This is a genomic window from Stenotrophomonas sp. 3(2025) (assembly GCF_052665395.1).
The window spans coordinates 56,430-109,804 of the sequence record NZ_JBQOIF010000015.1; the positions used below are offsets into that span (position 1 = coordinate 56,430).

56 protein-coding genes and 2 tRNA genes (1 of these 58 only partly in view) are annotated in these 53,375 nt (G+C 66.7%); 24 read left to right on the plus strand and 34 right to left on the minus strand.

Annotated features, from left to right (window positions below):
- The 3 genes in view from ACUXVE_RS12785 to ACUXVE_RS12795 are tightly spaced (at most 53 nt apart) and all read right to left on the minus strand, a layout consistent with a single transcriptional unit that may run on beyond the window.
- Positions 1-467, minus strand: the start of a protein-coding gene (locus ACUXVE_RS12785; protein ID WP_093820186.1) for a purple acid phosphatase family protein. The gene continues 841 nt to the left of window position 1, outside the view; the window shows 467 of its 1,308 coding nt (coding positions 1-467); it begins with the start codon at positions 465-467; its stop codon lies off the left edge, out of view.
- 53 nt (positions 468-520) lie between these two features.
- A complete protein-coding gene (locus ACUXVE_RS12790; RefSeq protein WP_445514519.1) occupies positions 521-1,627 on the minus strand; it encodes a phytase in 1,107 nt (368 codons plus the stop codon).
- A gap of 11 nt (positions 1,628-1,638) precedes the next feature.
- Positions 1,639-4,197: a TonB-dependent receptor gene (locus ACUXVE_RS12795; RefSeq protein WP_445514520.1), complete on the minus strand. Its 2,559-nt coding sequence runs from the start codon at positions 4,195-4,197 to the stop codon at positions 1,639-1,641.
- Between the two features lie 153 nt (positions 4,198-4,350).
- Between ACUXVE_RS12795 and upp the strand changes: the two genes are divergently transcribed.
- Positions 4,351-4,983, plus strand: a complete 633-nt coding sequence (upp, locus tag ACUXVE_RS12800; protein ID WP_025878832.1) for a uracil phosphoribosyltransferase — start codon at positions 4,351-4,353, stop codon at positions 4,981-4,983.
- Positions 4,984-5,101: 118 nt separating this feature from the next.
- Positions 5,102-5,395, plus strand: coding sequence for a PsiF family protein (locus ACUXVE_RS12805; protein ID WP_025878831.1), 294 nt, complete (start codon positions 5,102-5,104; stop codon positions 5,393-5,395).
- A 382-nt stretch (positions 5,396-5,777) separates the two neighbouring features.
- Here the strand turns inward: ACUXVE_RS12805 and ACUXVE_RS12810 are convergent, their stop codons facing one another.
- The 6 genes from ACUXVE_RS12810 to rsmD form a co-directional block, all read right to left on the minus strand.
- Complete coding sequence (locus tag ACUXVE_RS12810) at positions 5,778-6,665, minus strand: MBL fold metallo-hydrolase (protein WP_025878830.1); 888 nt, start codon at positions 6,663-6,665, stop codon at positions 5,778-5,780.
- A gap of 120 nt (positions 6,666-6,785) precedes the next feature.
- Positions 6,786-8,513: a gamma-glutamyltransferase gene (ggt, locus tag ACUXVE_RS12815; protein WP_222389955.1), complete on the minus strand. Its 1,728-nt coding sequence runs from the start codon at positions 8,511-8,513 to the stop codon at positions 6,786-6,788.
- The gene (locus ACUXVE_RS12820) at positions 8,510-8,791 is read right to left on the minus strand and encodes a YfhL family 4Fe-4S dicluster ferredoxin (protein WP_025878828.1); all 282 of its coding nucleotides are present in this window, start codon (positions 8,789-8,791) and stop codon (positions 8,510-8,512) included. The genes ggt and ACUXVE_RS12820 overlap by 4 nt, the downstream gene beginning before the upstream one ends.
- Positions 8,792-8,923: 132 nt before the next feature.
- A complete protein-coding gene (locus ACUXVE_RS12825; protein WP_025878827.1) occupies positions 8,924-9,415 on the minus strand; it encodes a hypothetical protein in 492 nt (163 codons plus the stop codon).
- Positions 9,416-9,493: 78 nt separating this feature from the next.
- A complete protein-coding gene (gene coaD, locus ACUXVE_RS12830; RefSeq protein WP_008267036.1) occupies positions 9,494-10,003 on the minus strand; it encodes a pantetheine-phosphate adenylyltransferase in 510 nt (169 codons plus the stop codon).
- Positions 10,004-10,029: 26 nt separating this feature from the next.
- Positions 10,030-10,608, minus strand: a complete 579-nt coding sequence (gene rsmD, locus ACUXVE_RS12835; protein ID WP_093819966.1) for a 16S rRNA (guanine(966)-N(2))-methyltransferase RsmD — start codon at positions 10,606-10,608, stop codon at positions 10,030-10,032.
- A 357-nt stretch (positions 10,609-10,965) separates the two neighbouring features.
- Between rsmD and htpG the strand changes: the two genes are divergently transcribed.
- Complete coding sequence (gene htpG, locus ACUXVE_RS12840) at positions 10,966-12,858, plus strand: molecular chaperone HtpG (protein ID WP_222389956.1); 1,893 nt, start codon at positions 10,966-10,968, stop codon at positions 12,856-12,858.
- Positions 12,859-13,158: 300 nt separating this feature from the next.
- Here the strand turns inward: htpG and ACUXVE_RS12845 are convergent, their stop codons facing one another.
- Positions 13,159-13,461 carry a hypothetical protein gene (locus tag ACUXVE_RS12845; RefSeq protein WP_445514521.1) on the minus strand — a complete coding sequence of 101 codons (303 nt, stop codon included), beginning with the start codon at positions 13,459-13,461 and terminating at the stop codon, positions 13,159-13,161.
- Between the two features lie 131 nt (positions 13,462-13,592).
- Between ACUXVE_RS12845 and ftsY the strand changes: the two genes are divergently transcribed.
- The 3 genes from ftsY to ACUXVE_RS12860 all read left to right on the plus strand — a co-directional run bounded on the left by ftsY (position 13,593) and on the right by ACUXVE_RS12860 (position 16,473).
- The gene (gene ftsY / locus ACUXVE_RS12850; RefSeq protein WP_445514522.1) at positions 13,593-14,957 is read left to right on the plus strand and encodes a signal recognition particle-docking protein FtsY; all 1,365 of its coding nucleotides are present in this window, start codon (positions 13,593-13,595) and stop codon (positions 14,955-14,957) included.
- A gap of 116 nt (positions 14,958-15,073) precedes the next feature.
- Positions 15,074-16,198 (plus strand): A/G-specific adenine glycosylase, encoded by a 1,125-nt coding sequence (mutY, locus tag ACUXVE_RS12855; protein WP_222389959.1) that lies wholly within the window; start codon positions 15,074-15,076, stop codon positions 16,196-16,198.
- Between the two features lie 5 nt (positions 16,199-16,203).
- Entirely contained in the window at positions 16,204-16,473 is a 270-nt protein-coding gene (locus tag ACUXVE_RS12860) for an oxidative damage protection protein (RefSeq protein WP_222389960.1), read from the plus strand.
- Positions 16,474-16,539: 66 nt separating this feature from the next.
- Here the strand turns inward: ACUXVE_RS12860 and ACUXVE_RS12865 are convergent, their stop codons facing one another.
- The 10 genes from ACUXVE_RS12865 to ACUXVE_RS12910 all read right to left on the minus strand — a co-directional run bounded on the left by ACUXVE_RS12865 (position 16,540) and on the right by ACUXVE_RS12910 (position 23,494).
- Complete coding sequence (locus ACUXVE_RS12865) at positions 16,540-16,989, minus strand: DUF6491 family protein (RefSeq protein ID WP_093820190.1); 450 nt, start codon at positions 16,987-16,989, stop codon at positions 16,540-16,542.
- 132 nt (positions 16,990-17,121) lie between these two features.
- Entirely contained in the window at positions 17,122-17,835 is a 714-nt protein-coding gene (lolD, locus tag ACUXVE_RS12870; RefSeq protein WP_222389961.1) for a lipoprotein-releasing ABC transporter ATP-binding protein LolD, read from the minus strand.
- A complete protein-coding gene (locus tag ACUXVE_RS12875; protein ID WP_093819978.1) occupies positions 17,828-19,069 on the minus strand; it encodes a lipoprotein-releasing ABC transporter permease subunit in 1,242 nt (413 codons plus the stop codon). The genes lolD and ACUXVE_RS12875 overlap by 8 nt, the downstream gene beginning before the upstream one ends.
- Positions 19,070-19,092: 23 nt before the next feature.
- A complete protein-coding gene (locus ACUXVE_RS12880) occupies positions 19,093-19,542 on the minus strand; it encodes a hypothetical protein (RefSeq protein ID WP_445514523.1) in 450 nt (149 codons plus the stop codon).
- Complete coding sequence (locus ACUXVE_RS12885) at positions 19,493-19,741, minus strand: FAD assembly factor SdhE (protein ID WP_032977868.1); 249 nt, start codon at positions 19,739-19,741, stop codon at positions 19,493-19,495. Before ACUXVE_RS12885 ends, ACUXVE_RS12880 begins: the two co-directional genes overlap by 50 nt.
- A gap of 73 nt (positions 19,742-19,814) precedes the next feature.
- Complete coding sequence (locus tag ACUXVE_RS12890; RefSeq protein WP_025878815.1) at positions 19,815-20,600, minus strand: succinate dehydrogenase iron-sulfur subunit; 786 nt, start codon at positions 20,598-20,600, stop codon at positions 19,815-19,817.
- 66 nt (positions 20,601-20,666) lie between these two features.
- On the minus strand, positions 20,667-22,457 hold the full coding sequence (sdhA, locus tag ACUXVE_RS12895) for a succinate dehydrogenase flavoprotein subunit (RefSeq protein ID WP_080149147.1): 1,791 nt from the start codon (positions 22,455-22,457) through the stop codon (positions 20,667-20,669).
- A 31-nt stretch (positions 22,458-22,488) separates the two neighbouring features.
- A complete protein-coding gene (sdhD, locus tag ACUXVE_RS12900) occupies positions 22,489-22,875 on the minus strand; it encodes a succinate dehydrogenase, hydrophobic membrane anchor protein (RefSeq protein ID WP_025878813.1) in 387 nt (128 codons plus the stop codon).
- On the minus strand, positions 22,872-23,264 hold the full coding sequence (gene sdhC / locus ACUXVE_RS12905; protein WP_025878812.1) for a succinate dehydrogenase, cytochrome b556 subunit: 393 nt from the start codon (positions 23,262-23,264) through the stop codon (positions 22,872-22,874). Before sdhC ends, sdhD begins: the two co-directional genes overlap by 4 nt.
- A gap of 56 nt (positions 23,265-23,320) precedes the next feature.
- The gene (locus tag ACUXVE_RS12910) at positions 23,321-23,494 is read right to left on the minus strand and encodes a DUF1674 domain-containing protein (protein ID WP_080149151.1); all 174 of its coding nucleotides are present in this window, start codon (positions 23,492-23,494) and stop codon (positions 23,321-23,323) included.
- Between the two features lie 39 nt (positions 23,495-23,533).
- Here ACUXVE_RS12910 and ygfZ point away from each other — a divergent pair, with 39 nt between their 5' ends.
- Entirely contained in the window at positions 23,534-24,409 is an 876-nt protein-coding gene (gene ygfZ, locus ACUXVE_RS12915) for a CAF17-like 4Fe-4S cluster assembly/insertion protein YgfZ (RefSeq protein WP_025878811.1), read from the plus strand.
- Between the two features lie 101 nt (positions 24,410-24,510).
- On the opposite strand, the gene ACUXVE_RS12920 is transcribed toward ygfZ, so the two are convergent.
- Complete coding sequence (locus ACUXVE_RS12920) at positions 24,511-25,593, minus strand: ABC transporter ATP-binding protein (protein ID WP_117310110.1); 1,083 nt, start codon at positions 25,591-25,593, stop codon at positions 24,511-24,513.
- Between the two features lie 352 nt (positions 25,594-25,945).
- Between ACUXVE_RS12920 and zwf the strand changes: the two genes are divergently transcribed.
- The 5 genes from zwf to ACUXVE_RS12945 all read left to right on the plus strand — a co-directional run bounded on the left by zwf (position 25,946) and on the right by ACUXVE_RS12945 (position 31,979).
- Positions 25,946-27,382 (plus strand): glucose-6-phosphate dehydrogenase, encoded by a 1,437-nt coding sequence (gene zwf, locus ACUXVE_RS12925; protein WP_093819986.1) that lies wholly within the window; start codon positions 25,946-25,948, stop codon positions 27,380-27,382.
- Positions 27,379-28,386: a glucokinase gene (gene glk, locus ACUXVE_RS12930; RefSeq protein ID WP_445514524.1), complete on the plus strand. Its 1,008-nt coding sequence runs from the start codon at positions 27,379-27,381 to the stop codon at positions 28,384-28,386. The genes zwf and glk overlap by 4 nt, the downstream gene beginning before the upstream one ends.
- Complete coding sequence (pgl, locus tag ACUXVE_RS12935) at positions 28,383-29,105, plus strand: 6-phosphogluconolactonase (protein ID WP_093819990.1); 723 nt, start codon at positions 28,383-28,385, stop codon at positions 29,103-29,105. The genes glk and pgl overlap by 4 nt, the downstream gene beginning before the upstream one ends.
- A gap of 58 nt (positions 29,106-29,163) precedes the next feature.
- On the plus strand, positions 29,164-31,080 hold the full coding sequence (gene edd, locus ACUXVE_RS12940; RefSeq protein ID WP_222389968.1) for a phosphogluconate dehydratase: 1,917 nt from the start codon (positions 29,164-29,166) through the stop codon (positions 31,078-31,080).
- 239 nt (positions 31,081-31,319) lie between these two features.
- Complete coding sequence (locus ACUXVE_RS12945; protein WP_032977879.1) at positions 31,320-31,979, plus strand: bifunctional 4-hydroxy-2-oxoglutarate aldolase/2-dehydro-3-deoxy-phosphogluconate aldolase; 660 nt, start codon at positions 31,320-31,322, stop codon at positions 31,977-31,979.
- Between the two features lie 283 nt (positions 31,980-32,262).
- Here ACUXVE_RS12945 and ACUXVE_RS12950 read toward each other — a convergent pair whose 3' ends face one another.
- The 3 genes from ACUXVE_RS12950 to ispG all read right to left on the minus strand — a co-directional run bounded on the left by ACUXVE_RS12950 (position 32,263) and on the right by ispG (position 35,108).
- The gene (locus tag ACUXVE_RS12950; RefSeq protein ID WP_025878804.1) at positions 32,263-32,910 is read right to left on the minus strand and encodes a response regulator; all 648 of its coding nucleotides are present in this window, start codon (positions 32,908-32,910) and stop codon (positions 32,263-32,265) included.
- Positions 32,911-33,112: 202 nt separating this feature from the next.
- Positions 33,113-33,862: a phosphatase PAP2 family protein gene (locus ACUXVE_RS12955; protein WP_025878803.1), complete on the minus strand. Its 750-nt coding sequence runs from the start codon at positions 33,860-33,862 to the stop codon at positions 33,113-33,115.
- Positions 33,843-35,108 carry a flavodoxin-dependent (E)-4-hydroxy-3-methylbut-2-enyl-diphosphate synthase gene (gene ispG, locus ACUXVE_RS12960; RefSeq protein WP_025878802.1) on the minus strand — a complete coding sequence of 422 codons (1,266 nt, stop codon included), beginning with the start codon at positions 35,106-35,108 and terminating at the stop codon, positions 33,843-33,845. The genes ACUXVE_RS12955 and ispG overlap by 20 nt, the downstream gene beginning before the upstream one ends.
- Before the next feature lie 114 nt (positions 35,109-35,222).
- Between ispG and ACUXVE_RS12965 the strand changes: the two genes are divergently transcribed.
- Complete coding sequence (locus ACUXVE_RS12965) at positions 35,223-36,443, plus strand: ATP-binding protein (protein ID WP_093819996.1); 1,221 nt, start codon at positions 35,223-35,225, stop codon at positions 36,441-36,443.
- A complete protein-coding gene (locus ACUXVE_RS12970; protein ID WP_032952096.1) occupies positions 36,440-37,009 on the plus strand; it encodes a response regulator transcription factor in 570 nt (189 codons plus the stop codon). The genes ACUXVE_RS12965 and ACUXVE_RS12970 overlap by 4 nt, the downstream gene beginning before the upstream one ends.
- A 90-nt stretch (positions 37,010-37,099) precedes the next feature.
- On the opposite strand, the gene pgi is transcribed toward ACUXVE_RS12970, so the two are convergent.
- From pgi to pcnB, 7 genes are all read right to left on the minus strand, one after another.
- Entirely contained in the window at positions 37,100-38,614 is a 1,515-nt protein-coding gene (pgi, locus tag ACUXVE_RS12975; protein WP_445514525.1) for a glucose-6-phosphate isomerase, read from the minus strand.
- On the minus strand, positions 38,611-38,991 hold the full coding sequence (gene panD, locus ACUXVE_RS12980; protein WP_004153087.1) for an aspartate 1-decarboxylase: 381 nt from the start codon (positions 38,989-38,991) through the stop codon (positions 38,611-38,613). The genes pgi and panD overlap by 4 nt, the downstream gene beginning before the upstream one ends.
- 87 nt (positions 38,992-39,078) lie before the next feature.
- Positions 39,079-39,573 carry a hypothetical protein gene (locus ACUXVE_RS12985; protein ID WP_445514526.1) on the minus strand — a complete coding sequence of 165 codons (495 nt, stop codon included), beginning with the start codon at positions 39,571-39,573 and terminating at the stop codon, positions 39,079-39,081.
- A gap of 73 nt (positions 39,574-39,646) precedes the next feature.
- Entirely contained in the window at positions 39,647-40,486 is an 840-nt protein-coding gene (gene panC / locus ACUXVE_RS12990) for a pantoate--beta-alanine ligase (RefSeq protein WP_032977891.1), read from the minus strand.
- Positions 40,483-41,298: a 3-methyl-2-oxobutanoate hydroxymethyltransferase gene (gene panB / locus ACUXVE_RS12995; RefSeq protein ID WP_025878796.1), complete on the minus strand. Its 816-nt coding sequence runs from the start codon at positions 41,296-41,298 to the stop codon at positions 40,483-40,485. Before panB ends, panC begins: the two co-directional genes overlap by 4 nt.
- 34 nt (positions 41,299-41,332) lie before the next feature.
- A complete protein-coding gene (folK, locus tag ACUXVE_RS13000; RefSeq protein ID WP_222389970.1) occupies positions 41,333-41,818 on the minus strand; it encodes a 2-amino-4-hydroxy-6-hydroxymethyldihydropteridine diphosphokinase in 486 nt (161 codons plus the stop codon).
- A gap of 3 nt (positions 41,819-41,821) precedes the next feature.
- Positions 41,822-43,201, minus strand: a complete 1,380-nt coding sequence (gene pcnB, locus ACUXVE_RS13005; protein WP_222390971.1) for a polynucleotide adenylyltransferase PcnB — start codon at positions 43,199-43,201, stop codon at positions 41,822-41,824.
- Between the two features lie 49 nt (positions 43,202-43,250).
- Here pcnB and ACUXVE_RS13010 point away from each other — a divergent pair.
- Positions 43,251-43,325 (plus strand) — tRNA-Glu (locus tag ACUXVE_RS13010).
- Positions 43,326-43,771: 446 nt separating this feature from the next.
- Here ACUXVE_RS13010 and ACUXVE_RS13015 read toward each other — a convergent pair.
- The gene (locus ACUXVE_RS13015; protein ID WP_117310098.1) at positions 43,772-45,196 is read right to left on the minus strand and encodes a sugar porter family MFS transporter; all 1,425 of its coding nucleotides are present in this window, start codon (positions 45,194-45,196) and stop codon (positions 43,772-43,774) included.
- 185 nt (positions 45,197-45,381) lie between these two features.
- Here ACUXVE_RS13015 and fdxA point away from each other — a divergent pair, with 185 nt between their 5' ends.
- Entirely contained in the window at positions 45,382-45,705 is a 324-nt protein-coding gene (gene fdxA, locus ACUXVE_RS13020) for a ferredoxin FdxA (RefSeq protein WP_005409054.1), read from the plus strand.
- Between the two features lie 238 nt (positions 45,706-45,943).
- Here the strand turns inward: fdxA and ACUXVE_RS13025 are convergent, their stop codons facing one another.
- Both ACUXVE_RS13025 and dapA read right to left on the minus strand, forming a co-directional pair.
- On the minus strand, positions 45,944-46,459 hold the full coding sequence (locus tag ACUXVE_RS13025; protein WP_025879442.1) for a hypothetical protein: 516 nt from the start codon (positions 46,457-46,459) through the stop codon (positions 45,944-45,946).
- 32 nt (positions 46,460-46,491) lie between these two features.
- Entirely contained in the window at positions 46,492-47,385 is an 894-nt protein-coding gene (gene dapA, locus ACUXVE_RS13030) for a 4-hydroxy-tetrahydrodipicolinate synthase (protein ID WP_025879443.1), read from the minus strand.
- A 164-nt stretch (positions 47,386-47,549) separates the two neighbouring features.
- Here dapA and ACUXVE_RS13035 point away from each other — a divergent pair, with 164 nt between their 5' ends.
- The 8 genes from ACUXVE_RS13035 to ACUXVE_RS13070 all read left to right on the plus strand — a co-directional run bounded on the left by ACUXVE_RS13035 (position 47,550) and on the right by ACUXVE_RS13070 (position 53,373).
- On the plus strand, positions 47,550-48,110 hold the full coding sequence (locus tag ACUXVE_RS13035) for a glycine cleavage system protein R (RefSeq protein ID WP_025879444.1): 561 nt from the start codon (positions 47,550-47,552) through the stop codon (positions 48,108-48,110).
- 91 nt (positions 48,111-48,201) lie between these two features.
- Positions 48,202-48,681: a peroxiredoxin gene (locus ACUXVE_RS13040; protein WP_093820011.1), complete on the plus strand. Its 480-nt coding sequence runs from the start codon at positions 48,202-48,204 to the stop codon at positions 48,679-48,681.
- Between the two features lie 84 nt (positions 48,682-48,765).
- The gene (locus tag ACUXVE_RS13045) at positions 48,766-50,166 is read left to right on the plus strand and encodes a PhoH family protein (protein WP_025879446.1); all 1,401 of its coding nucleotides are present in this window, start codon (positions 48,766-48,768) and stop codon (positions 50,164-50,166) included.
- Entirely contained in the window at positions 50,163-50,669 is a 507-nt protein-coding gene (locus ACUXVE_RS13050) for a hypothetical protein (protein WP_445514527.1), read from the plus strand. Before ACUXVE_RS13045 ends, ACUXVE_RS13050 begins: the two co-directional genes overlap by 4 nt.
- 10 nt (positions 50,670-50,679) lie before the next feature.
- On the plus strand, positions 50,680-51,348 hold the full coding sequence (locus ACUXVE_RS13055; protein WP_059063786.1) for a YoaK family protein: 669 nt from the start codon (positions 50,680-50,682) through the stop codon (positions 51,346-51,348).
- Positions 51,349-51,576: 228 nt separating this feature from the next.
- Positions 51,577-52,386, plus strand: coding sequence for a bifunctional hydroxymethylpyrimidine kinase/phosphomethylpyrimidine kinase (gene thiD / locus ACUXVE_RS13060; protein WP_445514528.1), 810 nt, complete (start codon positions 51,577-51,579; stop codon positions 52,384-52,386).
- Positions 52,383-53,309: an alpha/beta hydrolase family protein gene (locus ACUXVE_RS13065; protein ID WP_093820017.1), complete on the plus strand. Its 927-nt coding sequence runs from the start codon at positions 52,383-52,385 to the stop codon at positions 53,307-53,309. Before thiD ends, ACUXVE_RS13065 begins: the two co-directional genes overlap by 4 nt.
- A tRNA-Arg gene (locus ACUXVE_RS13070) sits at positions 53,300-53,373 on the plus strand. Before ACUXVE_RS13065 ends, ACUXVE_RS13070 begins: the two co-directional genes overlap by 10 nt.
- The last annotated feature ends 2 nt before the right edge of the window (positions 53,374-53,375 follow it).

The window sequence follows — 53,375 nt, forward strand, 5'->3', positions numbered from 1 at the left end:
GGCGCGGCCTTCTGTGCGGCCCGCACCACGCGGCTTACATGGCTGACGTTCTTGTTCTGGGTATCGCCGAAATACAGCAGGGTCAGCGGCTGGTCGGCAGCGGCCAGCGTACGCAGCTGGTTCCACGCGCTCCAGCTGCCATTGCCCTGTACGCGGTAGACATACAGGGTGTCCGGCTGCAAACCATCGATGTCGGCGCGATGATGATGCGACAGGCCGTTCTCGGTCTGCAGCACCTGGGTCTTCGCGCGCACCTGGACGATGCCCTCGATGGCCGGCGAATCGTCGGCCCGTGCGATTTCCAGCAGCGGCGACTGCACGCTGCCATCAGTGCGCCAGGCCACTGCGAAACCGTGGCTGGGGTCGACCGATGGAGAGGCAACGATGCGGTCCGGCACCGGTGTGGCCGCGTAGTAGCGGCTGCCCGACGGCACCTGCGTATTGGGCTCGGCCGCAGCCATCGCCATCGATGGCAATGCCAGCAGCAGCCCGATCGCAAGCAGGCGCACCAAACGCGCGCTCACGAGCCACACTCCAGCGGCAGGGCCAACTGCTTGGCGATGCTCTCCCAGTCGAAGGCCACCACGCCCTGGTCATCGTGCACCGCATACAGGGCGCCGTGCGGGAACCGTGGCGTTGGCTGCTGCATCATCCAGATGCCATCGGTGTTGGCCACGGTATTGCCCTGGAACGCACCCACCGGCTTCAGCGTATGGCGGTCGAACAGATGGAACACGCTGCGCTGCTTGCCCTGCTCGGTGGTGATCCACCAGCCGTCCTTGCCGCAGGTGCGCAGCATCACGCCTTCGGCCTGCGCCTTGAACACGTCGCGGCCGAAGGTGGTGCCGGTGAAGCGCCCCGCCAGGGTGTAGACCTTGAATTCGCTGGCGTAGCTTTCGTCCTCTTCGGCGATCAGCAGGCGATCATTGGCCGGATCCCCCCAGATCGATTCGACCACACGCAACGCGCCGGCTTCGCTGGTATCACCGATGCTGGCCGACAGTGTTGCCTGCACCTTCGTGCCATCGCGGGACACGTGGTACTGGCGCACGCGCTTGTCCAGCTCAGCCAGCGGCGGCAGGATGTCCTTGCCCTGTGCGTCCTCGCCGTTGTCCCAGGAATCGGTGACGTAGACGCTGTAGCCATCGGCACGGCGGTCCACCCACAGGCCATAGGGCTTGCGCAGATCGTCGGCACCGAAGGTGGCCAACGGAGTGAAGTCCGGCAGCGAAAGCACCTGCACACGGTGGTTGTCGCGCTCGACGATCCACAGCAGGTCATCGATCACCGCGATGCCGTTGGGACGATCGAACTGGCCCAGGCCGGTGCCGGTGCTGCCGACGTCGCGCAGGTGCTGGCCGTTGCTGCCGTCGTAGACCACCAGCTTGTCGGTGGCCTTGGCCGTGGCGATCAGCCAGGTCTTGCCATCCGGCGCCTGCCAGGACGCGGGCGAATCGATGTTGTCGGCCGGGGTCATCGGGGTCAGGAAGGCCTCGGCGATGGTCGCCACGTTGCGCTCGACCGGAGCCACAGCGCCGGTCGCTGCAGCCGCTGCCGACGCCTTGTCCGCGGCCGGCGTGCAGCCGGCGGCAAGAACGGCTGCCAGCGAGGCCGCCATCAGGGTCATGCAACGCGCCATCACAGCGCCACCTTCAGGCCCACGGCGTAGGTGCGGCCGTATTCCTCCATCTGCAGGGTGCGCGAGCGCGTGCCCTGGTACAGCTCCAACGGCTTGTCCAGCAGGTTCTGCGCTTCAAAATACACGCTCACGTTCGCGTTGAACTTGTAGTCCAGCGAGAAGTCGAGCTGGGTGTTGGGCGCCACGTAGATGTCGAACGCACGGCCCTTGCCGATGCTGTCCAGGTACTCGCTGCGGTACACCGCCGCCAGACGCGTGCTCAGGCCGTACTTTTCATAGCCGATGTGGGCGCTGTACACGTGCTTGGAGGCACGCGGCAGGGTGAAATCCTCACCGGCGCGATCCTCGATGCCAGCGTCGAATCCGGTATCCAGCCAGGTGCCGCTGGCGCCCACCAGCAGGCCGTCCAGGCCGGCGGGCAGGAAGGCCAGCTGCTGCTGCCAGTTCAGCTCCGCACCACGCACGGTGGCTTTGCGGCCATTGATCGGCTGGGTCACGTCGAAACCACCGTAGGCCGGATCATTGGTGCGCACCGTCTCGACGATATAGCCGTCGATGGACTTGTGGAACAGACCGAGCGAAACGATGCCGGTGCTGCCGAGGTACTTCTCCACCGACAGGTCGATGTTCTTCGACTCGTACGGGTCCAGCTCAGGATTGCCCAGGCGCACTTCCTCGTCGCCGCGGCTGTAGCCCACGCGCGGCGAGATATCGCCGAAGGACGGGCGCGAAACGGTCTTGTTGGCCGACGCGCGCAGCACCCAGTCATCGGCTGCGTCGTAGCGCAGGTGCAGGCCCGGCAGTACGTTGGTGTAGCTGCTGTTGGCCACGCGCGGGGTTACGGTGTAGCTGCGGCCGTTGGCCGCCACATCGACCTGGTTGCCCTCGGCCCTGAAGCGGGTGTTCTCCACACGCACGCCACCGATGATGCGCAGCGCACCGACATCCCAGGTGCCCATGGCGTAGCTGGCGAAGATGTCTTCACTGGCGGTGTAGTCCTCTTCCAGCGAGGTCATCGCGTTGGCGCCGACATCCTGCGGACGGGCACTGAACTGGCCACGGTTGGCCGCCCAGTACGCGCGCATCGCGCCCGAATCCATGCCGTCACCCAGGGTGCCGTGGCGGTGATCCGGGGAGCCGGTGGTCCAGCTGGACAGGGCAACCTTCGGGCCGACGCGCAGTTCGCTTTCGTCGACGTTGACGTCGCGGTCGCGCCAGCGCCCCAGCAGGCCGAACTTGATGCTGCTGCTGTCGCCGTCGAAGCGGACGTTGACCTGTGCGCTGTGCTCCTTGTCGTTCACCTGCTTGGGTGAAATCACGAAGCGGTCGAACGCGTAGTTCGCGTTGTCCAGCCACTGCGGATTGTCGAAGCTGTAGCTGGGCATTCGACTGCTCTGGTCCAGCGTACCGTTGAAGGCCTTGCCGTTGAGCTTGAAGCGCGCCTCCATTTCATCGTTCACCCGCTCTTCGGTGCGGGTGAAACCAACCTTGTAATCGACCACGGCGTTGGTCAGCGTGTTCTCGCCGCCCAGGCTGGCCGCAAAGGTGTTCTCTTCCTTGGTGCGATAGCGCATGCGCTTGTCGATGGAATCCTTCGGCATGCCGTCCAACCGGTACTGGTCGGTACCGGTCTTCACCATCTTGGCGTCATCGAAGTTGAAGATCACCCGCTGGCGGGTTTCGGCATCATCGAACTGGCTGTACAGCGCACGCAGGTAGTACTTGCTGTCCTCGTTCGGGCGCCAGTCCAGGTTGAGGTTGGCGCCGATGCGCTTGCGCTCGATCTCATACTTGCGGTGCTGCAGGTTGATCGCGGTGACGTCGCCCGGTGCGGCATCGTCTTCCCCGTCGTACTCCACTTCGGTGTTGTCCGATTCGAACGTGCGCTTCTGGTAGTTCACGCCCAGCGCGACGCCGAAGGTGTCGTTGAACACTTCGCTGTAGTTGAAGGCCGCCTTCGGGCTGGTTTCGCCGGACAGCTGCTGGTGGCTGGCTTCGATCTTGCCACGCAGGCTGCGGCCGTCACGATCGAAGGCCGAGGCCGATTCAACCAGGATCGCGCCGCCGATGGCGTCGCCCGGCATGTCCGGGGTCGGCGACTTGACCACGCGCAGGCGTTCGGTCGAATCGGACGGAATCACATCCAGCGGCGCCGCGCGGCTGGAATCTTCCGGGGTGCCGATGGCGATGCCGTCGACGCTGACGCTGTTGAGGTTGGCATCCAGGCCACGCACCACCACGAACCGGCCTTCACCCTGGTCGCGGGTCACGCTGATGCCTGGCAGGCGCTGCAGCGACTCGGCCACGTTCTTGTCCGGGTACTGGCCCAGCGCGTCGGAGGACACGGCGTCTTCGATGGCATCGCTGCTGCGCTTCAGGTCGACGGCGCGTACCTGCGATTCCAGCTGCGCGCGCACTTCGATGCGGTCCAGATCGGTCGCTGCGGCGGCACCCCCTGCCACGGCAGCGGCAGCGTTTTCGGCCGCCAGCACCGACGGGCTGGCCGTCACCAGAAGCGAGAGGCTGATTGCCAGGCCCAACGTGTTCTTCTTCTGCACAGCTATCCCCAACGGTGTAAAGATTGGGTCAGCACGGTATGTCCAGCAGGTTGCATGGGCATGACACCGGTGGAGCCTGGCCTGCCGGACCCGGCTCGGCACCACCGCGCATTCCGCTTAAAATGGGGGCCTCCCCTTCTGCCAGACCCTCCCATGAAGATCGTCGAAGTGCGCCACCCGCTGGTGCAGCACAAGATCGGCCTGATGCGCAACGCCGCGCTCAGCACCAAGGATTTCCGCGAACTGGCCAACGAACTGGGCACGCTGCTGGCCTACGAGGCCACCGCCGACCTGGAAACCGAGCCGCACACCCTGCCGGGCTGGTCCGGCCCAGTCACCGTGCAGCGCATCGCCGGCGCCAAGATCACCGTGGTGCCGATCCTGCGCGCCGGCCTGGGCATGCTCAGCGGCGTGCTGTCGCTGATTCCGGCCGCCCGAGTCAGCGTGGTCGGCCTGCAGCGCGATGAGGAAACCCTGCAGCCGGTGCCCTACTTCGAGCGCCTGACCGGCCGCCTGGAAGAGCGCGACGCGCTGATCCTCGACCCGATGCTGGCCACCGGCGGCACCCTGATCGCCACCATCGACATGCTCAAGCGCGCCGGCGCACGCCGGATCAAGGGCATCTTCCTGGTTGCCGCGCCGGAGGGCATCGAAGCGGTGAAGGCCGTGCACCCGGACGTGGAGATCTACACCGCCGCGATCGACGCGCAGCTCAACGACAAGGGCTACATCCTGCCGGGCCTTGGTGACGCCGGCGACCGCATCTTCGGTACCCGCGTGGGCTGAGATCGACCGGGGTCGGAGCGCTTTCGAAAGGAAGTGCTCCACCTGCTCCAGGCACCTTCACGCCGGCTTTGCGGCAACGGGCGAATGCTCCGCGCACCCGCCCTGCCCTGGAGCCACCATGAAAGCCTCTTTGCTGCTCGCCGCCGCCCTGCTGGTCGGCCTCCCGATTGCCGCCAACGCAGCCACCCCACAGCAACAGCGCATGGCCGACTGTTCGGCAAAGAACAAAGGGCTGAAAGGCGACGCCTACAAGTCCGCGCAGAGCGCATGCCTGAGTTCGCACGCAGCCGCACCGGCAACCCCTGCCACGCCGCAGGAGCGCATGAAGAAGTGCAACGCAGACGCTGCCACCCAAAAGCTCGCCGGCGACGCCCGCAAGACCTTCATGAGCAGCTGCCTCAAGGCATCGTAAAAAACTGCGAAGAAAGGCCCCATCCACGCATGGCGTGGATCTACTGACCGTCACTTGGAACCTGTCCGTCGAATGGGGTCAGAGCCCGTTGCCCAGAAACGGGATCCGACCCCGAAAGACTCACCGGGTGTCCCATCCGTCACCGGAAAACTGTCGAAGGCGGGGCGGTGTCGGATTGCGGGGTGTCAGCCGCATGGATGCGGCTGCCAAGCCTACAAGGACGTACTTGCGGCGTTCCCGCCATCCGAGCCTACAAGGACGTACTTGCGGCGTTCCCGCCATCCGACACCGCCCCGCCACCCCACGGACAGCCCGCTGTTGCTGTTGCTGTTGCTTCGGCTCCGGCCTCTGCAGGTGCAGGGCGCAGCCCTGCCGGCCAACCTCACCCCAGCGCGCGCGCCTTCAGTTCGCCCTGCTCATGCAGCGTCACGAAACGTCCCTTCTCATCCCGCCCGACCTGCGCCAGCGCCACCTGCGGATCATGGGTGAAGAACAGATGCACGTTGCGCGCCAGCTTGTCTTCCAGGAACTGCCGCTTCTCGTCGATCAGCAGCTCGGCGTTGCGGTCGTACCCCATGGTGATCGGCACGTGCACCCACGAGCGACCCGGAATCAGATCGGCGCAGAACACCACGCCGCCGTGCGCCCCCTCGCCTGCGCGTGCCTGCCCGACGATCTCGGCCAGCATCAGCCCTGGCGTGTGCCCGTCGCTGTAGCTGAAACGCACGCTGTGGCCGAGCACCTTCGAATACTCGCCGTCCACCACTTCCAGGCGGCCACTGGCCTGCAGCAGGCCCGGCAGTTCTGGAATGAAGCTGGCGCGATCGCGCGGGTGCGGCTGCAGCGCGCGCTGCCAGTGCTGCGCACCGACCACGTACGTCGCATTGGGGAACAGCAGTTCCGGTTCACGGCCTTCGTGCCACGCGGCCAACAGGCCGCCGGCATGGTCGAAGTGCAGATGGCTGAGCACCACCACGTCGATGTCTTCGTGCTCGAAGCCGGCTTCGCGCAGTGAATCGATCAGCACATGCTGGCTTTCCTGCACGCCATAGCGCTCGCGCATGCGCGGCTCGAAGAACGCACCGATGCCGGTTTCGAACAGCACCGTCTTGCCTTCCAGCGGGCTCGCCAACAACGCACGACAGGCCAGCTCGATGCGGTTGAGCTCATCCGGTGCTGCCCACTTTTCCCACAACGCGCGCGGCGCGTTGCCGAACATTGCACCGCCATCCAGGCGTTGGGTATTACCGCGGATCGACCATAGTTTCATGAGGCAATTATCGGTGGCCGCTCGTTAAATAATCGCTAGTGGGGAAATGAAAAACCCCGCCGTTGCGGGCGGGGTTCCCAGGTTTGCGTCCGCCGGACATGGCCCGGCGCAACCGCCGGCTCAGGGAGCCGGCACGACCTGGGCACTGCCGACCGGGTTGCGCGGGTCGCTGCCGCCAAACAGCTTGTTGGCCTTGCGGTCCCACTCCACCGTCTGCAGGTTGCCCCACACGTGGCTGGAGCCGCGGCCGCCGGCAGCGACCTCGCCCGGCAGGTCGATCTTGTGGCCCATCGCCTGCAGCTGCTTGATGGTGCCAGCGTCGAAAGCATTGCTTTCCGCTTCGATCAGGTCCGGCAGCCACTGATGGTGGTAGCGCGGCAGCGCGGCGACCTGCTGCGCATCCAGGCCAGCGTCGTAGCCCAGGATACCCAGCAGCACCATGGTGATGATGCGGCTGCCACCGGGCGTGCCCAGCACGATCACCTTGTCGTCGTTTTCCATGAAGGTGGGCGTCATCGAGCTGAGCATGCGCTTGCCCGGCTTCGGCGCGTTGGCCGCGTAGCCCATCACGCCAAAGGCGTTGGGCGTTCCCGGCTTCAGCGCGAAGTCGTCCATCTCGTTGTTCAGCAGCACGCCGGTGCCCTTCGGAATCAGGCCCGAGCCGTACAGCAGGTTGACGGTCTGGGTGGCACCGACACGGTTGCCATCACGGTCGATGATCGAGAAGTGGGTGGTCTCGTCATCCTCCAGCGGCGTCGGGTTGCCCGACAGCAGGTCGCTGGGGGTCGCCTTTTCCGGGTGGATGGTGGCACGCAGGCCCTGCGCGTAATCCTTGCTGGCCAGCACCTTCTGCGGGATCTGCACGAAATCCGGGTCGCCGAGGAAGAAGGTGCGGTCACGGTAGGCACGACGCATCGACTCGACCACCAGATGGGTGCGGTGCGCGGCATCCATCTGCTTGATGTCCCAGCCTTCCAGGATCTGCAGCATGCTGGCCAGGGCTATGCCACCGGAGGACGGCGGCGGTGCGGTGGTGATCTTCCAGCCGTTGTAGTTGAAGACGATCGGCGCGCGCTGCTTGACGCGGTAGCCGGCAAGCTCTTCGGCGGTCCACTTGCCGCCCGCCTGCTTCACGCCGGCCAGCAGCAGCTTGCCGGTCTGGCCCTTGTAGAAGCCGTCGAAGCCACCGGCCGCCAGGCGCTCGAGGGTCTGCGCCAGTTCCGGCTGCTTGAACAGGTCACCGGTGGCTATCGGCCTGCCATTGCGCAGGTAGACCTCGCGCGTACCGGGATAACGCTCCATCACTTCACGGCGCGAGGCATAGCCCTTGGCCATGCGGTCGTACACCGGGAAGCCTTCACGCGCGATGCGGATCGCCGGCTGCAACGATGCCGCCAGCGGCAGCTTGCCGTGCTTGGCCGACAGTTCGACCAGCGCCGCCGGCAGGCCCGGAATGCCGGCCGACCACGGGCCGTTGACCGAGCGGTCGCGGTCCAGGTCACCCTTCTTGTCGAGGAAGGCCTGCGGCGTGGCCGCGGCCGGCGCGGTCTCGCGCGCGTCCAGCATCACGTCCTTGCCGGTGGCCGCATCGTGCAGCAGGAAGAAGCCGCCGCCACCGAGGCCGGAGCTGATCGGCTCGACCACCGCCAGGGTGGAAGACACCGCCACCGCCGCGTCGAAAGCGTTGCCGCCCTGGGCCAGGATGTCGACACCGGCCTGGGTGGCCAGGGCGTGACCGCTGGCGATGGCCGCGCCATCGGGGCGCTCGGCACGGACCGGGGCATCAGCCCAGGCGAGGGAACTCAGCAGCAGGCCGAGCAGCAACAGGGGGCGGGCGAACGACTTCATTCGGATGGGGGCTCCGCATAGAGTTCGGGATGATCGTGCTGCAGTTGGCGCAACTTGGCCAGCAGCTCGATTTCGGTTTCGACGATGTCCGGATCGGGGTCGATGCATTCGACCGGGCAGACGACCACGCACTGCGGCTCGTCGAAATGGCCCACGCACTCGGTACAGCGGGCGGGGTCGATCACGTAGATGGTTTCACCCATCGTGATGGCCTGGTTCGGGCAGGCCGGCTCGCATACGTCGCAGTTGACGCAGAGCTCATTGATTTTCAGCGACATGGCGATACTCCACGCCCGCGCCTTGGGACAAGGACCGGCCTGCGCGGGCGCGCGGGCCGGTCAGGTCATCAGCGGCGCCCATCGCAGGGCGCCGCCCGGGCCGTGCCGAAGCACGACCGCCTCGGCTCGGTCTTACTTGGCTTCGACGAAAATGTACTCGGCACCGGTCGGCTGGACCACGGCCTGCACGCGGGCGTTGTCGGCGGACTGGCCGATGAAGACGACGCGCACGCCCTTCATCGAATCCGGCGAGACGTCCTTGAACACGGTCTGGATCATGTCCGCCATCTTGCCCGAGGCCGACGAACCGAAGGCCAGCATGTTGCCCGGCTGCACGCCACGGGCCACGGCCTGGGTCGCGCTTTCGGTCTGGCGCTCGTACTTGGCCTGGAAGTCCGGATCCGATTCCGGCGACAGGTAGTACAGGAACGGGCTGTTGGTGATGTTGCCCATGTTCTGGATGGCCACTTCCTGCAGGTACTTCTTCCAGCCTGCGTCGTCTTCCTTGGCCGGCGCGACCAGCGCCTGCTTGGCTTCGTCGACCGGAGCGGCTTCTTCCTTCTTGCAGGCGGTGAAAGCCAGGGCAAACGAAGCGATCAGCATCGCGCGCATGGTGTTGTTCATGGGTTTCCTCCCGGAATGTTGCGTGTTGGTGTGCGTAATGGAATGCGTGGTGCTACAGGATCTACTGCTGGCCAGGGCTTACGACTGCGCCGACTTCGCTTCGCGGACCTTGCGCAGCGCCTCGAGCACGGCGGCCGGCACGAAGCCGGACACATCGCCACCCAGGCGTGCGATCTCGCGGACCAGCGAGGACGAGATGAAGCTGTGCTGCTCGGCGGGGGTCAGGAACAGGGTCTCGACCTCCGGAATCAGGTGGCGGTTCATGCTCGCCATCTGGAATTCGTACTCGAAGTCGGACACCGCGCGCAGCCCGCGCAGCAGCACACCGCCCTGCACCGAACGTACAAAATGGGCCAGCAGCGTATCGAAGCCGATGACCTCGACGTTGCTGTGGTGGCCCAGGGCGCCACGCGCCAGCTGCACGCGCTGTTCCAGCGGCAGGGCCGGTCCCTTCGAGGGGCTCTGCGCCACGCCCACCACGACCTTTTCAAACAGCGGCGCGGCCCGGCTCACCAGGTCGATATGACCGTTGGTGATGGGGTCGAACGTGCCGGGATAGACGGCGATGCGGCGGTTGGCCACGGTCATGGGCGGTAGCAGATGTTCAGATGAGGTCAAAGTGTAGCAGCGGCGCGGCGGTACAGGGCAAAGCGCACCTCGCGGGTGCCGCCATCGCGGTGCAGCAACCATTCCGGGGGCAGCGCCGGCACGTGGCTGGCCGGCGATTCCAGGTACAGCCAGGCATCGGCGGCCAGGTGCCGCGGCAACTGGGCCAGCACGTCCTGCCACAGGCCATCGGCGAACGGCGGGTCGATGAACACCAGATCCGCCTGCTGTGCCGGCGCGGCCTGCAGCCAGCGCAGCGCATCGGCCTGGGCGACCGTCACGACGTCACCCGCCTGCAGTCTGGCCACGGCCGCCGACAGGTTGCGCGCCAGCTGCGGGTCGCGCTCGACCAGGGTGGCATGCGCAGCCCCGCGCGAGACCGCCTCCAGGCCCAGCGCGCCGCTGCCGGCGAACAGGTCCAGCACGCGCGCCCCGCCCAGCTTGGGCATCAACCAGTTGAACAGGGTCTCACGCACGCGGTCGCTGCTGGGCCGCAGGCCCGGCAGGGTCGGCACCGGCAGCCGGGTATTGCGCCAGCGCCCACCGATGATGCGCACCTGGCCTTCGTTGCCACCGCGGCCGCTCACAGGCGCCCCTGGCGAGGTTCATTCGAGAATTTCAGCATGAGCGGGATTGTAGTTCGGCCGGGCTGCGCCCGGCACCCGCGAGGCCGAAGCAACGGCCGAAGCAACAGCCAGAGCAACGGCAAAAGCTGGTTTCCTGTGGGTAGGCGGGGTGGGTCAGGCTGTGGGGGACGCCGTAAACCCACAGTGCCCCGCCATCCCACGGAATGCCCGCTGTTGCTGTTGCTGTTGCTGTTGCTTTGGCCTCGGCGGGTGCCGGGCGCAGCCCGGCCGACCAACCCCTTGATTTCGGGACAATCACCCCTACCCCTTGGCGAGGCCGCACGCGCTTGCGCGGCACCGCACATGGAGCCCTACCCGATGACCGAGACGACCCAGACCGAAACCCTTGGCTTCCAGACCGAAGTCAAGCAGCTGCTGCAGCTGATGATCCACTCGCTGTACTCCAACAAGGAGATCTTCCTCCGCGAGCTGGTCTCCAATGCCGCCGACGCCGCCGACAAGCTGCGCTTCGAAGCCCTGACCCAGCCCGAGCTGCTGGAAGGCGACAGCGAGCTGCGCGTGCGCGTCAGCTTCGATCCGGCCGCCCACACCATCACCATCGAAGACAACGGCATCGGCATGAGCCGCGCCGATGCCATCACCCACCTCGGCACCATCGCCAAGTCCGGCACCGGCGACTTCCTGCGCCAGCTGTCCGGCGACCAGAAGAAGGACTCGCAGCTGATCGGCCAGTTCGGCGTCGGCTTCTACAGTGCCTTCATCGTCGCCGACGAAGTGGAAGTCACTTCGCGCCGCGCCGGCCTGGCCGCCAATGAAGGCGTGCGCTGGACCTCGCGTGGCGAAGGCGATTTCGATGTCGCCAGCATCGACAAGGCCGAGCGCGGCACCCGCATCGTCCTGCACCTGAAGGACGGCGAGCACGACTTCGCCGACGGCTGGCGCCTGCGCAGCATCCTCAAGAAGTACTCCGACCACATCGGCCTGCCGATCCAGATGCCCAAGGAAGGCGGCGAAGAAGGCGCCGCGATCGAGTGGGAAACCGTCAACCGCGCCAGCGCGCTGTGGACCCGCCCGCGCACCGAGATCAGCGATGCGGAGTACACCGAGTTCTACAAGCACGTCGCCCACGACCACAGCGACCCGCTGGCGTGGAGCCACAACAAGGTCGAAGGCAAGCTGGAGTACACCTCGCTGCTGTACGTGCCGGGCCGCGCGCCGTTCGACCTGTACCACCGCGATGCGCCCAAGGGCCTGAAGCTGTACGTGCAGCGCGTGTTCGTGATGGACCAGGCCGAACAGTTCCTGCCGCTGTACCTGCGTTTCATCAAGGGCGTGGTCGATTCCAACGACCTGTCGCTGAATGTCTCGCGCGAAATCCTGCAGTCCGGCCCGGTCATCGATTCGATGAAGGCCGCACTGACCAAGCGTTCGCTGGACATGCTGGAGAAGCTGTCCAGCGACAAGCCCGAGCAGTACGCCACGTTCTGGAAGGAATTCGGCCAGGTGCTGAAGGAAGGCCCGGCCGAGGACTACAACAACCGTGAGAAGGTCGCCGGCCTGCTGCGCTTCGCTTCCACCCGTGGCGAGGCCGATGCGCAGACCGTCTCGTTGGCCGACTACATCGGCCGCATGGCCGAAGGCCAGGACAAGATCTATTACTTGACCGGCGAGAGCTACAGCCAGGTGCGCAACAGCCCGCACCTGGAAGTGTTCCGCAAGAAGGGCATCGAAGTCCTGCTGCTGACCGATCGCATCGACGAGTGGCTGATGGGCTACCTGACCGATTTCGACGGCAAGGGCTTCGTCGACATCGCCCGCGGCGACCTCGACCTGGGCGCGCTGGAGAGCGAAGCGGACAAGCAGGAGCAGGAAGCCGCAGCCAAGGACAAGCAGGGCCTGGTCGAGCGCCTGAAGAACGTGCTCGGCGATGACGTGGCCGAAGTGCGCGTGTCGCACCGCCTGACCGATTCGCCGGCGGTGCTGGCCATCGGCGAACAGGACCTGGGCCTGCAGATGCGCCAGATCCTGGAAGCCAGCGGCCAGAAGGTGCCCGACAGCAAGCCGGTACTGGAGATCAACCCGGGTCATCCGCTGATCGCCAAGCTGGATGCTGAAGCCGATGGCGCACGTTTCGACGACCTGGGCCGGGTGCTGTTCGACCAGGCCGCACTGGCCGCCGGCGACAGCCTGAAGGACCCGGGTGCCTACGTGGCCCGTTTGAACAAGCTGCTGCTGGAGCTGTCGGCCTGACCGATGCCGGGATCGCCCGGCCTGGTGGGTGCCAACCTCGGTTGGCAACGCCATTGCCCCGGTAGATGCCACCCTTGGTTGGCGCTGCTGTTGGCCTGGTAGATGCCAACCTTGGTTGCCGCTTGAAAAGCTGCCGAGCATGGCTTGACTGCAAAAGCGTGCCAACCAAGGTTGGCACCTACCAGAGCCGGTCGGATCAAGCCCGTCCCGGAGGAGGTCGGATCAGACACGCACCAGAGCAGGTCGGATCAAGCCCGTCCCGGAGCCGGTCGGATCAGACCCATCCCAGATGCGGTCCGATCAGGCCTGCCGATCCAGCAGCGAGCCCAGCATCTGGTCCTCGCTGCGGATCAGCACGGCATTGGCAGCGAAGGCCACCACCTCGGCCTTGGCAGCCAACAGGTCGCCCAGCGGTGCGGTCGGATCGGTGTCGCCATGGGACGTCACGCGGGTGTCCACCCCGCCCTGCGCTGCGGCATCGCGCTGCAGCTGCAGTCGTGGCGCATCCGGGGTCGCCAGGTTGGCCACATTGTGTGCAGCCACCTGCACGCCCTGCTGGGCCGCACGCATCCCGCTGAGCGCAACACCTGTCACATCGTTCATCGGCGGTCTCCCAGGCCACCCAACGCAGCCCTCCGGACCGGTTAACGGCCGCGCAGCTGCGACCTTGAGTCCACGCCGGCCATACAGGCCCGGGTGGTAGCATATCCCTCTGATTTCAGCGCCTTTTGCCAATGCTCAGTTTTTTCCGCCGCAAGAAGCCCCAGGACGCCGCCACACCGGACGCGCCCAAGACCCAGCACTACTCGGCTGAAGAGCTGGCGGCGGCATTCCCGTCGGCCGCGCCACCCGAGCAGGCCCCGGCCGCACCGGTAGCCCCGCCGACGGTGGAAGCGCCTGTGCCAGCTGCCACGCCCGAGGTCGTTGCGCCCGCAACGTCAACCGCGCCGGCCCCGCAAGCAACACTGCAGACGGCGCAGGAAACCATCCCCGAAGCCGCGCCCGCCCGCGTGCCCGAAGCCACCCCCGCCCGCGTGCTGGCGCCGGAGAACTTCGAAGCCGAAGCGGCCGCCGCTGCCGCGGTGCTCGCCCCGCTGGCCCCGGTCATCCCGGCACAGGAACCTGCCGCCCCCGCCGCCGACCTGCCGGTACTGGTCGATGCCCCGGCTGCTGCGGCGGGCAAGCCCGGCTGGCGCGAGCGCCTGCGCAACAGTGCGTTTGCCCGCAGTTTCGGCGGCCTGTTCTCGCGCAACCCCAAGCTTGATGACGACCTGCTGGACGAGATCGAGACCGCGCTGCTGACCGCCGACGTTGGCGTTGCCGCCACCACCGACCTGATCGCCGACCTGCGCAAGCGCATGAAGGCGCGCGAGTTCATCGATGCCAATGCCCTGCTGGCGGCACTGCGCGCGGACCTGATCGCGATCCTGCAGCCGGTATCCAGGCCACTGGTCATCGACCGCAACGCCAAGCCGTTCGTGGTGCTGACCGTGGGCGTCAACGGCGTCGGCAAGACCACCACCATCGGCAAGCTGGCCAAGCGTTTCAAGGATGAGGGCCACAGCCTGATGCTGGCCGCTGGCGATACCTTCCGCGCCGCCGCCGTCGCCCAGCTGCAGATCTGGGGCGAGCGCAACGGCGTGGCCGTGGTCGCGCAGGGGCAGAACGCTGATGCCGCCTCGGTGGCCTACGATGCGCTGCAGGCCGGCAAGGCCCGCGGCACCTCGGTACTGATCGCCGATACCGCAGGCCGCCTGCACACCCAGTCCGGGCTGATGAACGAGCTGGGCAAGATCCGCCGCGTGCTCGGCAAGATCGACGAGAACGCGCCGCACGAAGTGCTGATGGTGATCGACGGCACCACCGGCCAGAACGCGCTTTCGCAGCTGCGCCAGTTCAATGCCGCAGTCAAGGTGACCGGCTTGGTGGTGACCAAGCTGGACGGTACCGCCAAGGGCGGCGTGGTGTTCGCGCTGGCCCGGGAGTTCGGCATTCCGATCCGTTTCGCCGGCATCGGCGAGCGCCCGGAAGACCTGCGCGTGTTCGATCCGGAAGCCTTCGTCGACGCCCTGTTGCCCGAAGCACTGGGCACTGCCTGACGCGCCCGCATCCGCGCATGGCGTGGCTCTACTGCAACCCGGTAGAGCCACCCCATGGATGACCGGCCGCTGCCGTAGTAGAGCCACCCCATGGGTGGCTGCCCCCTGGAGTACCGATGCCCCGCCAGCCGAACGCCAGCGCCACGTCCGACCCTGAGCACGGCTTCGTTGCCCGCCTGCTGCACTGGTTCGACGACCACGGCCGCCACGACCTGCCCTGGCAGCATCCGCGCAGCCCGTACCGGGTGTGGTTGTCGGAGATCATGCTGCAGCAGACCCAGGTGGCCACGGTCATTCCGTACTTCCATCGGTTCCTGCAGCACTTCCCCACCCTGCCCGACCTTGCCGCCGCCAGCAACGACGCGGTAATGGCGCAGTGGGCCGGCCTGGGCTACTACGCCCGTGCACGCAATCTGCACGCCGCCGCCAAGCGCTGCGTGGCCGAGCACGGCGGCGACCTGCCGCGTGATTTCGATGCCCTGCACGATCTGCCCGGCATCGGCCGCAGCACCGCCGGCGCGATCCTCAGCCAGGCCTGGAACGACCCGTTCGCGATCCTCGATGGCAACGTCAAGCGCGTGCTCAGCCGCTATCACGGCGTCGAAGGCTTCCCTGGCCTGCCCGCCATCGAAAAGCAGCTGTGGGCCATCGCCGAAGCGCAGGTCGCCCAGGTGCCGGTTGGACGCATGGCCGACTACACCCAGGCGCAGATGGACCTCGGTGCCACGGTCTGCAGCCGGTCCAGACCGGCCTGCGTGATCTGTCCGCTGCAGGCCGATTGCGTGGCACGTCGCGAAGGCCGCACCGCCGAGCTGCCAACCGCAAAGCCAGGCAAGACGCTGCCCGAACGCGAGGCGGTGGCTTTGCTGCTGCGCGACAAGCAGCAGCGCGTACTGCTGCAGAAGCGGCCGGACACCGGCATCTGGGCACAGTTGTGGACGCTTCCGCAGGCCGATGCTGGCAGCGAGCTGCAGGACTGGTTCGACGTCCACGTCGATGGTTCGCTGGAAGATGCCGAGGAACTGCCAGTGCTGCAGCACACCTTCAGCCACTACAAACTGCACCTGCAGGTATTGTCACGGCAGGTGCACGGCCTGCGCGTGCAAGAACCCACGCTGCGCTGGGTTGGCGCAGCCGAACTGCCTGCACTGGGCTTGCCTGCCCCCATCCGCAAACTGCTTGAGGGCGCGCCCATCAAGAGCCCGAAGCGAACCTCCGCAAAATCCCGCAACCACGAGTGAGTGCCATGCCCCGAACCGTCTTCTGCCAGTACGAACAACGCGATGCCGAGGGCCTGGACTTCGTGCCTTACCCGGGCGAACTGGGCCAGCGTGTGTTCAACCACATCGGCAAGCCGGCGTGGACCGCATGGCTGGCACACCAGACCATGCTGATCAACGAGAACCGCCTTTCCCCGCGAAAGCCGGAGCATCGCGCCTGGCTGGAAACGGAACTGGTGAAGTTCCTGTTCGAGAAGGACGCGGAGAAGCCCGCCGGGTTCACCCCGGAAGCCTGACCTGCCGGTAGCGCCGGGCCATCCCGGCGTTCCCGCACCCGCCGGGCATGGCCCGGCGCTACCGGCCTATTTCGTGGACTCTTCGCGCTCCTGCACCTGCGCCTGGCGCATTTCCTTCTCCTCCGCCCGCAGCGACTTCACGTCCAGCTTGCGGATGGTCTTGATGAAGCACGGCATGCGCGGACCACCGGTCGGGTCACGTACCAGCACTTTGTCGAACGGCGCCGAGACGCGGCCCATGTGGCTGGTCAAGCCGATTGCCGGCGCGTAGGACAGATCCGGGCATGGCCCGCTCAGTTCCAGCAGGTAGGCCTCGCTGGGCTTGGTCCAGACCGCCAGCGCGCTGTCGCCCAGCTCGGTCCAGCCATTGAGACTGCCGAAGAACTGCATGTCCTTCTGCGGTGCGCCGGCGTGGGCACGATACAGCTCCAGCTTCTCGGCACTGCCCAAGCGCCCGGTGGTGGCGCAGCCAGCCAGGGCCAGGCACAGCCCGGCGATCAACAGTGGGGTCTTCATGGCGATCTCCGCGGGGGAACTGTGCCGATCATGCACCCGCCGGGGTGGTGCCGGCGCGACGGCCGGCAGCCCCGTTCAGGCCCTGCATCGAATCCGGTAGTCGCCAACCTTGGTTGGCGCTTGGCCGGCCGCTCAGACGTCGGCGTGGGCCAGCGCGTGCAGGCGCCCTTCGCGCAGCTCCAGCACCCGGTCCAGACGCCGTGCCAGCGAGCGGTCATGGGTCACCAGCACCAGGCTGGTATGCCGCGCACGGTTGAGCTCCAGCATCAGCTCGAACACGGTCGCAGCGGTGCGGTCATCCAGGTTGCCGGTCGGCTCGTCGCCCAGCACACAGGCCGGGTGATTGACCAACGCGCGCGCCACCGCGGCACGCTGGCGTTCGCCACCGGACAATTCGCCGGGCTTGTGGTCCAGGCGATGGCCCAGGCCGACCGATTCCAGCAGCGCCGTGGCGCGCGTAGTGGCCTCGGCCACCGCGGTACCGGCCAGCATCACCGGCATCATCACGTTTTCCAGCGCGGTGAATTCCGGCAGCAGGTGGTGGAACTGATAGACGAAACCCAGCGCCTGGTTGCGCAGCAGGCCGCGCGAGGTGTCCGACAGCGCCGACATGCGCTGGCCGGTGACATACACCTCGCCCGCGGTGGGCGTATCCAACCCGCCCAGCAGGTGCAGCAGTGTGCTCTTGCCGGCACCGGAGGCACCGATGATCGCAACCGTCTCACCTGCCGTCACCGTCAGGTCCAGCCCGTCGAACACCGGGGTCTGCATGCGCCCTTCGGCGTAGGTCTTGCCCAGCCCTTCGGCACGGATCACTTCATCGCCGCGGTTGAAGACCTTATTCATAGCGCAGGGCCTCCGCCGGCTGGGTGCGTGCTGCCCGCCAGGCGGGATACAGAGTGGCCAGGAAGCTCATCAGCAGCGCGACCAGGGTGATCACCACGATGTCGCTGGTCTGCATGTCGGTCGGCAGGCCGGTGATGTAGTACACATCCTCCGGCAGCAGCTTGACGTTGAACACCGACTCGATGGCGCCGAGGATGCGTTCCAGGTTCAAGGTCAGGGTGATGCCGCCGATCAGGCCGGCAAGGGTGCCGAAGATGCCGATCAGCGAGCCCTGCACCATGAACACCTGCATCACTCCGCCCGGGGTCAGGCCGAGGGTGCGCAGGATCGCGATATCGGCCTGCTTGTCGGTCACCAGCATCACCTGCGAGGACACCAGGTTGAACGCGCCCATGGCGATGATCAGCGAGAGCAGGATGCCCATCACCACTTTTTCCATGCGCAGCGAGTGGTACAGGTTGGCGTTCTGCTGGGTCCAGTCGCTGACCCGATAGGCACCGCCGAGGTTCTGCGCCAGGTCCACGCCCACCTCCAGCGAGCGGTCCATGTCATGCAGTTTCAGGCGCACGCCGGTGGCGCCATCGGAACGCAGTACGCGCTCCAGATCTTTCATGTTGGCAAAACCCACACCGCGATCGACCTCGTTGTAACCGGCCTCGAAGATGCCGCTGACGGTGAAGCGCTTCATCCGCGGCACCGCACCGGCTGGCGTGCCCTGCACTTCGGCGAAGGTCACCAGCACCTGGTCACCGACGTCCACGCCCAGCCAGACGGCCAGTTCCTTGCCCAGCAACAGGTTGAAGCTGCCCGGGGTCAGGCTGCCGTAGCTGCCCTTGGTGACCTTCTTGTCGATCACCGACACCTTCGGTTCCAGTGCCGGGTCGATGCCCTGGATGATCGCACCCTGCACGCGCGGGCCGCTGATCATCGACTGGATCTCGATATACGGCGCAGCACCGGCCACGCGCGGATCCTTGCTGGCCACATCGACCACGCGCATCCAGTCCGGCATCGGTTCGCCGTCGCGGCTGATGGTGGTGTGCGCGGTCATCTGCAGCAGGCGGCTGCGGATTTCCTTCTGGAAACCGCTCATGACCGCCAATGTGGTGATCAGCACCGTCACCCCGAGCGCGATGCCCAGGATCGATGCCATCGAAATGAAGGAGATGAAGCCGTTGCGGCGCTTGGCGCGCAGGTAGCGCAGGCCAATGGCCACGGGAATGGGTTTGAACATGCAGGCACGCCGGTCGATTCAGCCTATGGTGCCACCGACCGGGGCCGACGGGAAACGCTTCGTGCGGCCACGGCCAGTCGCAGTTCACGTCGTTGTGCGCGATCAAGCACGTCCGGCCAGAACAACAGGCGCCTGCGACGCCAGCCCTCGCGCCAGTGCAGCAGCAGCCAGGGCCCGCGCACCACCAGCCGGGGCTCGGCAATATCGCCGCCGTCCAGCTGCAGCAGCGCTGGCAGGGGCGACAGCTGCAGCACGACAGGGCGCCGCCGCAGGCGCCAGCCCAGCTCAGCCAGGCCAAGCGCCCAGACCCCGATCAACGCCGGAAGCAGGTGCGCGGACGGCAGATCCGAAGCATGCAGCAGCCACGGCGCGGCCAGCAGTACCGCCAGCTGGGCGCCGGCCTGCAGCCGCGACGGGCGCCACTCAAGGCTTGAGGGCGAGGATCCTGTGCATGAGGGGGACGGCGTGTGCATGCGGGCAGGCCTCGTAGCCCATGAACCAGCGCCACAACTTATCGTCCTCGCAATCGAGCAGGAACAGGAAAACCTCGCGGTCTTCGGTCGGCGCACTGCTCCATTCGCGGTCCAGGTAGCGACCGAACAACTGATCCAGTTCACGCATGCCGCGACGGCAGCGCCAGCGCAGCTTCTTCAGCAGGACTTCTTCATCCATTGTGTTTCTCCAGATACAGCAAAGCCACGCATGGCGTGGCTCTGCTGGGGTCATGCAACTACCCGGCACCGTATCAGGCGCGGCGTTCCATCATCAGCTTCTTGATCTCGGCGATCGCCAGCGCCGGGTTCAGTCCCTTCGGGCAGGTCCGGGCGCAGTTCATGATGGTGTGGCAGCGGTACAGCTTGAACGGATCTTCCAGATCGTCCAGGCGCGCACCGGTGTCCTCGTCGCGCGAATCGATGATCCAGCGGTAGGCCTGCAGCAGGATCGCCGGGCCCAGGTAACGCTCGCCGTTCCACCAGTAGCTCGGGCAGCTGGTCGAGCAGCACGCGCACAGGATGCACTCGTACAGACCATCGAGCTTCTTGCGGTCTTCCGGCGACTGCAGGCGCTCACGGTCCGGCGGTGCCGGGGTCTGGGTGCGGATCCACGGCTTGATCGAGGCGTACTGCGCGTAGAAGTGGGTCAGGTCCGGAACCAGATCCTTGACCACGTTCATGTGCGGCAGCGGATAGATCGGCACTTCCTTCTTGCCGCAGTCCGAGATGGCCCGGGTGCAGGCCAGGGTGTTGGTGCCGTCGATGTTCATCGCGCACGAACCACAGATGCCTTCGCGGCACGAGCGGCGGAAGGTCAGGGTCGGGTCGATCTCGTTCTTGATCTTGATCAGCGCGTCCAGAACCATCGGGCCGCAGGCGTCCAGATCGACGTCATAGGTGTCGGTGCGCGGATTGCTGTCGTCGTCCGGACTCCAGCGATAGATCTTGAAGGTGCGCACGTTCTTGCCGCCGGTCTTGGCGGGGAAGTGCTTGCCCTTCGTGATCTTGGAATTCTTGGGGAGTGAAAACTCGGCCATGGCTGCTCTCGTTGGCTCAGGCGGCCCGCGCCCGAGGGCGCGGATTGCATGTTAGGCGGGGTCGGATCAGTACACGCGCGGCTTCGGCGGCACCACGGACACGTCATCAGTCAACGTGTACATGTGCACCGGACGGTAGTCGAAGCTGCACTTGCCCTTCTCGTCCACGCTGACCAGGGTGTGCTTCTGCCAATTGACGTCGTCGCGGTCCGGGAAGTCCTCGTGCGCGTGTGCGCCGCGGCTTTCCTTGCGCTGCTCGGCCGAGTTGATCGTCGCCACTGCATTCAACAGCAGGTTGTTCAGCTCGTAGGTCTCGATCAGGTCCGAGTTCCAGACCAGGGAACGGTCGGAGACCTTCACGTCCTGGAACGAATCGAAGATCTTGTCCATCTTCTCGCAGCCTTCCTTCAGCGTCTGGCTGGTACGGAAGACCGCCGCGTCGGCCTGCATGGTGCGCTGCATGCGATCGCGGATGACCGAAGTCGGAGTATCGCCGTTGGCGTGGCGCAGCTTGTCCAGCAGGCCCAGCGCCTTGTCGCAGGCGTCGGCCGGCAGGGTCTTGTGCGCCGCGCCCGGGGTAATCGTCGCCGCGCAACGGTTGGCCACCGCACGCCCGAACACCACCAGGTCCAGCAGCGAATTCGAACCCAGGCGGTTGGCACCGTGCACCGAAACGCAGGCCGCTTCGCCGATGGCGTAAAGGCCCGGCACGACCGCATCGGGGTTCTCGCCGTCCTTGCGCACCACTTCACCGTGGTAGTTGGTCGGGATGCCGCCCATGTTGTAGTGCACGGTCGGAATCACCGGGATCGGCTGCTTGTGCACGTCGACGCCGGCGAAGATGCGCGCGCTTTCGGCGATGCCCGGCAGCTTGTCGTCGATCACGCCCGGGCCGAGGTGGGTCAGGTCGAGCAGGATGTGGTCCTTGTGCTCGCCCACGCCACGGCCTTCGCGGATCTCGATGGTCATCGATCGGCTGACCACGTCGCGCGAAGCCAGGTCCTTGTAGTGCGGTGCGTAACGCTCCATGAAGCGCTCGCCGCTGCTGTTGCGCAGGATGCCGCCTTCACCGCGGACACCCTCGGTGATCAGGCAGCCGGCGCCGTAGATGCCGGTCGGATGGAACTGCACGAACTCCATGTCCTGCATGGCAATGCCGGCGCGCATGGCCAGGCCGCCACCGTCGCCGGTGCAGGTATGCGCCGAGGTGGCGCTGAAGTAAGCGCGGCCGTAGCCGCCGGTGGCCAGCACCACGCCCTGGGCGCGGAACAGGTGCAGTGTGCCGTCGGACATGTCCAACGCCAGCACACCACGGCAGGCACCTTCGTCGTCGAAGATCAGGTCGAGCGCGAAGTACTCGATCATGAAGCGTGCGTCGTGCTTCAGCGACTGCTGGTACAGCGTGTGCAGCATCGCGTGGCCGGTACGGTCGGCCGCCGCGCAGGTACGCTGCGCCGCCGGGCCTTCGCCGTACTTGGTGGTCATGCCACCGAACGGACGCTGGTAGATCTTGCCTTCGGCGGTGCGGCTGAACGGCACGCCGTAGTGCTCGAGTTCGATGATCGCCGGAATCGCTTCACGGCACATGTACTCGATGGCGTCCTGGTCGCCCAGCCAGTCCGAACCCTTGATGGTGTCGAAGAAGTGGTAACGCCAGTCGTCCTCGCCCATGTTGCCGAGCGCGGCGGAGATACCCCCCTGCGCAGCAACCGTGTGCGAACGGGTCGGGAAGACCTTGGTCAGGCACACGGTCTGCAGGCCCTTGGCGGCCAGGCCGAACGTGGCACGCAGGCCGGCGCCGCCGGCGCCCACCACGACCATGTCGTACTTGTGTTCGGTAATCTTGTAAGCGGACATCTAGTCTGGATTCCTGTCTTGGCGCCTGGGCTCAGGCAACGCCGAGGGCGATGCGGCCCACCGCAAACACACTGACGATCATGCCGAGCACGGCAACGAACTTCACCGCGGTCTGCAGCACCAGGGCCAGCAGCGATTCGTGGATGTAGTCCTCCAGCACGACCTGCAGGCCGAGCTGGGCATGCCAGAACATGGCGATCAGCAGGCCGATCAGCGGAACGGCGTTCCACGGCTTGGCGATCGCGGCGGTGGCGGTCACGTAATCCGAGCCCAACAGGCCCAGCACGAACACCAGGAACCAGATGCCCAGCACCACCAGCGCGGCGGCGGTCAGGCGCTGATGCACGAAGTGCTCGGTGCCGGTCTTGGCCGAACCGAGACCGCGCACGCCCTTCAACGGGGTACGGAACTTGCTCATGCGGCACCTCCGAACAGCACATAGGCCCACACCGCCAGGGTGATCAGCAGGCTGCCGATCACCGACATCCAGCTGCTGCGGATGAAGGTGGCAATGCGGAATCCGATCGCGAAGTCCTGCACGATATGGCGGATGCCATTGCACAGGTGATAGGCGAACGACCATGTCCACGCGAACAGGAACACGCGGCCATACCAGGCCCCGGCATGGCCGGTGAAGCAGTTCCAGGATTCGGGCCCCATCATCAGAGCCAACAGGCCTCCGGCGATGATGAGGGCACCAACAGACAGAAAGACGCCAGTGGCTCGATGCAGGATCGAGGTGGCCATCTGAATCTGCCAGCGATACACCTGAAGGTGCGGAGAAAGGGGACGTTGTCTGGTCGCCATTCGCTGGGCTCGTTGTCTCGGCTGGGCGGCATAAGGCCGCGTTGGCTCAATGCTGATCAAAAATCGATGCAGCGTCCGTTTTTTTCCCAATCGCCATACCGCACCGGATCAAGTCCGCCACGGCCACCGAATTCTTCTTCCACCTCTGGTTGTTCCACGGGCACAGGGACCGGGGGAACCAGCGGGGCTTCAGCTTCGGCGTCGGGAGTGGGGGTTGTTTGGCCTATCATGATGGGTCTCGCAACGCACAAATTTTAGACCTCGTTCACGTGCCTGACAACCTTCCCCCTGCTTTCGTCGCATATCCGCGCCTGCCCGGCCATCAATTGCTGAGCCTGCAGGGCGTGGATGCAGTGGCTTTTGCCCATGCCCAGTTCAGCAGCGACGTGACCGCCCTGCCCCTGCTGCACTGGCAGTGGAGCGCGTGGCTGAGCGCCAAGGGCCGCACCCTGGCGGTGTTCCAGCTGCTGCGCCTGGCCGATGACCATGTGCTGCTGGTGCTCGCCGACGGCGATGCCGATGCGATTGCGTCGCAACTGCAGCGCTTCGTGTTCCGCCGCAAAGTGAAACTGCAGGTGCATGCGGACCTGGCCGTTGCCGGTGCCTTTACTGCGCCGGAAGCCGCCGCTGGCGCCGCCATCGCGCTGGTCGGCAGCCAGGGTTGGGAGCTGGATCTGGGCAGCGACGCACTTCCCCGTACGCTGCGCATCGGCCCGGTCGAGGCCTTCCCGGCCAGCGACGAAGCCGAAGATGCCGCCTTCGCCCTGGCCTGGCGCCAGGCCGACCTGCGCTTTGGCCTGCCACGCTTGGCAGAGAGCCAGCGCGAGGTGTGGACCCCGCAGCAGCTGGGTCTGGACCGCCTCAACGGCTACAGCGTGAAGAAGGGCTGCTACCCCGGCCAGGAAATCGTCGCGCGCACCCATTTCCTCGGCAAGGCCAAGCGCGCGGTGCAGCTGCTGCATACCGCTGCACCTGCGCAGGCAGGCGATGGCGTGCAGCAGGACGGGGTCGCGCTCGGCACCCTGGCCAGCGTGGCCGGCGATCTGGCACTGGCCGTGCTGCCGCTGGAGACCGGCGACAGCGAACTGCAGGTGGGCAACGCGGTCGCGCAGCGGATGCCGCTGCTGGACGGCCTGGCGCGCTGAGGCGCCCGCCGGACATGGTCCGGCGCTACCACTGGCCTTGTGGGTGCGGAACGTTGGTCCGCACCGGATGGGTAGTGCCGGCCGCTGGCCGGCACTACCGGTTACAGGCGCTCGCCGGTTTCCGGGTTGAAGAAATGCAGGCCCTGCGGGTGGATCGCCACCCGGATGTCCTCGCCCACGCCCGGCAGCGACTGCGGCGCCACGCGCATGGTCAGCGCGTGCTGGCCGCTGCTCATGTTGACGAAGATCTCGTTGCCGACCGGCTCGATGCCCTCGATGCGTGCGGTGAACGCATGGGTGTCTTCGCTGCCTGCCGGCTGCAGGTGCTCGGGGCGCACGCCCACGGCGATCGGCTTCTGCAGCCACGCCGGATCGATCGTCGCCTGCCCCAGCGGAGCACGCCACTGGCCATCGACCACGGTCACGCCACCGGCGTCGCCCTGCAGCGTGCCGCGCAGCACGTTCATCGCCGGGCTGCCGAGGAAGCCGGCCACGAACAGGTTGGCCGGGCGGTCGTACAGCGCCATCGGCGTATCGATCTGCTGGATGATGCCGTCCTTCAGCACCACGATGCGCTGGCCAAGGGTCATCGCCTCGACCTGATCGTGGGTCACGTAGATCATGGTGGTGCCCAGCTTGCGGTGCAGCTGCGCGATCTCGGTGCGCACACTGTGGCGCAGCTTGGCATCCAGGTTCGACAGCGGCTCGTCCAGCAGGAACACCGCCGGCTCGCGCACCAGCGCACGGCCCAATGCAACGCGCTGGCGCTGGCCACCGGACATCGCCTTGGGCAGCTTGTCCATCATCTCGGTCAGCCCCAGCGTCTGCGCGGCTTCGCTGATGCGCTTGTCGATGGTCGCCTTGTCGTGCCCGCGCAGCTTCAGGCCAAAGGCCAGGTTCTCGGCCACGGTCATGTGCGGATACAGCGCATAGCTCTGGAACACCATCGCGATGTCGCGATCCTTCGGCGCCACGTCGTTGACCACGCGATCGCCGATGGTCAACGTGCCGCCGCTGATCTCTTCCAGCCCGGCCACCATCCGCAACAGGGTCGACTTGCCACACCCCGACGGACCGACCAGCACCATCAGTTCGCCATCGGCGACCTCGAAGGTGGCGTCCTTCACCGCAACCTGGCCGTTGTCGTAGACCTTGCGCACACCCTGCAACTGCACTTTTGCCATTTCACTCATCCAGTGCGCCCGACGCCGGGCTGTCTTTTGGGACTGCCTCGGCCCTCCCGATGGCAGTGATGATTGCGCGGTCGCCGCATGACGGCGACCACTGCAATCGAATACAGTTGCCCATTCTGCCATGTAAACGTTTTCACGTGGCACTATCCGACTGTCGGTGCGCACCGACCTGCATCGTCGACCGAACGAAGGGTTGCCGCTGTAGTGGTTTCGATTGGAACGGTGCTCCGCCAACCCGGAAAACCGATCCAGATGAGCCTCGGACAGGCAGTTGCGCGGATGTCCCCCGAACCCAGCCATGAAGCGATTGACAACGATGTCACCCGGATCTGAAACTCGAGCGATGCACGACACACTCTTCCTGTTTGGTGCCACAGGTGATCTGGCCCAGCGCTACCTGTTCCCTTCGCTGCTGCGCCTGCTCGGCGACGGCCTGCTGCCGGAGGATTTCCGCATCCGTGCGCTGGCCCTGTCGGGCCACGACACCGCAGCCTTCCATGACATCCTGCGCCCACGCCTGCAGCAGGCGATGCCGATGGCCAGCCAGGAGGACATCGCCTCCCTGCTGCGCCGCATCGACTACCGCTCGGTGGACCTGCGCGACGTCGACTCGGTCGCCGCTGCCGTGTCAGACCTGGTCGACCGCCGCTGCGTGAGCTACCTGGCGATCCCGCCGGGCCTGTACATCTCCACCTGCGAGGGCCTGGCCAAGGGCGGCGCGCTGGCCGCACCCGCGCGGCTGATGCTGGAGAAGCCGATCGGCAGCGACAGCGAAAGCGCCGAGGAGATCATCACCACCATCGGCCAGTGGATCGACGAAGACCGCGTGTTCCGCCTGGATCACTACCTGGGCAAGGCGGCGGTACAGAACCTGATCGCGCTGCGCTTCGGCAACACGCTGCTGGAAGCGGTGTGGAACCGCAATTACATCGAATCGGTGCACATCCTGGTCGCCGAGAGCGAAGGCGTGGATGGCCGCGATGCCTACTACGCACGCTCCGGCGCCCTGCGCGACATGGTGCAGAGCCACATCCTGCAGCTGCTGTGCATGGTGGCGATGGAGCCGCCGGCGTCGCTGGAAGCCGACCGCATCCGCGATGAGAAGGTCAAGGTGCTGCGCGCACTGCGCCCGCTGGATGCCAAGCACGCCGCGCGTGACAGCGTGCGCGGCCGCTACACCGCCGGCAGCATCAACGGCCAGCCCGCACAGGCCTACCAGCCGCCGGAAGGCAGCGACGTGGAGACCTTCGCCGGTGTCACCGCGCACATCGACAACTGGCGCTGGAGCGGCGTGCCGTTCCACCTGGTCACCGGCAAGCGCCTGCCCGAGCGCACCACCCGCGTGGTGGTGACCCTCAAGCCGGTCACGCATTGGTTGTTCGAGCGTCCGCAGCGTGCGCAGGCCGCACCGAACCGCCTGGTGTTCCAGCTGCAGCCGCAGGAGAACATCGAACTGGGCCTGATGAGCAGCCTGGCCGGGCCGGAATGGGGCGCGCTGGAACTGCAGCCGCTGGAGCTGGAGCTGTCGGTGCCGACCGGCCTGCATCGCCGCATTGCCTACGAGCGCCTGTTCCTGGACGCCTTCAACGGCAACCACACCCTGTTCGTGCGCGATGACGAGGTGCGTGCCGCTTGGGCCTGGATCGACAGCGTTGCCGATGCCTGGAAGGCGGCCAACCTGCCGCTGGAACCCTACCCTGCCGGCCAGTGGGGCCCGGCCAACGCGGTCGACTTCCTGCCGCAGGGTGTGGATGCGCCCGACAGCGGAGCGCCGGAATGAGTACCAGTTCGCAGCCCGTGCTTGTGGCCGACATCGGCGGCACCAACGCCCGCTTCGCCCTGGCCGACACCTCGCAGGACACCCCGCTGCTGAAAGAGAGCATCCGCGAGTACGCCGTGGCGGAGTTCCCGTCGCTGGGTGATGCCGCGCGCCACCATCTGGAGCAGATCGGCGCCACCGCAAGCCGTGGCGTGTTCGCAGTCGCCGGTCGTGTCGATGGTGACGAAGCCCGCATCACCAACCATCCGTGGGTGATCTCGCGCAGCCGCACGGCCGCGATGCTTGGTTTCAACGAACTGCACCTGATCAACGACTTCGCCGCGCAGGCGATGGCGATTTCGCTGCTGCAGCCCGATGACGTGGTCCAGGTCGGCGGTGCCGCCTGGGTTCCGGGCAAGCCGGGTCAGCCGCGCAACTACGCAGTGATCGGCCCAGGTACCGGCCTCGGCGTCGGCGGCCTGATCCTTCGCCACGGCCGCTGTTACCCGCTGGAAACCGAGGGTGGTCATGTCAGCTTCCCGCCGGGAACGCCGGAAGAGATCCGCATCCTGGAGATCCTGTCCGAGCAGTTCGGGCGCGTCTCCAACGAGCGGCTGATCTGCGGCCCCGGCCTGGTCAACATCCATCGCGCAATCTGCGAGATGGCGGGTATCGACCCGGGCCAACTGCAACCGGTGGACGTGACCGCCCGCGCCCTGCACGGCGATCCACAGGCGATGCGTACCGTGGATGTGTTCTGCGCGGTGTTCGGCGCCATTGCCGGTGATCTGGTGCTGACCCAGGGCGCCTGGGATGGCGTGTTCCTGACCGGTGGGCTGACTGCGAAGATGCTCGATTCATTGCAGCACTCCGGTTTCCGCCAGCGCTTCGAACACAAGGGCCGGTTCTCTTCGATCATGGCGCGGGTGCCGTCGCTGGCCGTGATGCATCCCCACGCCGGACTGCTGGGCGCCGCTGCCTATGCTGCCGACGCCGAACGTGACGCACCAGGAGTTGCCGCATGAGCCCCATCTTCCAGGACGACCGTATCGACTTCATCAACCACGGCGATGCCGATGGCTGGATCGAGGCGGTTGCAGCCGAAATGGCCCAGGCGATCAATTACGACATCACCGAACTGGGCCGCGCACGCATCCTGTTGTCCGGCGGCACCACGCCGGCACCGGTGTACCAGGCGCTGGCCGAGCTGGACGTGCATTGGGACCGCGTTGAAGTGAGCCTGGCCGACGAACGCTGGTTGTCGCCGCAGGATCGCGACAGCAATGCGTGGCTGGTGCGCGAGAACCTGCTCACACGTGCCGAAGGTGCGCACTTCGATCCGCTGGTGCGGATCGGCAAGCCGCTGCCCGAGTGCGTGTACACCGCCAACCTGCAGGCCCAGCACAGCCAGGCGCCAAGCCTGGTCGCACTGGGCATGGGCAACGACGGCCATACCGCCTCGCTGTTCCCGGGCTCGAAGGACCTGACCCGCGCGCTGGAAAGCACCCTGCCGTATGCCGCACTGGATGCCACCGGCTGTCCCGGTGCCAACCAGTGGCCGCTGCGCATCACCCTGACCCCGCGCGGCCTGGCCCAGTGCCGCCAGCGCCTGCTGCTGCTGCGCGGCAAGCAGAAGCTGCAGGTGCTGCGCCAGGCATTGGACAGCAACGACCCGCAGCAGTATCCGATCCTCAACGCGATCAACCTGGAAGGCGCGCGCCTGCGCGTCCACTGGGCTGATTGATGTCGGCGGCGGCGCCTTGCTGCCGTTTGCCTCTCGCCACCTCGAACGCCGGTAGCCCATGAGCCTCCATCCGCAACTGCAAGCCATCACTGAGCGCGTCATCCGCCGCAGCGCCGCCTCGCGCGCCGCCTATCTGGCAGCGATCGACGCCTCCCTGCGCGATGGCCCGTTCCGCAGCCGCCTCAGCTGCGGCAACCTCGCCCACGGTTTCGCCGCCTGTGGCGGCACCGACAAGAGCCGCCTGCGTGGCGGCGTGACGGCCAACCTGGGCATCATCACCGCCTACAACGACATGCTGTCGGCGCACCAGCCGTTCGAAACCTATCCCGAACAGATCCGTGCGGTGGCCCGCGAGCTGGGCGCGACGGCACAGGTTGCCGGCGCTGTGCCGGCGATGTGCGACGGCGTCACCCAGGGCCGTGGCGGCATGGAGCTGTCGCTGTTCTCGCGTGATGTCATTGCCCAGGCCACCGCGATCGGGCTCAGCCACGACATGTTCGATACCACCGTGTACCTCGGTGTGTGCGACAAGATCGTGCCGGGCCTGCTGATCGGCGCCCTCGCCTTCGGCCACCTTCCGGCGGTGTTCGTGCCGGCTGGCCCGATGACGCCGGGCATTCCCAACAAGCAGAAGGCCGAAGTGCGCGAGCGCTACGCCGCCGGTGAAGCGACCCGCGAAGAACTGCTGGAAGCCGAATCGGCGTCCTACCACGGCGCAGGCACCTGCACCTTCTACGGCACCGCCAATTCCAACCAGGTGCTGCTGGAAGCGATGGGCGTGCAGCTGCCGGGCGCATCGTTCGTCAATCCGGACACGCCGCTGCGCGATGCACTGACCCGCGAAGCCACCGAGCGCGCACTGGACATCACTGCGCTGGGCGACGACTTCCGTCCGCTGGGCCGGATCATCGACGAGCGCGCGATCATCAACGCGGTCATCGCGCTGATGGCCACCGGCGGCTCGACCAACCACACCATCCACTGGATCGCGGTGGCACGTGCGGCCGGCATCGTGCTGACCTGGGACGACTTCGACGAGCTGTCGCAGCTGATCCCGCTGCTGGCACGTGTCTATCCGAATGGCGAGGCCGACGTGAACCGCTTCGCTGCAGCGGGTGGCCCGGCGTTCGTGTTCGGTGAGCTGATCAAGGCTGGCCTGATGCATGGCGACCTGGTCAGCGTCGCCCGTGGCGGCATGGCCGACTACGCCCGCGAGCCGCAGCTGCGCGATGGCAAGCTGGTGTACCTGCCGGGCCTGGAGCGCAGCGCCGATGAAGAAGTGGTGCGCAGCGTCGACAACCCGTTCGAGAGCCAGGGTGGCCTGCGCCTGTTGCGCGGCAACCTCGGCAAGTCGCTGATCAAGCTGTCGGCGGTGAAGCCGCAGTACCGCACCATCGAAGCGCCGGCCGTGGTGGTTGATGCGCCGCAGGTGCTGAACAAGCTGCATGCCGGCGGCCTGCTGCCCGAGCATTTCGTGGCGGTGGTGCGTTACCAGGGGCCGCGCGCGAATGGCATGCCGGAACTGCATTCGCTGGCGCCGCTGCTGGGCCTGCTGCAGAACCAGGGAAGGCGCGTGGCGCTGGTCACCGATGGTCGCCTGTCCGGCGCCTCGGGCAAGATTCCCGCCGCCATCCACGTGACGCCGGAAGCTGCGCGCGGTGGTCCGCTGGGCAAGGTGCGCGAGGGCGACATCATCCGCCTGGATGGTGAGGCCGGCACCCTTGAGGTGCTGGTGGACGCAGGCGAATGGGCAGCGCGTACACATGCGCCGAATACGTCGCCGACGGCCAATGACCTGGGCCGCAACCTGTTTGCGATCAACCGGCGCGTGGTGGGTCCGGCCGATCAGGGCGCGATCTCTATTTCGTGCGGTCCGGCGGCGGCTGACGGTGTGCCGTGGGACTACGACGCGGAGTATGAGCTGGGGCACGATGCGGCGGCGGCGGCGGCGCCGCATGAGGCGAAGGACGCCTGAGGGATTGAAGCGCGTTGCGGGTTTGTCGCAGCGGTAAATTTCCTGGCTGAGGGCGCGGTCAGCCCCAGCCGGGACACGCCGTAAACCCATCCATGATGGGGGCTCGGTCGCGGCATCCATGCCGCTCACGGTCCCGTCTGGGGCCGACCGCGCCCTCCTGACACTCCCCCGGCGCGTCAACGCCGCGAAGTGATCATTGAAAGCACAACTAGAGCGAAAGCAAAGGCAGAAGCAGAGCTATGGGTATCGAACAACATCAGGTGCGGGCGGCGGAGTTGTTGCATGCGGCCGGCATCCTGCCGGTGGTGACGATTCATACGCTGGACCAGGCACGTGCGGTCAGCGCGGCGCTGCTGGAAGGCGGATTGCCGGCGATCGAGCTGACGCTGCGTACGCCGGTGGCGATGGAAGCGCTGGCGATGCTCAAGCGTGAGCTGCCGGATGTGGTGGTCGGCGCCGGTACGGTGCTGACGGTGGAGCAGATGCAACAGTCGATCGATGCGGGCGCCGATTTCCTGGTGACCCCGGGCACGCCGCCGGTGCTGGCCGATGCGTTGGCTGCGGCACCGCTGCCGGTGGTACCGGGTGCGGCGACGCCGACCGAACTGCTGGCGCTCTACGCGCGCGGTTTCCGCGTGTGCAAGCTGTTCCCGGCCACGGCCGTGGGTGGCCTGGCGATGATCAAGGGCGTAGCCGGCCCAATCGCCGACCTCAAGCTGTGCCCGACCGGTGGCATCACCGAGAACACCGCCGCCGAGTACCTGGAGCAGAAGAACGTGGTCTGCATCGGTGGCTCGTGGATGGTGCCGGGCAACTGGATCGACGCCGGCCAGTGGGACAAGGTGCGCGAAAGCGCGGCCCAGGCCGCGAAGATCGTCAAGCGCGTACGCGGTCACTGACGCAGTACGGAGTCAGAGCCCTTTCCCGCCGGGAAAGGGATCCGACCCCAAGCGCGCAAAGCGCGCGACCCGCTCCTGCCGTTCCTTCTTCATTCCGCGGTGGCAGCGCACGGAACTTGTCCGTGGCCGGGCGGATGGGTTGCGCAGGGGCGTGAGCCGCATGGATGCGGCGACCGAGCTTACATGGACGTACTTGCAGCGTCCCCTGCGCAGCCCATCCGTCCGGCCAACCCCACGAACTCCGTCGCACCACCGCGAGGGGCTCAGCCGTTGGCCGACACCCTTACAGCGGCCGTGCCGGATCCACCAGCCCGTACTGGCTGGCCATCCGCGCCAACGCGATGTTGTCGTGGATTCCCATCTTCTCGAACAACCGTGCCTTGTGCGTGTTGACCGTCTTCGCGCTCAGGCTCAGACGACGGGCGATGTCTTCCTGGCGCAGGCCCTGGGTCAGCAGCAACGCCACTTCCAGCTCACGCGGCGACAGGTTGTCGAACGGCGAGCCGTTGCCTTCCACGGTGGACAACGCCAGGTTCTGCGCGATGCTCGTGCCCAGGTAGCGCCGTCCGGCGGCTACGTCGCGCACCGCTCGCAGCAGTTCCTGCGCATCACAGCCCTTGCCGATGTAACCGGCAGCCCCGGCTTCGAGCAGGCGCTTGGGCAGCGGACCGTCTTCCAGCACCGACACGATCACCACCCGCGTGCTGCGGTGGCCACGGACGATGCGCTCGGTCACTTCCATCCCGCTCACGCCGGGCAGGTGCAGATCACACAGCACCACGTCCGGTTGCAGCTGGCGGATCGCGGGCAGCGCGTCTTCGCCCGTTTCGGCCTCGCCCACCACTTCAATGTCGGTTTCACTCGACAGTATCATTTTCATCCCGGTGCGGACCAACGCATGGTCATCCACCAGGTAGACTCGAATCGTCATTCACGTACCTCTTCGAATGCGGCCAATACGGGTCAACCTAGGCAGGAGCACCTGACCACTGCAAGCGCGGATGTTGCGCAATTCCGGCGTTCTGCCTTGCGCATCACATTCTTCACGCACTGATCGTGCCCCTTGCCCTGCAGAACCCGTTACAACGAAACAACCCGTCCCTCAGGTAGACGCCCTTGGGAGGGCATCCACGTCACTCCCCTTGCGTGATCGCTTCGCTGGCCGTCGCTGGCGGCGAACCGTGCCGTCGCCATGGATGGCGGCGGCTGAACATGACCAGATAGCACCCTACCACCCAAACCAGCGCGGCACACCACCCGGCGAGGATGTCGGAGGGGTAATGCACCCCCAGATAGACCCGGGAAACGCTTACCAGCAGGCTGAACGACGGCGCCAGCAGCAGCACCGGCCAGCGCCAGCGGGTATTCCAGGCCAGCAGCACCAGGGTGACCGCCAGGGTCATCGAGCCCATCGCGTGGCCACTGGGGAAACTGAACGTGGATTCCGGCGCGATCGATTCCCACAGGCTGGGCCGGTCACGCTGGAAGAAGTGCTTGCTGCCCATGTTGAGCAGCGCCGACCCTACGAAGCTCACGGCCACGAAGGTCGCTTCACGCCAACGCCGGTGCCAGGCCAGTGCACCGACAATCAGCACATCGGCCGGGATCAGGAACCACTCGTAGCCCAGTTTCGACAACAGCACGAACACGTGGTCCAGCCACGGCGAATGCAGGCCGTGCATCTGCCACAGCAGCGGCGCATCGAAATGGAAGGATTCGAACTCGTGCACCTCGTCGGCCAGGGCGACGAATCCGGCCAGCGGCAGCAGCACGCCGGCAAACAGCAGCAGCAGCCGCCAGGCATTGCGCGCCATCCAGTGGCGGAAGCCGGAGGCGGGCTCCGGTGCAGCGAGGATCGTCGGCTTACCCGGCGCTTCGGACATAGGTGCGTTCAACGTAATCATCGATCAGGGCGACGAATTCCTGGGCGATGTTCTCGCCACGCAGGGTCACCTTCTTCTCGCCATCGACGAACACCGGTGCCGACGGTGCTTCACCGGTGCCCGGCAGCGAGATGCCGATGTTGGCATGCCGCGACTCACCCGGCCCGTTGACCACGCAACCCATCACCGCCAGGGTCATGTTCTCCGCACCCGGGTGCTGGATCTTCCACAGCGGCATCTTTTCGCGCACGTGGTTCTGCACCACCTTGGCCAACTCCTGGAAGAATTCCGAGGTGGTGCGGCCGCAGCCCGGGCACGCCGTGACCAGCGGAGTGAAGGCGCGCTGGCCGGTGGTCTGCAGCAGTTCCTGGGCGACGATCACTTCCTGCGTGCGCGACTGGCCCGGTTCGGGCGTCAGCGAAATGCGGATGGTGTCGCCGATGCCTTCCTGCAGCAGCACGCTGAGCGCCGCCGCCGAGGCGACGATGCCCTTGCTGCCGATACCGGCTTCGGTCAGGCCCAGATGCAGGGCGAAGTCCGAACGCTGGGCCAGGTCGCGGTAGACCGCGATCAGCTCCTGCACGCCGCTGACCTTGGCCGACAGGATGATGCGATCGCGCGGCAACCCCAGCTCGACGGCCTGCTCGGCCGAATCCAGTGCCGAACGGATCAGCGCCTCGCGCAGCACGCGGCCAGCGTCCCAGGGCTGTTCGCGGTGGTTGTTCTCGTCCATCAGCTTGGCCGCCAGGGCCTGGTCCAGCGAGCCCCAGTTGGCGCCGATGCGCACCGGCTTGTTGTAGCGGATGGCGAACTCGATCAGCTGGGCGAACTGCAGGTCCTTCTTCTTGCCGAAGCCCACGTTGCCCGGGTTGATGCGGTACTTGGCCAGCGCTTCGGCGCAGGCCGGCTCGGCCGTCAGCAGCTGGTGGCCGTTGTAGTGGAAGTCGCCGATCAGCGGCACGTCGATGCCCATCATCGCCAGCTTGTCGACGATGCGCGGGATCGCCGCGGCCGCTTCGACCGTGTTGACGGTCAGGCGCACCATTTCCGAGCCGGCACGCCAGAGCTCAGCGACCTGCTTGACGCTGGACGCCACATCGGACGTGTCGGTATTGGTCATCGACTGCACCACGACCGGCTTGCCACCGCCCACGGTGACTCCACCGATCTGGACCGCTTGGGTCAGGCGACGGGGCCAGGAAGTGGCATCGGAGGGGGCTGTAGGGCGGGTGACGGCGTCATGCATGCGGGCATTCTAACGCCCGCCCCGACCTTCCGGGTGTGTCGCATTCAGGCGACAGTCCGGCTGCGGCCGATTGTCGCAGGCAGCCGCCCCCGCGAACGCATACGATGGGCGCGAATGACCGGTCCCGACGCCCCGTTTCTCCGAACCCTGTGCAGCCTGCGCTGGTTGGCCGTGGCTGGCCAGGCGGCCACCATCCTGGTTGCGACCTGGGTGCTGGGACTGCCCTTGCCGCAACTGCCGCTGTGGTCGGGCGTGGCCGTGCTCGCCGTATTCAACCTGTATACGCAGCTGCGCCCGGAGCCGGCCGATACCGCGCCGCTGACTGCCTTCGGCCACATCCTGGTGGACGTGATCATCCTCACCTGGATGGTCAGCTGGAGCGGCGGCATCGCCAATCCGTTCGGCTCGCTGTTCCTGATCCTGATCGCCCTGGCGGCCTTCGCCCTGCCCCTGCGCTGGGCCCTGGCCGTGGCCAGCGCCTGCCTGCTGGGCTACGCCGCCAGCGGACTGTTCGGGCAACCGCTGCCGGCGGGCTATTTCAACGCACTGGACCTCAATCGCTGGGGCGTGATCGCCACCTTCCTGCTGTCCGCTGCGGTCGTACTGATCTTCTCTACCCGGCTGGCGATCGCGCTGCGCGAGCGCGAGCTGGAACTGTCGGCACTGCGCGAACGCTTCGCGCGCAACGAGGGCATCGTCGCCCTGGCCACGCATGCAGCCTCGGTGGCGCACGAACTGAACACGCCGCTGGCGACGATGACCCTGCTCGCCGACGACGTGGCCGAACGCAGCGAAGAACCGGAAGTGCGCGAGGACATGGAAACCCTGCGCGAACTGCTGGTGCAGTGCCGGGAGCGCGTGCTGGCCCTGGCCGCCCCGGCCTCCAATGACCGCCCCGGGCGCGCCCACTCCACGGCCCAGCAGGTGCTGGAGCAATGGCGGCTGGTGCGCCCGACCATCGACCTGCATCGCAACGACGACGCACCGCTGCGCCTGCCGCTGGACCCGGGCGTCGGCCACCTGCTGATGGTGCTGCTGAACAATGCTGCCGATGCCGGCGAGCAGGCCGGCCGACCACGCGTCGATCTCAGCCTGCGCATCGAAGGCGACGACCTGATCGGCGAAGTGCGCGACTACGGCCATGGCTTCAACGCCCGCGCCGCCGTGCTGCCGGGCAAGCTGTTCGGCAGCAGCAAGAGTGAAGGCATGGGCGTCGGTCTTGCCCTGTCCCATGCCACCATCGAACGCCTGGACGGCGAGATGTGGATGCGCCCGGCCCAAGGGGCCGGTAGCCGCGTCGGCTTCCGCCTGCCGTTGGCCCCCCGCGAGGAATGACCATGACTGCTTCCACCCTTGGCCTGCTGGTCGACGACGACGAACTCTACCTGCGCACCCTGCAGCGCAGCCTGGCCCGCAAAGGGCTGGAGACGCAGACCGCACAGGATGCGGCCAGCGCGCTGGCACTGGCCCGCCAGCATCCGCCGGCGTTCGCGTTGATCGACCTGAAGCTGGGCAGCGATTCCGGCCTGGCCCTGATCCAGCCGCTGCGCGCCCTGCGCGCGGACATGCGGATCCTGCTGGTGACCGGCTATGCCAGCATCGCCACGGCGGTGGAGGCGATCAAGCTGGGCGCCGACGACTACCTGCCGAAGCCATCGACGGTGCCGATGATCCTGCGTGCGCTGGGCGAGGAAGACGATGGCCCGGCCGATGACGGCGAGATGGAAGTGCCCGATGCGATGACCCCGATCAGCCGCCTGCAGTGGGAACACATCCAGCAGGCGATGCATGAAACCGGCGGCAATGTGTCGGCGGCCGCGCGGCTGCTCGGCATGCACCGGCGTTCGCTGCAGCGCAAGCTGGCCAAGCGGCCGAGCCCGGAACGCGATCCGAGCCGGTGAAGCGTCGTCGTATTCGCCGGGCATGGCCCGGCGCTACCGGCATGACGAAGGGTAGCGCCGGGCCATGCCCGGCGGCATTCCCCGCCCGCGTCAGCCCTTCAGCTGCGCCAGCAGCTCACGGGTCAGCGGATCATTGATCTGGACATCCTCGCCCTGCAGGGCCGGCAGCAGGCCACTGGCCAGCTGCTTGCCCAGTTCGACACCGAACTGGTCGAAAGCGTTGATGTTCCAGATCACCGACTGCACGTACACCGCGTGCTCGTACATCGCGATCAACGCGCCCAGCGCCTGCGGGGTAAGCGCGTCGAGCAGGATCATCGTGCTCGGGCGGCCGCCCGGGTAATCGCGGTGCGGATCGTCGCTGCCCTGGCCGTTGGCCAGTGCTTCGGTCTGCGCCAGCAGGTTGGCCATCAGCGCCTGGTGGTTGACCGTATACGGATCATCGCTGTGCACGCAGCCGATGAAATCGGCCGGGATGATGCTGGTGCCCTGGTGCAGCGCCTGGAAGAAGCTGTGCTGCACATCGGTGCCCGCACCGCCCCACCACACCGGCACGGTGTCGGTGGTGACCGGCTGGCCATCGCGCTGCACGCGCTTGCCCAGGCTTTCCATCACCAGCTGCTGCAGATAGGCCGGCAGCAGCGCCAGGCGCTGGTCGTAGGTCATCACCGCATGCGTGGCGTGGCCCAGCAGATTACGGTTCCAGATGTCGGTCAGGCCGTGCAGCACCGGCAGGTTGCGCTCCAACGGCGCGTCCAGTGCATGCGCATCCATCTGCGCGGCACCTTCCAGCAGCTGCTCGAAGCGCTCGAAGCCGATGGCCAGTGCGATCGGGAAACCGACGGCCGACCACAGCGAATAGCGGCCGCCCACCCAGTCCCACATCGGCAGCACGCGCTCGGCGGCGATGGCGAAGGCCTTGGCGGCGCGTTCCGGATTGGCGCTGACCGCGTACAGACGGTCGCTGCCGCCCAGCCAGTCATGCAGGATCTGGCCGTTGAGCAGGGTTTCCTGGGTACCAAAGGTCTTGGAAATGAGGATGCCGGCGGTCTTCGCCGGATCCAGCGTGGCCAGCGTGCGCTGCATGGCGGCGCCGTCCACGTTGGACACGAAATGCACGCGCAGGCGTGCGCCTGTGACCGGGCGCAGCGCATCGGCGACCAGTCGCGGGCCGAGATCGGAACCGCCAATGCCGACGCTGACCACATCGGTCACGCCGCTGTCTTCCAGCGCGCGCACCAGCACGCCCATGCGCTGGCGGATGCCGCGCGCGGTGGCATAGGCCTCGGCCGCCACCGGCGCATCGACTACATCACCGCGCAACGCGGTATGCAGCGCAGCGCGGCCTTCGGTCAGGTTGACCTGTTCGCCACGGAACAGGCGCGTGATGGCGCCGCCGACATCACGTTCGGCAGCCAGCGCCAACAGCGCCTGCAACGCTGCGGCATCGTATTTCTGCCGGGCGAAGTTGACATACAACGGACCGACCCGCAGCGCCAGGTCCTGTACACGGCCGGGTTCGGCGGCGAGCAGGCCGGGAATGCTTGCGCCCTTCAGGCGCTGGGCGTGGGAATGCAGCGAGTCGAATCCGTTGTTCGTTGTCATGCGGCCTGGGTCGGGATCGTGTCGTTGGTGTGGGAGATCTGGTTGTTGCCATCCACGTACACCAGCTTCGGCTTGAAGCTGTCGGCTTCCTGCTCGGTCATGCTGGCGAAGGCGGCAATGATGATGATGTCACCGACCTGCACGTGGCGCGCAGCGCCACCATTGAGCGAGACGACACCGCTGCCGGCTTCGGCGCGGATCGCATAGGTCGAGAAGCGCGCACCGTTGGTCACGTCCCAGATGTGCACCTGCTCGAACTCACGGATGCCGGTGGCAGCCAGCAGGTTGTCATCGATGGCGATGGAGCCTTCGTAGTTCAGCTCGGAATGGGTGACGGTGGCGCGGTGGATCTTGGTCTTGAGCAGGGACAGGTGCATGGGGGCGCTGCAACGGCAAAGGAAAGAGCGGATTCTAGCACCCACGCGGCAACCGTCAGGTAGCGGCCGCAGGATGCTGAAGACCGTTCAGCCGGTGCGCTGCTGCGCGCCCGGCGATGGCGCCGCGGCACCGGCCAGCACGGCCCGGAACACGCCATGGAACGCCAGTCCGGCCATCAGGCCGAATCCGGCCGCCACCAGTACCGAAAAGGCATAGCTGGCCCAGTCGAAGTTGCCCGCAGAGGACAGCTGGCTCATCAGAGCGCCGCCAGAGCCGTCGGGCCAGGCACAGGTGGCCATGGCCAGCGCGCCCAGCCCTGCCCCGACCAGCGCGAACCAGACCCAGCGCAGGCGGCCGGAAGACAGCAGGATCAGGCCCATCGGCAGCAGCACCGCCACGGCGTGGGCGAAGGCCAGCACGAACATCAATGCGGCCGCCAGCGCGGCCGTGGCCACTTCCTGGCCGAGACTGAGACCGGCAATCAGGCCACCGATCACCAGCGAAGGCAGCAGCGCGGCGGCGAACACCGCCAGGATCGCCGCCACGGCGCGGCGGCCGGGGCTGGCTGGAAACGAGGTCATATCGGCAGGTCGTCCTTGTCCGGCGAACACCGGGCGCCCACTGCGGGCGCCCTGCACAACCGCGCGGGGCGGTTCAGAACTCCAGGTTGTCGATCAACCGGGTGGTGCCCAGGCGTGCGGCGATCAGGGCCACGCGGCCGCCGCCATCGAAACTCGGCTCGGCCAGCTCCGGAGTGCGCAGTACCGCGTAATCCACCTGGAACCCCGCTGCCTGCAGCGCAGCGACGGCGTCGGCCTCGATGCGTTCACGCGCGTGCCCGGCCACATAGCCTTCGCGCATACCCAGCAGGGTGCGGTGAAGGGTGGTCGCCAAGGGGCGCTGCTCGGCGCTGAGGTACTGGTTGCGCGAGCTCTTGGCCAGGCCATCCTCATCGCGCACGATCTCGGCACCGACGATCTGGATCGGGAACGACAGCTCGGCCACCATCTGCTTGATGACCGCCAGCTGCTGGTAGTCCTTGCGGCCGAACACGGCTACATCCGGCTGTACCTGCAGGAACAGCCGCGCCACCACCGTGCACACGCCATCGAAATGGCCCGGGCGGCTGGCGCCTTCCAGCACCTCGCTGACGCCGGGCGCATGCATCTGCGTGGTTTTGTCCACGCCCAGCGGGTACATCGCTTCGACGCTGGGCAGCCACACCGCATCGCAGCCCACCTGCTCCAGCCCGGCCACATCGGCTTCGGGGGTGCGCGGATAGCGGCTGAAATCCTCGTTCGGCCCGAACTGTGTCGGGTTGACGAAGATGCTGGCCACCACCTTGTCGGCGTACTGCTTTGCCAGGGTGACCAGCGCGTGGTGCCCGCCGTGCAGGTTGCCCATGGTCGGCACCAGCGCCACGCGCAGGCCCTCGCCCTTCCACTGCGCGATCTGCGCGCGCAGCGCACCGAGTTCGTTGAAGGTCTGGATCATTGGGCGTACGCGTGTTCTTCGTCGGGGAAGCTGCCATCGCGCACGGCATCGGCGTAGGCACGGGTGGCGCCGGCCACCGAACCGCCTTCAGCCAGGAAGTCCTTGACGAACTTCGGGCGACGGTGGCCGCTGTCCAGGCCGAGGAAATCGTGCAGCACCAGCACCTGGCCGTCGCACTGCGGACCGGCACCGATACCGATGGTCGGCACCGGCACCGCGGCGGTGACGGCAGCAGCAACCGGGGTCGGCACGCATTCGAGCACCATGATGCTGGCACCGGCTTCAGCCACGGCCTTGGCATCGTCCACCAGCTGGCGCGCGGCATCGCCACGGCCCTGGATCTTGAAGCCACCCAGGCGCAGCACCGACTGCGGGGTCAGGCCCAGGTGCGAACAGACCGGGATCTCGCGCTCGACCAGGTAGCGGATGATGTCGACCTTGAAGCCGGCGCCTTCGATCTTGACCATCTCCGCACCCGCCTGCAGCAACTGCAGCGAAGCATCCAGCGCGCGTTCCGGGGTGGCATCGGCGCCGAACGGCAGGTCGGCGATCAGCAGCGCACGCTGCAGCACGCGGGCGACTGCGCGGGTGTGATAGACCATGTCGGCGACGGTCACCGGCAGGGTCGAATCGTGCCCCTGCACGACCATGCCCAGCGAATCGCCGATCAGGATCAGGTCGACGCCATTGGCATCGAAGGTGCGGGCAAAGCCTGCGTCGTAGGCGGTCAACATGACCAGCTTCTGGCCATTGCGCTTGGCCTCGGCCAGGGCGGGAACGGTCCAGGGCTTGCTGTCTGCGTGGGTGCTCATGTGCTGATAACCGGGGGAGATAACCCGGGCATTATCACCCTAACGGCGCGATCCCGCAGGCATCCACCCGCATCACTGCATCCCGTACGCGACCGTGGCCGGGAATGGCCAGATCGGCGGCGATTTCGGCCAACGGCACCAACACGAACGCACGCTCGTGCAGGTAGGGATGCGGCACCTTCAGCTCGGGCAGGTCCAGCACCTGCTCGCCGAACAGCAGCAGGTCCAGATCCAGCGCACGCGGCCCCCAGTGCACGGCGGGGTCGCGTACGCGGCCGAAGCGCTGCTCCAGCGCGAGCAGGGCCTGCAGCAGCTCGACGGCGGGCAGATCGGTGTCGACCGAGGCCACTGCGTTGACGAACGGCGGCTGGTCCTCGTTGCCCCATGCCGGCGTCGCATACAACCGCGAGGCCTGCGTCAGCCGGGTTCCGGGCAGCCCGTCCAGCGCGGCAATGGCCGCGCGGACGGTGTTGGCTGCGTCGCCAAGATTGGCGCCCAGCCCGATCCAGGCACCGGTCATGGATTACTCGGCAGCACCGGCAGCTGCGCCATCGGGACGACGACGGCGACGACGACGCTTGCGCGGCGCTCCACCCTCCTCATCGCCGGCATCGCTGTGCAGGGAATCCAGCGACGAATCCAGCTCATGCCCGGACTGCGCCTGCGCTTCACGCCAGAACGCAACGTCGGCTTCGTGCTCTGCCGATGCCACCTGGCGCAGGGCCAGGAAATCGAAGGCGGCACGGAAACGGGGGTGGCTGAGCGTGCGCATCACGCGCTTGCGCTGGCGCGAACTGAAGCGCGCCTGCAGCAGCCAGATCTCCTGCATCGGCAGCGAGAAACGGCGCGGCAATGCAATGGTGCTCAGCTGCTGCACGGTGACACGGTCGGCGGCACGACGCTGTGCCTCTTCCGGTGCCACGCCCTGCTTGAGCAGCATTGCCTGTGCGCGGCAATACGCCGGCCACAGGAGCAGCGCGAACAGGAACGCCGGCGACACGGGCTCGTCATTGGCCACGCGTGCATCGGTGTTGGCCAGGCCCTCGACCAGCATGCGACGCAGCGCGCCGGTGCGGTTCGACTTCAGCGCCTTGGCGCTTTCCGGGAACAGCACGTCGAACAGGCCGTAGCGTTCCAGTCCTTCGAAGCTGGCAACGCCATGCCCGGACAGGAACAGCTTCAGGACTTCCTCGAACAGGCGCGCCGGTGCGGCTTCGTTGAGCAGGCCGGCCAGCTGCGGGATCGGTGCGGCGGTGCCCTCTTCGATCTGGAAACCGAGCTTGGCCGCCAGGCGGACCGCACGCAGCATGCGCACCGGGTCTTCCTGGTAACGCTGCACCGGGTCGCCGATGAGCTTCATCAGGCGTGCCTGCACGTCTTCGAAGCCACCGGTGTAGTCACGCACCGAGAAGTCCTCGATGGCGTAATACAGGGCATTGCAGGTGAAGTCGCGGCGGATGGCGTCGTCTTCGATGCTGCCGTACACGTTGTCGCGCACGAGCATGCCGTTTTCCATTTCGCGGTCGCCGCTGCCGTCATCGATGTTGGCACGGAAGGTGGCGACTTCGATGATCTCGCGGCCGAACACAACATGGGCCAGGCGGAAACGGCGGCCGATCAGGCGGCAGTTGCGGAACAACTGCTTGACCTGTTCGGGCGTGGCATCGGTGGCCACGTCGAAATCCTTGGGTTGGCCATTGACCAGCAGATCGCGCACCGCGCCGCCGACAAGGTAGGCGCCGAAGCCGGCATCGCGCAGTCGATAAAGCACGCGCAACGCGTTCGGGCTGATGTCCTTGCGGGAGATCGTGTGCTGGTCGCGCGGGATGACGCGCAGGCTGAACGGTGATGTAGCAGAGGAAATGATGTTGGCGCTTCCGGTTGAAGTTTCGGGATTGCCCAATGGCATCGAGGTGCATATACTAGCGCTCCTGCACCGGCAGCGACACACTGCTCCCTTCGTCTAGTGGTTAGGACGTGGCCCTCTCAAGGCTAAAACAGGGGTTCGAGTCCCCTAGGGAGCACCAGTCGCCGCAGCAGGAACCGAAAAAGCCCGCCTTGTGCGGGCTTTTCTGTTTTCCGGATTCGTGTCGCCGACTGGGCTGGTCGCTTGAGCGCCTCCCTGCTATCGGCTTGAGCCGGCGGGGTCACCCAGGGCAGGACACGCCGTGAACCCATCCATGGGGTCTCGATGGCGCCATCCATGGCGCCAACGGTCCTGCCCTGGGTGACCCCGCCGGCTCTGGACGGTTTCCCGCGCGCTGCAGCAACAGCCGACCAGCGCTTCAGTGCATCCGCTGGCACCGTGAAACTGTCAGGAGGGGGCAGGCCGCCCTCTCCAGGACCGTTGGCGCCATGGATGGCGCCATCGAGCACCATGGATGGGCTTTTGCGTGTCCTGGAGAGGGCGGCCTGCCCCCTCACACCGTGGACAACCAGGCGCCGACGAAATGCAACCGAAGCCAGGCACACGTCAGCCTTCCATCTGCTCCAGCTCTTTGCCCTTGGTCTCGCGCACGTAGCGGATGACGAAGATGATCGAGAGGATCGCGGCCACGGTGTAGATGCCGTACGCACCGGCCAGGCCGATGCCGGCCAGTAGCATCGGGAAGGTCACGGTGATCGCGAAATTCGACGTCCACTGCGCCGCCCCGGCCACGGCCAACGCCGGGCCGCGGATCTGGTTCGGGAACATTTCGCCCAGCATCACCCACATCACCGGGCCCCAGGACATGTTGAAGAACACCACATAGACGTTGGCCGCTACCAGCGCCAGCCGGCCCATGCCGTCGGACAGCTGCAGGCGCCCCTCGGCCAGGCTGCCACTGGCGAAGGCCACCACCATCAGCACCAGGGCCACCGACATGCCGACCGAACCGACCCACAGCAGCGGCTTGCGGCCGATGCGATCGATCAGCACCACCGTCAGCAGGCAGGCGCCGATGCTCAGCGCACCGGACAGGACGTTGATCAGCAGCGCATCGCTTTCCGAGAAACCCACCGCCTGCCACAGCACCGCGCCGTAATAGAACACCACATTGATGCCGACCAGCTGCTGGAACATCGCCAGGCCGATACCGACCCAGACAATCGGTCGCAGCTTGCCGGTGGCCTTGTTGAGCAGGTCGCCGAATCGCGGCTTGTGCTGGTCCTGGGCCAGGCTTGCTTCGATCTCGGCCTGCTTGTTCACCGCGGCACGTTCGCCGTACAACCGGCCAAGCACCGCCCTCGCCTGCGCCTGCCGGCCCTTCATCACCAGGAAGCGCGGGCTTTCCGGGATCACCAGCAACAACAGCAGGAACAGCAGCGACGGCAGTGCCTGCATCCAGAACATCCAGCGCCAGGCTTCCTGCCCCAGCCAGAGCGGCTCGGTCGACGCACCCGCCGCCCGGGCCAGCAGATAGTTGCTGAGGAACGCGGCGAACAGGCCGCAGATGATCGCCATCTGCTGCACGGTCGCCAGCCGGCCGCGATAGCGCGCAGAGGCGACTTCGGCGATATAGGCCGGCGACATCACGCTGGCCGCACCGACAGCGAACCCGCCGAGCACGCGTGCGCAGACGAACAACCAGGAGGCATGTGCAGCGCCGGCGCCCAGCGCCGACACCAGGAACATCACGGCCGCCACGATCAGCACGCCGCGACGTCCCAGCCGATCGCCAAGCCAACCGGCCACGAACGCCCCGATTGCGCACCCCAGCAGCATCGAGGCGACCTCGAAGCCGAGCGCGGCCTCGCTGGAGTTGAAGGCCTGGCGCAGGCCGTCGACGGTGCCATTGATGACGCCACTATCGAAGCCGAACAGGAACCCGCCGAGGGTGGCGGCGCAACTGATCAGGACGATGAAGGCAGTGTTCTCACCGCCGTTGGAGGCGGCACCGGGCTGGACTGGCGACATGAAGAATCCTGCAAGGAAGGGGGCCGACCGAAGCGGGCCGGCGGCCCTGGCAGCGTCGCACAGGGCGGGCACGCCGCCAAATGGGCCCTCGCCCCCCCCATCCCCCCACTTTCACACGGCAACCGACACCGGGGGCCAACCTGTTCTAGAATTGGCAGGTTCAGAAAGCGATTCGCCCTCTACCCATGCCATTTGTCGTCACCGAAAACTGCATCAAGTGCAAACACACCGATTGCGTGGAAGTGTGTCCCGTGGATTGCTTCCACGAAGGCCCGAACTTCCTGGTGATCGACCCGGACGAGTGCATTGACTGCACCCTCTGCGAACCCGAGTGTCCGGTCAACGCGATCTTCCCGGAAGACGATGTTCCCGCTGGCCAGGAAGGTTTCGTCGCCCTCAATGCAGAACTGGCGAAGGAATGGCCGGTGCTGACCGTGCGCAAGGACCCGCCGGCCGACGCCGGTGAGTGGGATGGCAAGCCGGACAAGCTGAAGCTGCTGGAGCGCTGAGGCGCAGGCACCATGGCCCTGGTAGCTGCCGGCCCTGGTTGGCGCAAAGACGCCGACCAAGGTCGGCCCCCACCGCAGCAGGCACCAACCAGCAGGCAATGAAAAGGGCGCCCTGGGCGCCCTTTTCTGTTCCGGCCTTGGTAGCTGCCAACCTTGGTTGGCACAAAGGCGCCGACCCGGGCCGGCCTCTACCACGGCAGGTACGAACCCGCAGGGTCCGCACCCGCCCAACCGGCCATTACGGGGCCAGCTTGGCCTTCAGCGCGGCAATCAGCTTCACCGGGGCTTCGGCGGTGGCCGGCAGGCCACGCGGATCGACCGCGGAGATGTAGGCACCGGCGTCGACGGCGACCACGCGGACCAGGAAGTTGCTGCCTTCATAGGCCACGTCGTACGAACCCAGCAGCTGGGCGCGGGTAGCGATGGTCAGGCCTTCCACGCCTTCCAGCGCGGTACCGACCTTGGCGAAGGCTTCATCCTTGCTGCCGGCAATGGTGAAACCGGTGGCGCTGACGGCGGGGGCAGCGGCGGCCGGGGTGGCCGGCTTGGTCGCCGAGCTCAGGGTCGGCACCTGGTTGTTGCCGGCGCCTGCCGGCAGGTTCAGGTCCGGCGGCACTTCCAGCGGACGCACTTCCGGGGCCAGAGCGTAGTCGCCCTTGACGCCACGCTTGAAGCAACCGGTGGTGCCGGCTGCGGTGGCCACGGCAAGGAGCGCGAAGGACAGCACGCGGACGGCGGAAACGGATTGGCGCATGTGAATCTCCTGGATCAGACCAAGACGGAAGGTCAGTGGCTGGAAAGGGCTTCGAGGGCGGCGATATCGCCGGCGAGATGGTCGGCGGCAGGCGCGTGTGCGGCCGAAAGCGGCAGCAGCGGCAGGCGCAGATCGTGACCGATGCCGATCCGACGCAACAGCGCCTTGACCGGAATCGGGTTGGATTCGACACCGCAGAAGTCATGGAACGGCTGCAGGCGAGCGTCCCAGGATTCAACGGCTTCATGGTCGCGGGCAGCGGCCAGGTCGCACATCCGGCGATAGGCGCCGGGCAGCACGTTGGAACCGACCGAGATCAGACCGTCCATGCCGGCCTGGATCGAACGTGCGGCCGTGCCGTCATCGCCGGTGAGCACGGCAAACGTCGGACTGCGCAGGTCCAGCAGTGCCCGCACGCGGCCGGTGTCGCCCACCGCTTCCTTGATGCCGACGATGTTCGGATGGCTGGCGAGCTCGGCCACCGTCTCCGGCAGCATGTCGCAGCCGGTACGGCCGGGCACGTTGTACAGCACCACCGGCACTCCGGCCTGGTCGGCGACCGCGCGGTAATGCGCGATCAGGCCAGCCTGGGTCGGGCGCACGTACGGCGGGGTGACCACCAGCGCGTGGGTGGCGCCAAGCGCAGCAGCACGGCGGGTCTGCTCGATGGTTTTGGCGGTGCCGGACAGGCCGGTACCGGCCAGGACCGGAACGCGGCCGGCGATGCGTTCGACCGCGCTGGCCAGCAGCTGGTCGTACTCCGCATCGGACAGGGTGGCTGCCTCGCCGGTGGAGCCAGCAACGACAACGCCTTGGACGCCGCCCTCCAGCTGCAGGTGCAGCAGGCGCTGCCAACCGTCGGGGTCGAGTGCGCCGTCGGCCCGGAAGGGGGTCGCCAGCGCGGTGATGAGGCCGGAAAGGGACAAGGACGTGCTGCTCTTGGCTGGGGAGGGAAAACGTCCGCCACGGAAGGGCGCGGGCGTTCTGAATGTTACTTGCGGCGCGAAAGCACGGGCAAGTATGCTGGACACCGGTGGATCCCCGCCTCTGGCGGGCATTCAGACTAACGCATGCATTACCCGGAATCGCCTTGACCGACACCACCCCGCGCCCAGCGCCGAGCGAAAACCACCTCCTGATCAACGCCTATACGACGCATCCGGAGTCCCCCCTGTTGTCCGTCACCCGCCGCATCGCCGACAGCGGGTGCAATCTGGTGGATGCACGCCTGGCCACCGTGGGCCGCGACGTCTCGGTGACCGCGCTGGCCACCGGCTCCTGGGATTCGGTCGCCAAGCTGGAAGCGATGCTGACCCGGCTCGAGCGCGAGGAAGGCCTGAAGCTGGTGTGGTATCGCACCGAAGCCAAGCAGGCGCAGTCCAACCTGCTGCCGTACATCGTCGAGGTGATCGCCGCCGACAAGCCGGGCATCCTGTTCCAGCTGGCCGATTTCTTCGACCGCCAGGGCATCACCATCGAGACCCTGCAGAGCACGCGCTACCGCGCCATGCAGACCGGTGCGGAAATGTTCAGCGCACAGGTCACCATCGGCGTGCCGGCCAACATGCATATCGCCGCCCTGCGCGATGATTTCCTCGAGTTCTGCGACCACTTGAACCTGGACGCGATCATGGACCCGATGAAGTTCTGATTGAAACCCTGATTCTTCGCGCGCTCCTCACGGGCGCGTGGCGTTTCATGCAATTGTCGTAGAAAGAACCCAGGCTCGACAGAAGGACCTCATGAACAACGGCGATACCCTGGACAGCACCACCCTCTCCCTGCCGCTGGCGCTGTCCGGCGGCGCCCAGGCCACCCTCGGCGATTACGCCGGCCAGTGGCTGGTGCTGTACTTCTACCCCAAGGACAGCACCCCGGGCTGCACCACCGAAGGCATCGACTTCAACGCGCTGCTGCCCGACTTCCAGAAGGCGGGCGCGGTCGTGCTTGGCGTCTCCCGCGACTCGGTGAAGTCCCACGACAACTTCTGTGCCAAGCAGGGCTTCGCGTTCCCGCTGGTCAGTGATGCCGACGAAGCGCTGTGCAGCGCCTTCGACGTGATCAAGATGAAGAACATGTACGGCAAGCAGGTACGTGGCATCGAGCGCAGCACCTTCCTGATTTCCCCCGACAGCCGCATCGTGCAGTCATGGCGCAAGGTCAAGGTCGCCGGCCATGCCGACGCCGTCCTTTCCGAACTGAAGGCCAATCAGTCCAAGTGAGTCCCATCGCCCACTTTGTCCGCCACCACCCTGCCCTGCAGCAGGTCGTGGTGGTTTTTCCCTGTCCGTAACCAGGAACCGATGATGACCCGAGGCAAGCGCATCTACGTGCTGGATACCAACGTGCTGATGCACGATCCCACCGCGCTGTTCAAATTCGAGGAGCACGATGTCTACCTGCCCATGCAGGTGATCGAGGAGCTGGACAACGGCAAGAAGGGCACGACCGAAGCAAGCCGCAATGCGCGCCAGGTCAGCCGCTTCCTCAACGAGCTGGTGCAGGCTTCGGGCCTGGACAACCTGGCCGAGGGCATTCCGCTGCAGCGGCCGCAGGGCCTGCAGCTGCGCGGCAAGCAGAGCGTGGGCCTGCTGCGCTTCCAGACCAGCCATTTCGACGCGGGCAAGAGCTTTGGCAAGGTCATCCCGGACAACGCCATCCTCGGCGCGATCCTGGCGCTGAAGGAAGAAACGCCGGAGATCCCGGTGGTGTTCGTCTCCAAGGACATCAACCTGCGCATCAAGGCGGCCATCGCCGGCATCGTCTCGGAAGACTACGAGAACGACCGCGCGCTGGACGATTTCAGCCTGCTCTACACCGGCGCCACCGAGCTGCCGGAAGACTTCTGGAAGCGCCACGGCGAGGATCTGCGCAGCTGGAGCGACAAGGGCCGCACGCACTACGAAATCCTCGCCCAGGACGGCGAAGAGTGGTACCCGAACCAGTACGTGTACCTGCCGGGCGAAGATGAAGTCGAGCTGCGCGTCAGCAGGATCGTCGGCGATGGCAAGGTGGTGTTGTCGCTGGTCGATGACTTCCGCCACGGCAGCCATGCCGTGTGGGGCATCAGCGCGCGCAACCGCGAGCAGAACTTCGCACTCAACGCACTGATGGATCCGGAGATCGACTTCGTCACCCTGCTCGGTACTGCCGGCACCGGCAAGACCCTGCTGGCACTGGCCGCCGGCCTGGCGCAGACGATGGACCAGCAGCGCTACCGCGAGATCATCATGACCCGCGCCACGGTCAGCGTCGGCGAGGACATCGGCTTCCTGCCCGGTACCGAGGAAGAGAAGATGACGCCGTGGATGGGCGCGCTGACCGACAACCTGGAAGTGCTGACGCACAACCAGGAAGGCGGCACCTGGGGCCGCCAGGCCACCAACGACCTCCTCGCCAGCCGCATCAAGATCCGCTCGATGAACTTCATGCGCGGCCGTACGTTCCTGTCGCGTTACCTGATCCTGGACGAGGCGCAGAACCTGACCCCCAAGCAGATGAAGACGCTGATCACCCGTGCCGGCCCCGGCACCAAGATCGTCTGCCTCGGCAACGTCGAACAGATCGACACCCCGTACCTGACCGAAACCACGTCGGGCCTGACCTATGCCGTGGACCGCTTCAAGAACTGGCCGCACAGCGCGCACATCACGCTGCGTCGCGGTGAACGCTCGCGACTGGCCGATTACGCCTCGGAGGTGTTGTGAACCGCTGCACCCGTCTGCTGCTGCCATCGCTGGCCGCCGCCATTGCCACGCTGCTCGGTGCCTGCGCGACCACGCAGGGACCGGCCAGCGTGCCGACCACAGAACGCAGTGGCCAGTCCTGGGTGGTCACCCGCCCGATCATCGCCGCGCAGGTGCTCGACACCTGCTCGCGCCCCAGCCCCGGCCGCGAGGCCGGGCGGGTCAGCGGCTACTGGGCGCCGAGCCGGCAGCAGGTGGACCAGCTGGAAGCGAAGCTGGCATCGCTGGAAGCGCAGGTGCCACACGTGCTGGATTTCGATCGCCAGTACGTCGGCATCGAGCTGGATGGAAAGCAGGTGATCTACATCAACGCGTTCCATCTGCCTGAAGACAACAGCCTCCGGCCCGCCCGCGAGGCGGTACGGGTGTGCGATGGCGGCGCGCAGTTCTGGGGCGCGGTCTTCGACCCGGCCAGCGGGACCTTCAGCGAGCTGCAGTTCAACGGCGGCTTCGGCGGGCCCTGAGGGGCCTGCCATGGGAATCCGCCTGCCCACCTGGGTCTGGATCGGCGCGGTCGCCCTGTCGTGCGTGGCCGGCATGGTCAATGTGGTTGGCTTCCTCGGTTTTGAACATCAGGCGGTCAGCCACATGACCGGCAGCACCAGCCAGCTCGGCATGGCACTGGCGCAAGGTGACTGGCGCGCGGTCGGCCATCTGTGGGGGCTGCTGATCGCGTTTTCGCTGGGCGCGATGGTCAGCGGACTGCTGATCCAGGACAGCGCACTGCAGCTCGGCCGGCGCTACGGCGTGGCGCTGGCATTGGAATCGCTGTTGCTGCTGGCGGCCATTCCGCTGTTCAAGCAGCATCAGATATGGGGCGCATTGGCGGCCGCGATGGCCTGCGGACTGCAGAATGCGATGGCCACCACCTTCAGTGGTGCCGTCGTACGCACCACTCATCTCAGCGGCATGTTCACCGATCTCGGCATCGGCCTGGGCCACCTGCTGCGCGGGCTGCCGCTGCAGGTACGACGCCTGACCCTGAGCGGCCTGATCATCAGCGGCTTCCTTGCTGGCGGCGTGATCGGCGCCTGGCTGTTCGTGCGCTGGCAGTACGACGCCCTGCTGGCCCCTGCCCTGCTGACCGGCCTGACCGGGCTGGGCTATGTGTCCTACCAGCAGTGGGCACGCTGGCGGCGTTGAGCATGGCGTCATCCACGCATGGCGTGGATCTGCGTTGTCCATCCGATCTTTTCCGCGATATCCACGCATGGCGTGGATCTACTGACAGTCACCAGGAAGCTATCGACACCGCCCCGCCTCCCCCGCAGAAATCCAGAGCCGCTGTTGCTGTTGCCCCGGCTTCTGCCGGTGGCGGGCGCAGCCCGGCCGGCACTACCCCCTGGCAAGGCAGCACGGCACAATCGCTGCATGAGCCCGACCACCCCCGTTTCCGCCCTGACCATCGCCGGCTCCGATTCCGGCGGCGGCGCCGGCATCCAGGCCGACCTGAAGGCCTTCGCCGCGCATCGCGTGCATGGCCTGTCGGTGATCGCCGCACTGACCGCGCAGAACACCCGCGGTGTGCGCGCCGTGCACGTGCCACCGATCGACTTCCTGCACGCGCAGATCGAAGCCTGCTTCGACGACTTCGACATCCACGCGGTGAAGCTGGGCATGCTGGCCAACGCCGAGGTGATCCACGCGGTGGCCGATGCACTGGAACGCCATCGACCACCGCACGTGGTGCTCGACCCGGTGATGGTCGCCACCAGCGGTGCGCGCCTGCTGGAGGACAGCGCGCTGCAGGCAATGCGCCAACGGCTGCTGCCACTGGCCACCCTGGTCACCCCCAATGCACCCGAAGCGGAGCTGCTGGTCGGCCGCAGCATCGCCAATGGCAACGACGCAGAGCGGGCCGCCGCCTCGCTCCTTGATCTGGGCGCCGGTGCGGTGCTGTTGAAGGGGGGGCACCTGCACGAAGGCAACCGCGTGGTCGACCGCTACTTCGACGGCGTCAGCAACGAAGAATTCATCCATGCCCGCCTGCCACTGGATGCGCATGGCACGGGCTGCACGCTGGCCTCGGCCATCGCCGCGCAGCTCTGCAACGGGCTGAGCCTGGCCAACGCCTGCGAAGCCGGCATCGACTACGTGGCGCGCGGATTGCAGCAGGGCTATGCGCCCGGGCGCAGCGAGGTGCTGGTTCTGGACCACTTCGGCGCGGCGCCCCACGCATGAGCGATTCGCCACGCGCGCTCACCGTGAACAGCGGCGATGGCCACCGTTTCGATGTGATCGCCTGCGTGCCCGCACAGCCGCTGGCACGGCTGTTGTGGCTGCCGGCGCTGGGCGTGGCCGCGCGCCACTACCTGCCGCTGGCGCAGGCACTTGCAGCCAGGGGCGTGGCGGTCTACCTGCACGAATGGCGTGGCAATGGCAGCAGCTCGCTGCGACCGTCGCGCAGCCAGGATTGGGGCTACAGGCAGATTCTCGACCACGATCTGCCGGCCAGCCAGGCCCTGCTCGCCGACGCTGATGCTGGCCAGAACGCGCTGCCATGGATCATCGGTGGCCACAGCCTGGGCGGGCAGCTGGCCTGCGTGCACGCCGGACGCCAGCCACAGGCGTTCGATCGATTGTGGCTTGCCGCCAGCGGCACACCGTTCTGGCGCACGTTCCCGCCACCACGCGGTTGGCTGCTGCCACTGATCTATCGCTTCCTGCCGTGGATCGCGCGACGCCAGGGCGTGCTGCACGGGCGCCGGCTCGGTTTCGGCGGCACCGAAGCACGCGGACTGATCGCCGACTGGGCACGCGTAGGGCTGAGCAATCACTACGCCGCCGCAGGCATGGACGAGGACCTGGATGCGCAGATGGCGCGCGTGCACGGCAGTGCGCAGGCGGTGCTGATGGAAGACGATTGGCTGGCGCCGACCGGATCAATGCAGGCGCTGCTGGCGAAACTGCCGGATGTCGCCTCGGAATTACGCGTGCTTTCTGCGCAGGAGCTGGGTACGCAGGCCGATCACTTCGCTTGGATGAAACACCCGGAGGCTGTCGCAGAGGCGTTTTTCATTCAGTTGGGTGAAAATTTTCACAAAAGCGTTGACGACTCGCGCCGACATCCGCATAATTCCGCTCCTGTCGCAGGGCGCCCGTAGCTCAGTTGGATAGAGTACCTGGCTACGAACCAGGCGGTCGGGAGTTCGAATCTCTCCGGGCGCACC

Coding starts and splice junctions, on each gene's coding strand:
- ACUXVE_RS12950 (WP_025878804.1), bottom strand. CDS start 32,910: ATGACGATTCGAGTCTACCTGGTGGATGACCATGCGTTGGTCCGCACC.
- ACUXVE_RS12890 (WP_025878815.1), bottom strand. CDS start 20,600: ATGGCCGAGTTTTCACTCCCCAAGAATTCCAAGATCACGAAGGGCAAG.
- ACUXVE_RS13055 (WP_059063786.1), top strand. CDS start 50,680: ATGGGAATCCGCCTGCCCACCTGGGTCTGGATCGGCGCGGTCGCCCTG.
- ACUXVE_RS13040 (WP_093820011.1), top strand. CDS start 48,202: ATGAACAACGGCGATACCCTGGACAGCACCACCCTCTCCCTGCCGCTG.
- fdxA (WP_005409054.1), top strand. CDS start 45,382: ATGCCATTTGTCGTCACCGAAAACTGCATCAAGTGCAAACACACCGAT.
- ggt (WP_222389955.1), bottom strand. CDS start 8,513: ATGAAGTCGTTCGCCCGCCCCCTGTTGCTGCTCGGCCTGCTGCTGAGT.
- folK (WP_222389970.1), bottom strand. CDS start 41,818: ATGACCGGTGCCTGGATCGGGCTGGGCGCCAATCTTGGCGACGCAGCC.
- ACUXVE_RS12910 (WP_080149151.1), bottom strand. CDS start 23,494: ATGATAGGCCAAACAACCCCCACTCCCGACGCCGAAGCTGAAGCCCCG.
- pgi (WP_445514525.1), bottom strand. CDS start 38,614: ATGACAACGAACAACGGATTCGACTCGCTGCATTCCCACGCCCAGCGC.
- ACUXVE_RS12805 (WP_025878831.1), top strand. CDS start 5,102: ATGAAAGCCTCTTTGCTGCTCGCCGCCGCCCTGCTGGTCGGCCTCCCG.
- htpG (WP_222389956.1), top strand. CDS start 10,966: ATGACCGAGACGACCCAGACCGAAACCCTTGGCTTCCAGACCGAAGTC.
- sdhC (WP_025878812.1), bottom strand. CDS start 23,264: ATGGCGACCAGACAACGTCCCCTTTCTCCGCACCTTCAGGTGTATCGC.
- ACUXVE_RS12875 (WP_093819978.1), bottom strand. CDS start 19,069: ATGTTCAAACCCATTCCCGTGGCCATTGGCCTGCGCTACCTGCGCGCC.
- sdhD (WP_025878813.1), bottom strand. CDS start 22,875: ATGAGCAAGTTCCGTACCCCGTTGAAGGGCGTGCGCGGTCTCGGTTCG.
- panB (WP_025878796.1), bottom strand. CDS start 41,298: ATGAGCACCCACGCAGACAGCAAGCCCTGGACCGTTCCCGCCCTGGCC.
- ispG (WP_025878802.1), bottom strand. CDS start 35,108: ATGCATGACGCCGTCACCCGCCCTACAGCCCCCTCCGATGCCACTTCC.
- panD (WP_004153087.1), bottom strand. CDS start 38,991: ATGCACCTGTCCCTGCTCAAGACCAAGATCCACCGCGCCACCGTCACC.
- sdhA (WP_080149147.1), bottom strand. CDS start 22,457: ATGTCCGCTTACAAGATTACCGAACACAAGTACGACATGGTCGTGGTG.
- lolD (WP_222389961.1), bottom strand. CDS start 17,835: ATGAATAAGGTCTTCAACCGCGGCGATGAAGTGATCCGTGCCGAAGGG.
- ACUXVE_RS12825 (WP_025878827.1), bottom strand. CDS start 9,415: ATGAACAACACCATGCGCGCGATGCTGATCGCTTCGTTTGCCCTGGCT.
- coaD (WP_008267036.1), bottom strand. CDS start 10,003: ATGACCGTGGCCAACCGCCGCATCGCCGTCTATCCCGGCACGTTCGAC.
- ACUXVE_RS12880 (WP_445514523.1), bottom strand. CDS start 19,542: ATGCACACGCCGTCCCCCTCATGCACAGGATCCTCGCCCTCAAGCCTT.
- ACUXVE_RS13015 (WP_117310098.1), bottom strand. CDS start 45,196: ATGTCGCCAGTCCAGCCCGGTGCCGCCTCCAACGGCGGTGAGAACACT.
- ftsY (WP_445514522.1), top strand. CDS start 13,593: ATGCTCAGTTTTTTCCGCCGCAAGAAGCCCCAGGACGCCGCCACACCG.
- ACUXVE_RS12955 (WP_025878803.1), bottom strand. CDS start 33,862: ATGTCCGAAGCGCCGGGTAAGCCGACGATCCTCGCTGCACCGGAGCCC.
- ACUXVE_RS12860 (WP_222389960.1), top strand. CDS start 16,204: ATGCCCCGAACCGTCTTCTGCCAGTACGAACAACGCGATGCCGAGGGC.
- ACUXVE_RS13065 (WP_093820017.1), top strand. CDS start 52,383: ATGAGCGATTCGCCACGCGCGCTCACCGTGAACAGCGGCGATGGCCAC.
- upp (WP_025878832.1), top strand. CDS start 4,351: ATGAAGATCGTCGAAGTGCGCCACCCGCTGGTGCAGCACAAGATCGGC.
- ACUXVE_RS12865 (WP_093820190.1), bottom strand. CDS start 16,989: ATGAAGACCCCACTGTTGATCGCCGGGCTGTGCCTGGCCCTGGCTGGC.
- ACUXVE_RS12985 (WP_445514526.1), bottom strand. CDS start 39,573: ATGACCTCGTTTCCAGCCAGCCCCGGCCGCCGCGCCGTGGCGGCGATC.
- panC (WP_032977891.1), bottom strand. CDS start 40,486: ATGATCCAGACCTTCAACGAACTCGGTGCGCTGCGCGCGCAGATCGCG.
- ACUXVE_RS12790 (WP_445514519.1), bottom strand. CDS start 1,627: ATGACCCTGATGGCGGCCTCGCTGGCAGCCGTTCTTGCCGCCGGCTGC.
- mutY (WP_222389959.1), top strand. CDS start 15,074: ATGCCCCGCCAGCCGAACGCCAGCGCCACGTCCGACCCTGAGCACGGC.
- zwf (WP_093819986.1), top strand. CDS start 25,946: ATGCACGACACACTCTTCCTGTTTGGTGCCACAGGTGATCTGGCCCAG.
- ACUXVE_RS12845 (WP_445514521.1), bottom strand. CDS start 13,461: ATGAACGATGTGACAGGTGTTGCGCTCAGCGGGATGCGTGCGGCCCAG.
- ACUXVE_RS12820 (WP_025878828.1), bottom strand. CDS start 8,791: ATGTCGCTGAAAATCAATGAGCTCTGCGTCAACTGCGACGTATGCGAG.
- ACUXVE_RS13045 (WP_025879446.1), top strand. CDS start 48,766: ATGACCCGAGGCAAGCGCATCTACGTGCTGGATACCAACGTGCTGATG.
- glk (WP_445514524.1), top strand. CDS start 27,379: ATGAGTACCAGTTCGCAGCCCGTGCTTGTGGCCGACATCGGCGGCACC.
- pgl (WP_093819990.1), top strand. CDS start 28,383: ATGAGCCCCATCTTCCAGGACGACCGTATCGACTTCATCAACCACGGC.
- ACUXVE_RS12970 (WP_032952096.1), top strand. CDS start 36,440: ATGACCATGACTGCTTCCACCCTTGGCCTGCTGGTCGACGACGACGAA.
- thiD (WP_445514528.1), top strand. CDS start 51,577: ATGAGCCCGACCACCCCCGTTTCCGCCCTGACCATCGCCGGCTCCGAT.
- ACUXVE_RS12945 (WP_032977879.1), top strand. CDS start 31,320: ATGGGTATCGAACAACATCAGGTGCGGGCGGCGGAGTTGTTGCATGCG.
- ACUXVE_RS12920 (WP_117310110.1), bottom strand. CDS start 25,593: ATGGCAAAAGTGCAGTTGCAGGGTGTGCGCAAGGTCTACGACAACGGC.
- edd (WP_222389968.1), top strand. CDS start 29,164: ATGAGCCTCCATCCGCAACTGCAAGCCATCACTGAGCGCGTCATCCGC.
- ACUXVE_RS13025 (WP_025879442.1), bottom strand. CDS start 46,459: ATGCGCCAATCCGTTTCCGCCGTCCGCGTGCTGTCCTTCGCGCTCCTT.
- ACUXVE_RS12965 (WP_093819996.1), top strand. CDS start 35,223: ATGACCGGTCCCGACGCCCCGTTTCTCCGAACCCTGTGCAGCCTGCGC.
- ACUXVE_RS12810 (WP_025878830.1), bottom strand. CDS start 6,665: ATGAAACTATGGTCGATCCGCGGTAATACCCAACGCCTGGATGGCGGT.
- ACUXVE_RS12885 (WP_032977868.1), bottom strand. CDS start 19,741: ATGGATGAAGAAGTCCTGCTGAAGAAGCTGCGCTGGCGCTGCCGTCGC.